This is a genomic window from Pantoea trifolii, from assembly GCF_024506435.1.
In the GTDB taxonomy this organism is placed as follows: Bacteria; Pseudomonadota; Gammaproteobacteria; order Enterobacterales; family Enterobacteriaceae; genus Pantoea; species Pantoea trifolii.
The window spans coordinates 114,878-172,548 of sequence record NZ_JANIET010000001.1; the positions used below are offsets into that span (position 1 = coordinate 114,878).

45 protein-coding genes, 1 tRNA gene and 1 riboswitch (2 of these 47 running past the window's edge) are annotated in these 57,671 nt (G+C 57.1%); of the genes, 27 read left to right on the forward strand and 19 right to left on the reverse strand.

Annotation, left to right across the window (positions count from 1 at the left end; translation table 11 throughout):
* A protein-coding gene (locus tag NQH49_RS00540; protein ID WP_008104669.1) for a PTS sugar transporter subunit IIA crosses the window boundary here: on the reverse strand, window positions 1–163 show its 5' end (the start). 281 nt of this gene lie to the left of the window's left edge; 163 of the gene's 444 nt are visible here — the first part of the coding sequence; the start codon lies at window positions 161–163; its stop codon lies beyond the left edge, outside the window.
* Window positions 164–458: 295 nt separating this feature from the next.
* Here NQH49_RS00540 and NQH49_RS00545 point away from each other — a divergent pair, with 295 nt between their 5' ends.
* The 3 genes from NQH49_RS00545 to NQH49_RS00555 all read left to right on the forward strand — a co-directional run bounded on the left by NQH49_RS00545 (window position 459) and on the right by NQH49_RS00555 (window position 3,413).
* Window positions 459–1,484 carry a LacI family DNA-binding transcriptional regulator gene (locus NQH49_RS00545; protein ID WP_256697967.1) on the forward strand — a complete coding sequence of 342 codons (1,026 nt, stop codon included), beginning with the start codon at window positions 459–461 and terminating at the stop codon, window positions 1,482–1,484.
* A 160-nt stretch (window positions 1,485–1,644) separates the two neighbouring features.
* On the forward strand, window positions 1,645–2,262 hold the full coding sequence (gene sodA / locus NQH49_RS00550) for a superoxide dismutase [Mn] (protein WP_256697968.1): 618 nt from the start codon (window positions 1,645–1,647) through the stop codon (window positions 2,260–2,262).
* Between the two features lie 188 nt (window positions 2,263–2,450).
* Window positions 2,451–3,413 (forward strand): VirK/YbjX family protein, encoded by a 963-nt coding sequence (locus NQH49_RS00555; RefSeq protein ID WP_256697969.1) that lies wholly within the window; start codon window positions 2,451–2,453, stop codon window positions 3,411–3,413.
* Between the two features lie 7 nt (window positions 3,414–3,420).
* On the opposite strand, the gene NQH49_RS00560 is transcribed toward NQH49_RS00555, so the two are convergent.
* From NQH49_RS00560 to NQH49_RS00615, 12 genes are all read right to left on the reverse strand, one after another.
* Window positions 3,421–3,783, reverse strand: coding sequence for a YibL family ribosome-associated protein (locus NQH49_RS00560; RefSeq protein WP_008104662.1), 363 nt, complete (start codon window positions 3,781–3,783; stop codon window positions 3,421–3,423).
* A gap of 104 nt (window positions 3,784–3,887) precedes the next feature.
* Complete coding sequence (gene mtlR / locus NQH49_RS00565) at window positions 3,888–4,433, reverse strand: mannitol operon repressor MtlR (protein WP_256697970.1); 546 nt, start codon at window positions 4,431–4,433, stop codon at window positions 3,888–3,890.
* Between the two features lie 60 nt (window positions 4,434–4,493).
* Window positions 4,494–5,642 (reverse strand): mannitol-1-phosphate 5-dehydrogenase, encoded by a 1,149-nt coding sequence (gene mtlD / locus NQH49_RS00570; RefSeq protein WP_256697971.1) that lies wholly within the window; start codon window positions 5,640–5,642, stop codon window positions 4,494–4,496.
* A 94-nt stretch (window positions 5,643–5,736) separates the two neighbouring features.
* Window positions 5,737–7,671 (reverse strand): PTS mannitol transporter subunit IICBA, encoded by a 1,935-nt coding sequence (locus NQH49_RS00575; protein ID WP_008104656.1) that lies wholly within the window; start codon window positions 7,669–7,671, stop codon window positions 5,737–5,739.
* A gap of 457 nt (window positions 7,672–8,128) precedes the next feature.
* Entirely contained in the window at window positions 8,129–8,842 is a 714-nt protein-coding gene (locus NQH49_RS00580; RefSeq protein WP_256697972.1) for a DUF3053 domain-containing protein, read from the reverse strand.
* 174 nt (window positions 8,843–9,016) lie between these two features.
* A complete protein-coding gene (locus NQH49_RS00585; protein ID WP_256697973.1) occupies window positions 9,017–10,615 on the reverse strand; it encodes a gamma-glutamyltransferase family protein in 1,599 nt (532 codons plus the stop codon).
* A gap of 9 nt (window positions 10,616–10,624) precedes the next feature.
* Window positions 10,625–11,506, reverse strand: coding sequence for an ABC transporter permease (locus tag NQH49_RS00590; RefSeq protein ID WP_256697975.1), 882 nt, complete (start codon window positions 11,504–11,506; stop codon window positions 10,625–10,627).
* Between the two features lie 2 nt (window positions 11,507–11,508).
* Entirely contained in the window at window positions 11,509–12,450 is a 942-nt protein-coding gene (locus NQH49_RS00595; RefSeq protein ID WP_256697977.1) for an ABC transporter permease, read from the reverse strand.
* Window positions 12,451–12,467: 17 nt separating this feature from the next.
* On the reverse strand, window positions 12,468–13,985 hold the full coding sequence (locus tag NQH49_RS00600; protein ID WP_256697978.1) for an ABC transporter substrate-binding protein: 1,518 nt from the start codon (window positions 13,983–13,985) through the stop codon (window positions 12,468–12,470).
* Between the two features lie 16 nt (window positions 13,986–14,001).
* On the reverse strand, window positions 14,002–15,063 hold the full coding sequence (locus tag NQH49_RS00605) for an ABC transporter ATP-binding protein (protein WP_256697980.1): 1,062 nt from the start codon (window positions 15,061–15,063) through the stop codon (window positions 14,002–14,004).
* A complete protein-coding gene (locus NQH49_RS00610; RefSeq protein WP_256697981.1) occupies window positions 15,060–16,055 on the reverse strand; it encodes an ABC transporter ATP-binding protein in 996 nt (331 codons plus the stop codon). Before NQH49_RS00610 ends, NQH49_RS00605 begins: the two co-directional genes overlap by 4 nt.
* Window positions 16,052–16,774 carry a FadR/GntR family transcriptional regulator gene (locus NQH49_RS00615; RefSeq protein WP_256697982.1) on the reverse strand — a complete coding sequence of 241 codons (723 nt, stop codon included), beginning with the start codon at window positions 16,772–16,774 and terminating at the stop codon, window positions 16,052–16,054. Before NQH49_RS00615 ends, NQH49_RS00610 begins: the two co-directional genes overlap by 4 nt.
* A gap of 407 nt (window positions 16,775–17,181) precedes the next feature.
* Window positions 17,182–17,276: riboswitch (guanidine-I (ykkC/yxkD leader) on the forward strand.
* A gap of 63 nt (window positions 17,277–17,339) precedes the next feature.
* On the opposite strand from NQH49_RS00615, the gene NQH49_RS00620 reads away from it, so the two are divergent.
* The 7 genes from NQH49_RS00620 (at window position 17,340) to NQH49_RS00650 (ending at window position 25,559) form a co-directional block, all read left to right on the forward strand.
* Window positions 17,340–18,398 (forward strand): putative urea ABC transporter substrate-binding protein, encoded by a 1,059-nt coding sequence (locus NQH49_RS00620; protein WP_256697983.1) that lies wholly within the window; start codon window positions 17,340–17,342, stop codon window positions 18,396–18,398.
* A 14-nt stretch (window positions 18,399–18,412) separates the two neighbouring features.
* Window positions 18,413–19,225: an ABC transporter permease gene (locus NQH49_RS00625; RefSeq protein WP_256697985.1), complete on the forward strand. Its 813-nt coding sequence runs from the start codon at window positions 18,413–18,415 to the stop codon at window positions 19,223–19,225.
* A gap of 10 nt (window positions 19,226–19,235) precedes the next feature.
* The gene (locus tag NQH49_RS00630; RefSeq protein ID WP_256697986.1) at window positions 19,236–19,982 is read left to right on the forward strand and encodes an ABC transporter ATP-binding protein; all 747 of its coding nucleotides are present in this window, start codon (window positions 19,236–19,238) and stop codon (window positions 19,980–19,982) included.
* Window positions 19,983–19,993: 11 nt separating this feature from the next.
* Complete coding sequence (locus tag NQH49_RS00635; RefSeq protein ID WP_256697987.1) at window positions 19,994–20,701, forward strand: urea amidolyase associated protein UAAP1; 708 nt, start codon at window positions 19,994–19,996, stop codon at window positions 20,699–20,701.
* Window positions 20,701–21,336 carry an urea amidolyase associated protein UAAP2 gene (locus NQH49_RS00640; RefSeq protein WP_256697989.1) on the forward strand — a complete coding sequence of 212 codons (636 nt, stop codon included), beginning with the start codon at window positions 20,701–20,703 and terminating at the stop codon, window positions 21,334–21,336. The genes NQH49_RS00635 and NQH49_RS00640 overlap by 1 nt, the downstream gene beginning before the upstream one ends.
* A gap of 79 nt (window positions 21,337–21,415) precedes the next feature.
* A complete protein-coding gene (uca, locus tag NQH49_RS00645; protein WP_256697990.1) occupies window positions 21,416–25,015 on the forward strand; it encodes an urea carboxylase in 3,600 nt (1,199 codons plus the stop codon).
* Window positions 25,016–25,262: 247 nt separating this feature from the next.
* Window positions 25,263–25,559, forward strand: coding sequence for an HTH-type transcriptional regulator (locus tag NQH49_RS00650; RefSeq protein ID WP_008104629.1), 297 nt, complete (start codon window positions 25,263–25,265; stop codon window positions 25,557–25,559).
* A gap of 42 nt (window positions 25,560–25,601) precedes the next feature.
* Here the strand turns inward: NQH49_RS00650 and NQH49_RS00655 are convergent, their stop codons facing one another.
* Complete coding sequence (locus NQH49_RS00655; RefSeq protein ID WP_256697992.1) at window positions 25,602–26,195, reverse strand: HD domain-containing protein; 594 nt, start codon at window positions 26,193–26,195, stop codon at window positions 25,602–25,604.
* Window positions 26,196–26,257: 62 nt separating this feature from the next.
* Between NQH49_RS00655 and NQH49_RS00660 the strand changes: the two genes are divergently transcribed.
* The 16 genes from NQH49_RS00660 to NQH49_RS00735 all read left to right on the forward strand — a co-directional run bounded on the left by NQH49_RS00660 (window position 26,258) and on the right by NQH49_RS00735 (window position 48,009).
* Window positions 26,258–26,722: a MarR family winged helix-turn-helix transcriptional regulator gene (locus NQH49_RS00660; protein ID WP_008104624.1), complete on the forward strand. Its 465-nt coding sequence runs from the start codon at window positions 26,258–26,260 to the stop codon at window positions 26,720–26,722.
* 102 nt (window positions 26,723–26,824) lie between these two features.
* Window positions 26,825–27,253: an organic hydroperoxide resistance protein gene (locus tag NQH49_RS00665; RefSeq protein ID WP_008104621.1), complete on the forward strand. Its 429-nt coding sequence runs from the start codon at window positions 26,825–26,827 to the stop codon at window positions 27,251–27,253.
* A 268-nt stretch (window positions 27,254–27,521) separates the two neighbouring features.
* Window positions 27,522–29,213, forward strand: coding sequence for a kdo(2)-lipid A phosphoethanolamine 7''-transferase (gene eptB / locus NQH49_RS00670; protein WP_256697993.1), 1,692 nt, complete (start codon window positions 27,522–27,524; stop codon window positions 29,211–29,213).
* 103 nt (window positions 29,214–29,316) lie between these two features.
* Window positions 29,317–29,393: transfer RNA gene (locus NQH49_RS00675), tRNA-Pro, on the forward strand.
* Window positions 29,394–30,363: 970 nt separating this feature from the next.
* The gene (gene dppA / locus NQH49_RS00680) at window positions 30,364–31,974 is read left to right on the forward strand and encodes a dipeptide ABC transporter periplasmic-binding protein DppA (protein ID WP_256697995.1); all 1,611 of its coding nucleotides are present in this window, start codon (window positions 30,364–30,366) and stop codon (window positions 31,972–31,974) included.
* Window positions 31,975–32,172: 198 nt separating this feature from the next.
* A complete protein-coding gene (gene dppB, locus NQH49_RS00685) occupies window positions 32,173–33,192 on the forward strand; it encodes a dipeptide ABC transporter permease DppB (protein ID WP_154181932.1) in 1,020 nt (339 codons plus the stop codon).
* A gap of 9 nt (window positions 33,193–33,201) precedes the next feature.
* The gene (gene dppC / locus NQH49_RS00690; RefSeq protein WP_061719333.1) at window positions 33,202–34,104 is read left to right on the forward strand and encodes a dipeptide ABC transporter permease DppC; all 903 of its coding nucleotides are present in this window, start codon (window positions 33,202–33,204) and stop codon (window positions 34,102–34,104) included.
* A 12-nt stretch (window positions 34,105–34,116) separates the two neighbouring features.
* A complete protein-coding gene (gene dppD, locus NQH49_RS00695) occupies window positions 34,117–35,103 on the forward strand; it encodes a dipeptide ABC transporter ATP-binding protein (protein ID WP_008104610.1) in 987 nt (328 codons plus the stop codon).
* Window positions 35,093–36,100, forward strand: coding sequence for a dipeptide ABC transporter ATP-binding subunit DppF (gene dppF, locus NQH49_RS00700; RefSeq protein ID WP_256697996.1), 1,008 nt, complete (start codon window positions 35,093–35,095; stop codon window positions 36,098–36,100). The genes dppD and dppF overlap by 11 nt, the downstream gene beginning before the upstream one ends.
* A 474-nt stretch (window positions 36,101–36,574) precedes the next feature.
* On the forward strand, window positions 36,575–37,249 hold the full coding sequence (bcsO, locus tag NQH49_RS00705; protein ID WP_256697997.1) for a cellulose biosynthesis protein BcsO: 675 nt from the start codon (window positions 36,575–36,577) through the stop codon (window positions 37,247–37,249).
* Window positions 37,240–38,040, forward strand: a complete 801-nt coding sequence (gene bcsQ / locus NQH49_RS00710; RefSeq protein WP_256698000.1) for a cellulose biosynthesis protein BcsQ — start codon at window positions 37,240–37,242, stop codon at window positions 38,038–38,040. Before bcsO ends, bcsQ (NQH49_RS00710) begins: the two co-directional genes overlap by 10 nt.
* 54 nt (window positions 38,041–38,094) lie before the next feature.
* A complete protein-coding gene (gene bcsA, locus NQH49_RS00715; protein ID WP_256698001.1) occupies window positions 38,095–40,200 on the forward strand; it encodes a UDP-forming cellulose synthase catalytic subunit in 2,106 nt (701 codons plus the stop codon).
* A complete protein-coding gene (gene bcsB, locus NQH49_RS00720) occupies window positions 40,197–42,734 on the forward strand; it encodes a cellulose biosynthesis cyclic di-GMP-binding regulatory protein BcsB (RefSeq protein ID WP_256698002.1) in 2,538 nt (845 codons plus the stop codon). The genes bcsA (NQH49_RS00715) and bcsB (NQH49_RS00720) overlap by 4 nt, the downstream gene beginning before the upstream one ends.
* Window positions 42,735–42,745: 11 nt before the next feature.
* A complete protein-coding gene (locus NQH49_RS00725; RefSeq protein WP_256698003.1) occupies window positions 42,746–46,549 on the forward strand; it encodes a cellulose biosynthesis protein BcsC in 3,804 nt (1,267 codons plus the stop codon).
* Window positions 46,549–46,995 carry a cellulose biosynthesis protein BcsD gene (gene bcsD / locus NQH49_RS00730; RefSeq protein WP_008104594.1) on the forward strand — a complete coding sequence of 149 codons (447 nt, stop codon included), beginning with the start codon at window positions 46,549–46,551 and terminating at the stop codon, window positions 46,993–46,995. Before NQH49_RS00725 ends, bcsD begins: the two co-directional genes overlap by 1 nt.
* A 9-nt stretch (window positions 46,996–47,004) precedes the next feature.
* Window positions 47,005–48,009 (forward strand): family 8 glycosyl hydrolase, encoded by a 1,005-nt coding sequence (locus NQH49_RS00735; RefSeq protein WP_256698004.1) that lies wholly within the window; start codon window positions 47,005–47,007, stop codon window positions 48,007–48,009.
* A 139-nt stretch (window positions 48,010–48,148) separates the two neighbouring features.
* Here the strand turns inward: NQH49_RS00735 and bcsC are convergent, their stop codons facing one another.
* The 5 genes from bcsC to bcsR are packed head-to-tail and all read right to left on the reverse strand — an operon-like array spanning window position 48,149 to window position 57,357.
* Window positions 48,149–51,538, reverse strand: coding sequence for a cellulose synthase complex outer membrane protein BcsC (gene bcsC / locus NQH49_RS00740; protein WP_256698005.1), 3,390 nt, complete (start codon window positions 51,536–51,538; stop codon window positions 48,149–48,151).
* Window positions 51,531–53,816, reverse strand: coding sequence for a cellulose biosynthesis cyclic di-GMP-binding regulatory protein BcsB (gene bcsB, locus NQH49_RS00745; RefSeq protein ID WP_256698006.1), 2,286 nt, complete (start codon window positions 53,814–53,816; stop codon window positions 51,531–51,533). Before bcsB (NQH49_RS00745) ends, bcsC begins: the two co-directional genes overlap by 8 nt.
* Window positions 53,817–53,831: 15 nt before the next feature.
* Window positions 53,832–56,435 carry a UDP-forming cellulose synthase catalytic subunit gene (bcsA, locus tag NQH49_RS00750; protein WP_256698007.1) on the reverse strand — a complete coding sequence of 868 codons (2,604 nt, stop codon included), beginning with the start codon at window positions 56,433–56,435 and terminating at the stop codon, window positions 53,832–53,834.
* Window positions 56,432–57,163: a cellulose biosynthesis protein BcsQ gene (gene bcsQ / locus NQH49_RS00755; protein WP_256698008.1), complete on the reverse strand. Its 732-nt coding sequence runs from the start codon at window positions 57,161–57,163 to the stop codon at window positions 56,432–56,434. Before bcsQ (NQH49_RS00755) ends, bcsA (NQH49_RS00750) begins: the two co-directional genes overlap by 4 nt.
* The gene (gene bcsR / locus NQH49_RS00760; protein WP_256698009.1) at window positions 57,163–57,357 is read right to left on the reverse strand and encodes a cellulose biosynthesis protein BcsR; all 195 of its coding nucleotides are present in this window, start codon (window positions 57,355–57,357) and stop codon (window positions 57,163–57,165) included. Before bcsR ends, bcsQ (NQH49_RS00755) begins: the two co-directional genes overlap by 1 nt.
* A 195-nt stretch (window positions 57,358–57,552) precedes the next feature.
* Here bcsR and bcsE point away from each other — a divergent pair, with 195 nt between their 5' ends.
* A protein-coding gene (bcsE, locus tag NQH49_RS00765) for a cellulose biosynthesis protein BcsE (RefSeq protein ID WP_256698011.1) crosses the window boundary here: on the forward strand, window positions 57,553–57,671 show its beginning. The gene runs 1,429 nt beyond the window's last position; 119 of the gene's 1,548 nt are visible here — the first part of the coding sequence; it begins with the start codon at window positions 57,553–57,555; the stop codon falls past the right edge of the window.

Below are 57,671 nucleotides of genomic sequence, written 5' to 3' on the forward strand. Positions count from 1 at the left end.
ACGGGCCGAGTTCGGCATGCGAAGTGAAGATGGCATCGAGATAAGCCGGGCTGATGGCGCCCGCGGCCAGCAGCGGTTCGGCGGATAAACGCACCGCTTCCTGCCAGTCGCTAACCTGCTCTACGACACGAATATGTTGCGGTGTTAGCCATTGAGTGAGCATCAGTAATTCCTGTTTATTCGTCGATGGGGTGCAATGTAGGTTATTTTCTCAGCGGTTTTCTGTGATGATTGTCGCAAAAGTTAGCGCTAACACCGTTATTGTTAAAAAACGTGTTATCGCTAACATTTCCTTGCTGCGCGTTTGTCTTCGTTGCAAGCACCTGACATGCTCAATCATTCTGAAAAGATCGCGGGGTGAGGGATGCCCGAAACTGTAGTTTTTCACATGGCGCGTTAACAGATTTGGTTTTAAGCTGCGTCCTGGCAAAAAAGTAGCGAGTAATGCAGGAGATCGCATGACAGAAAAAAAGCGGCGCGGTACCGGCAAAAGTACTTTAGCCGATGTTGCCCGTTTGGTGGGTGTAAGCACCATGACAGCATCGCGTGCGTTGCGCATGCCGGAAAAAGTGTCGCCTGAAATTCGCGCCAAAATCGATGCGGCGGTGATTGAGCTCTCCTATGTCCCGAACGTGCAGGCGAGTAATCTGGCATCGGCGACATCACGCTTGATCACCATGGTGGTACCGTCGTTTGCCACGCCGGGCAGTGCGATTGTGTCGGAAGCGCTGCAGGAAGTGCTGCGGCCGCAGGGTTATAACATGATGCTGGCGGAAGCCAATCATTCGGCTGCGGAAGAGAGCGAGCTGATCGAAATGCTGCTCTCCTATAATCCGGCGGCGATGGTGCATTTCAATTTCGATAACGCCGCCGAAGCGCATCGCCTGCTGAGCAATTCCGGGTTGCCGGTGATGGATATTGGCGGTGTGCATCCGAATTCGGCGGGGATCAGCATTGGTGTCGATTACGCCAAAGCGATTCGCCAACTGGTGCAAAGCCTGGTCGAGCGCGGTTATCGTAATCTCGGTTTGTTGTGCACGCAGAGTAATAACACCATCTTCCGCCAGCTGTTGAATGGCTGGCACAGCGGCATGCTGGCGATGAATCAGGCGCCGCATCGCGTGGTGACATCGCCGAAAATGCCAACCTTTGCCGCCGGGCACAGCTTGCTGGCAGAGATTCGCCTCACCTGGCCAGAGCTGGATGTGCTGATTTGCACCAGCGATGAAGTGGCTTGCGGTGCCATCATGGCGTGTCATGCGGCGGGGATTGCCATTCCCAGCCAGTTAGCGATTGCCAGCATCGGCGGCGGCCCGTTAGCGGCAGTGTGTTCGCCGCCGCTGACCAGCATTGTGCTGCCGTATGAAGAGATGGGGCGCACGGCGGGTAAACGTCTGCTGGCGGCGCTCAAAGGCGATGAACCGCCAGCCATCAATGAGCTGCCGGTGCAGCTTAAACTGCGCGCCAGCAGCCACAAGGTGTAGCCGTGCGTGCGCACCTTTTCCCAGATTCATCAAATCCTTATCAATTCTAAGGCATTGATAACCCTTTTACGGATCATGTTTTTAACTATAATGATCCGACTGCTTACGCGGCACGCCCAGTGAGGTGGTGCTGCAAAACACTAAAATGGAGAGGAAGAACATGAGTTATTCACTGCCATCCCTGCCGTATGCGTACGACGCACTGGAACCGCACTTCGACAAGCAGACGATGGAAATCCATCACTCTAAACACCACCAGGCCTACGTTAACAACGCTAACGCTGCGCTGGAAGGTACCGAATTCGCTGACCTGCCGGTTGAAGAACTGATCGCTAAACTGGATCAGCTGCCAGCAGACAAAAAAGGTCCACTGCGTAACAACGCAGGCGGCCACGCTAACCACAGCTTCTTCTGGAAAGGTCTGAAACTGGGCACCTCGCTGCAGGGCGAGCTGAAAGCTGCCATCGAAAAAGATTTCGGTAGCGTTGAAGCTTTCCAGGCTGAGTTTGAGAAAGCCGCTACCACTCGCTTCGGTTCAGGCTGGGCGTGGCTGGTGAAAAAAGGCGACAAACTGGCTGTGGTTTCAACCGCAAACCAGGACAGCCCACTGATGGGTGAAGCGGTCGCTGGCGTTTCAGGCACTCCGATCATCGGCTTGGACGTGTGGGAACACGCTTACTACCTGAAGTATCAGAACAAACGTCCTGATTACATCAAAGCATTCTGGAACGTGGTGAACTGGGACGAAGCTGCAGCGCGTTTCGCTGCTGCGAAGTAAGTTCAGGCTATAGCCGCAACACGAAACCGGTGATGATTTCACCGGTTTTTTTTCGTCTTTTTTAAACCCTTTCTAAACGACCTGAATATTCACGCGTACGATTATTGCGCGGCGAAAGCTTATTAACCTGCCGTTGATAATTTGGGGCATATAGTAGCGACAATTTGTCTCGCTAGGCCTAAATAATCATGTCTACTATCACAACTTCTGTGACGAATAATGATTCGTCAGCGCCGCTGTTTTTGCCATTAATAAGCGGAAAGTTCAGGCCGAATAAATTATGGAATAGCGGAAGTTTTCGCGCGAAATTTGCCTTAAGGTCACTAGTCTTTCCTGTGACGACCTTTAATTATCTGCAGCAGTTAACGAAATTGTCTGCGCTACCGCAGCTGTTGACCATGCAAGGTTTGCTGCCGGCCAAGCCACATCGTCCTTATCTGCGTGCGGGATTCAGCGTGGCGCAACGTGCGCAGGCTATCATCGATCACTACACCTTGATGGAGCAGTTAGAGAATACGGCACTGCGCCAGTTGTTGCAGAGTCCGGGCGATAATTTGCTGGCCACGTTGAGCGGCAAAAACGACGAGGCGTTTGTGATTCACTGCTGTCCGGGACGTTTTGACCGTGAAGGTGAAATTACCCTGGAGCTGCATTATCAAACGCAGTTAATTGCTTCGCTCTCTTTCTCAATTATTCGCGAACAGAACAAGCGCACCTTATTAATTGGTGGATTGCAGGGACCGCGTAAACATATTTCCAACGATGTGATTCGCGATGCCACGAAAGCGGCACACGGCGTATTCCCGAAACGTTTGCTGATGGAAGCGGTATTTAATCTGGCGCAACAGTGTGGCGTTGAGGCGATCACCGCCGTTGGCGATACCACACACGTGTTCCGCAGCCTGCGCTACCGTCACAGTAAAGGCGACAAGTTTTTTGCCAGCTACAGCGAGTTTTGGTTGTCGTTGGGTGGCGTGGCGCGTACTGATGAGCTGTTTGCGTTGCCGTTACGCGCGGAGCGTAAAGATCTGGAAGAGATTGCCAGCAAGAAGCGCGCCGAGTATCGCCGTCGCTATGCCTTGCTGGACAGTCTGAATGAACAAGTTCATCAGGCGGCTGGCATCCTACGCGACGTCTCACACGCCGCGTAAGTCAAGATTAGAACGGCTGCTTGGCGTAGCCGGTCATCACTTTCAGTCCCATCTCACGTCCGAGCGCGGTCATTGGGTGTACCACCACCAGGCCGCGCACGCTTTTCTTAAATGCGCCCATGTTGGCCTGTTCTTTCTTGGTGATTTCGCGGCTAAAGCCCAGCTTCTGCAGCTGTTGCGCTTCTTTGCTCAGCTTCTCAGTGCGGACGCTGCGCAGGCGCTCAATTTCCAGCTCCAGCTTCTCTTTTTCACGCAGCAGTTCACCGAGCTTTTCGGCATCGCCAGAGGCTAGCAGCGGGGCTTCTTTGCGGTTGAGCGCATCGAGCTGATCGCTCAGCAGTTTAATCTCGGCTTTTTCTTGTTCTTTCATTGGGGGAAAACTCGTTAAGGAAAACAGGCAAAGGATACACAAATCTACGCAGTTTTGCAGCGTGGCGCGTATTCATGCTCGCCTGGTCGCCATGAATGGCGACCCTACACTGCCGGCTTTTTAAACACCTGCTTGTGCGAAATGCGTGAAATCAGCTCGGTGAGCGACAGCACCATGGTTGAACGTACCATCTGCAGATAGCGCTGCTGCTGCATGGAGCGCAGTTGCTCGTCGTCGCGGTTGAAATCCGGCTGCGGCGGCCAGGCGGCCACGCAGTGCAATTCGCCAAACGGGCCGAGGATCTCATCGTCGGTAAATCGATAATCGCTGATGTCGTGATTCAGCTCCTCACGCAGCGCCAGCAGCAGTTCACAATCTTCGTACTCATGCCGGTTGATCACGCCCAGGCCGTAAATCAGCTTGAGGCGAACCGAGAGTTCGCCCAGCGGACCATTACCCAGCAGCAGCGGCTCTACGGCATATTTGACCGCGTAATCGTCCTTGCGAAACACTTGCAGCACCAGCAGGTTAACTGCTTCGGTCAGCAGCTCAACGGCGGCGATCAGGAAGCTTCTCACCGAACGACCGGCGTTCAGGCGCTCAAGCACCCGGTTTTCAAAAGCCTGCTTCTCTTCCATCATTGCCTGCATCGTTCAGCTACCGCCAGCGGGCACGCAAGCGCGCCCGAGTTAACCACTCAAGGGCGCGCATTATGCCATAGCGTTGTAAGCGCTCACCACTGAGGTGACCACTTCGCTATTGGCATCCAGGCCAGAAATTTCCGCCAGCGTGGCTTGCGGGCCTTTTTCTGCCAGCAGCGCGACCAGTTCCTGCGCCTGCGGATCGGCTTCGCTGCGATAGTGCATGGCGGCGGCAATGCCCTGGACCAGATTGGTGTGCGGCAGGTTGTATTCAATGGTGCCCAGCGTTGGCTTGATCAGGCGATCGCCCGCGCTCAGTTTACGCAGCGGCTGACGACCTACGCGCTCAACGTCATCTTTCAGGTACGGATTTTCGAAGCGGGTGAGGATTTTCTGGATGTAGGCAGCATGCTTATCGGCCTCAAAGCCATAACGCTTGATCAGCACGGCACCGCTTTCCTGCATCGCGCCTTGCACTACCGCACGCACTTTCTCATCAAGAATCGCGTCACGAATGGTAGCGTGACCGGCCAACTGACCGAGATACGCGGTGATGGCGTGACCGGTATTGAGGGTGAACAGCTTGCGCTCAACGAACGCCATCAGATTGTCGGTCAATTCCATGCCAGCAATGTTTGGCAATTCACCTTTGAACTGGGTTTTATCAACAATCCACTCGCTGAAGGTTTCCACGGTGACTTCCAGCGGATCGGTGGTGCCGGCTTCGGATGGCGGCACGATGCGATCGACCGCAGAATCAACGAAGCCAACATGCGCTTCAACCCACGCGTGATACTGCTCTGGCAGCGCTTTCAGCACGTGCTGTTTCAGCTGGCTGGTACCGCGCACCATGTTTTCACAGGCGATGATGTTGAGTGGACGGACGTTACCGCTGTCGCTGCGTTTAGCCAGACCTTTCGCGACGCCACCGGCGATGCGCTCCAGAATCTGCGGGCCAACCGCCGTGGTCACGATATCAACCTCCGCAATCAGCGCAACGATGTCATCGCTGGTGCTGTTGACGGCGCTGACGCCTGTTACGATTTCGACTTTTGCCTGCTCGCCAACCACATGAACCGGATACTCATGACGGGCGTTAAGGGCATCAAGTACCACCTGATTGACGTCAGCAAACACCAGCTCGATGCCGGCATCCGCCAGTAACTTACCGATAAAACCGCGACCAATGTTACCTGCTCCAAAATGTAACGCTTTCATAAATTTGACCCATAACAAATGACGAAAGGGCGGGCAAGTCCGCCCCGGAAATGTGGGACGGGCTTACCCGCCCCAGGGAAGGTAAAACGTGGTATTACGCTTTAACGGTGTTGCCTGAGAGCAGGTCCAACACGTCCTGCACGCTGGTGGTATTGGCCAGCTTCTCAATCACGCTGTCATCATCCAGCGCGTTGGTCAGGCTGGTAATCACCTGAATGTGCTCGTTATTGCGAGCGGCGATACCAATCACCAAACGCGCCACGTCTTCTGGCTCATCACCAAACTGCACGCCTGCCGGATACTGACAGAACACCACGCCGGTTTTCAGCACGCGGTCTTTCGCTTCTACGGTACCGTGTGGCACAGCAATGGATTCACCGAGGTAAGTTGGCGTCAGTTTTTCACGTTCCAGCATCGCTTCAACATATTCCGGCTGCACGTAGCCGCCTTTCACCAGCTGCTCACCCGCAAAGCGAATCGCCTGCTCTTTATGGGTGGCGCTCAGGCCGAGGAACACGTTGTCTGCACCCAGTTTAAACAGGTGCGCGTTGCCTTCGTCGTAGCTGTCAGCCAGCGTAGTCTGCACGGTTTCGCGACGCGCTTCACTGCGGTTAGCGGCAACCAGACGTTCAGTCAGATTGCTGTACAGCGCGCTATCGAGGAAGTTGTTCAGCGAAATATGCTGCGCCTGCGGTGCCTGACGCATCGCACGTTCGGTCAGATCGCGGTGGGTAATCACCAAATCGACGTCGCCTGGCAGCGAGTTAATCGCCGTGTTGGTGACGGAGATATTGCTGAGACCCGCGTCCTGCACTTTCTTACGCAGCACGCCTGCACCCATCGCACTTGAACCCATACCGGCGTCACAGGCTACGATGATTTTGCGTACGTGGTTTAGGTCAACGCTCATCGCGTCGCCAGCAACCGGTGAACCGGCAACGGCCTGACCTTTCGACTGCGCTTTCATATCCTGCATGCGCTGTGTCGCGGCTTCGATATCGTCATCTTCTTTCACTTTGCTGGTTTTCAGCAGGATTGAAGAGACCACGAAGGAGACGGCAAATGCAGCGATGATGGCCGCGATGTTCGCGAAATAAGCGCCTTTTGGCGTCATCGCCAGCACGGCCAGGATGGAACCTGGAGAAGCCGGAGAAACCAGGCCGCCGTTCAGCAGCGTCAGGGTGAACACGCCGGTCATACCGCCAAGGATTACCGCCAGCAACAGACGCGGCGCCATCAGCACGTATGGGAAGTAAATTTCGTGGATACCACCGAGGAAGTGGATGATCGCTGCACCGCCTGCAGATTGTTTAGCGCTACCGCGACCAAACATCATGTAGGCAACCAGCACGCCCATACCCGGACCTGGGTTGGCTTCAATCAGGAAGAAGATTGATTTGCCGGCCTCGCTCGCCTGCTGGATACCCAGCGGAGAGAAGATACCGTGGTTGATGGCGTTATTGAGGAACAGGATTTTCGCCGGTTCAACAAAGATCGAGGTCAGTGGCAGCAGGTTGTTCTGCACCATCAGATTCACGCCCGCGGCGAGAATGTGTGACAGGCCTTCAACCAGTGGACCGATTGCCAGGAACGCTAACAGCGCCAGCAGCATACCGATAATACCGGCCGAGAAGTTGTTAACCAGCATCTCGAAGCCGCTTTTGATCTTGCCATCTACGGCGCGGTCAAAGGACTTGATCGCCCAGCCGCCCAGTGGACCGGCAATCATCGAGCCGAGGAACATCGGCATATCGGCACCGACGATCACGCCCATGGTGGTGATCGCACCGACCACGCCACCGCGATCGCCGCCAACCAGACGTCCACCGGTGAAACCAATCAGCAGCGGCAGCAGGTAGGTGATCATTGGGCCGACGAGTTTCGCCAGCGTTTCGTTTGGAATCCATCCGGTTGGGATGAACAGCGCAGTGATGATACCCCATGCGATAAACGCACCGATGTTAGGCATCACCATATTACTCAGAAAGCGACCAAAGCTCTGAACCTTGACCTTTACTGATGAGGACATAAACCCACCCCTTATTGAGACGCGCTGCAATAAGAGAGCGCGTTTGTTTTTGTTTGAACGTTACGGCGGGGGCCGTGGCATTACTGTATGCACGCGGACTCTAGCACTAGTTTATTACGCTGCGTAGAGCAGTGCCTAAGTGTGATGCAGATCACGCTCAGTTGGGGTGGTTGGGGGGCAATAAGGTGATATCGATCACAAAAAGGGGCTGTAAGAAAGCAACGATGCCGAAAAATTAAGCAAAACAAGATGATGAATGTGACTTAAGTCACCTTTTAATCTGGGTGCTTTGTTGTGTAAATGTGATCAATGTCACAAACTATTTTTGGTCGAAAATGCGCCAGATCACAATATGCTGCAGCAGAAAAGTGAGCTGTAAGGAAGTGACGAAATTCTGAAAAGAAACGAATGGCTTGTAGGGTCGCCATTATTGGCGACCACTAAAATAGTTCGGCTGTTATAACCCGCCTTGCACCGCATTTTGCGCTTGCGTCAGCGCCTGCGCATTGCTGGAGAGATTGCTCATCAGCGTGTTGTACTGCGTTGCCTGATCCTGCGTTGGGAACTGCACGCCACCGTCGTTGAAGGTTACGCGTGTGCCTTGCGATTGCAGATAGTCGCCGGTTTGCACCGCCGCCTGGCTCAGCGCCTGCAGCTGTGGCAGCAGCGGAATCAGCGTGCTGGCTGGCTGCGTTACCACTTTGGTAAACGCGGCGTCGTAGACTTTCTTCAGATCATCCGGCTGCTTCAACGTGGCTTTGCTGCTGTCCGCCTGCATTTTGGCGCTCTGAATCTGCTGGGTCAGCACGCTCAGATTACCGCTGGCCTGGCGCAGGTTATCGCGGCGCGTCAGGTAATCCTGCGGTACACGAATCGCTGCTAATTCATCAACCACCGGACGCATACCTTGCTCGATCGCCTGATTGGTCTGCTGCGAGAAACCATACAGGATGGCGTAATCGCTGGCGTAGTTACCGAAGGTCTGCTTCTGGTTTTCACTCAGGCTTGGCAGATGTTCGCCGCTGCGCATCACTGTGTTCTGAAGGAAGTCACTGAACGCTTTACGCTGATCGCCCTCTTTGTCGCCACAGGCCGTAAGTTGCAGCACGACCAAGGCACTGACCATCAGCATGCCGGTGCGCATCCAGATGCGGGAAATTCCTGACGCCATGATTAACTCCTGTTATGGCAAATTCGATTCGGTGGGAATGGTCCTAAAGGATAGTGCAATGGCCTGGCGGGTACAACGGGCGGCGTTTGCCTGGTGCGCATAAATGCGCACCAGGCAAGGAAATAGCAAATTCCGTAGGGTCACCATTCATGGTGACCGTTTTAACACGTTAAATCAGAACACCAGCGCCTGCCCATCTTTGCGGCTTTCGGTGGCGGCGATGTAGAAGCCTTGCGGATCGCGCACAATCGCCTGCGCACCGCCGAAGTTATAGCCGAGCAGCGGATCTTCGAGCGTAATTTGATGTCCCATCTCGCGCAGCTTTGCCAGCACGTTACGGTCAATGCCCGGCTCAACCACCACCGCACGCCCTTGCTCAACGCGCCAGCGCGGGGCATCAATCGCTGCCTGCGGGTTTTGCTTGTGCTGCATGATACGCAGCGCCATCTGCAAATGACCTTGTGCCTGCATCGGGCCGCCCATCACGCCAAACGACATCAGTGGCTGGCCGTCACCGTCGAGGGCAAACGCCGGAATGATGGTGTGGAACGGCCGCTTGCCGCCGGCCACCACATTAGGATGCTGCGGATCGAGTGAGAAACCGCAGCCACGGTTTTGCAGGCTGATGCCGGTGCCCGGCACCACCACGCCAGAACCGAAGCCCATGTAGTTTGACTGTATAAAGGAAACCATCATGCCGCTGGCATCGGCGGTGGAGAGATACACCGTGCCGCTCTGCTGCGGGGAGCCAAAGGTAAAATCCCCGGCCCGATCGGGATTAATCAGCTGCGCGCGCTGTTTCAAATAGTCATCGCTCAGCAGCAGTTCCGCCGGGAACTCGAGGTGATCGTAATCGCTGACGTAGCGATCCAGATCGGCCAGCGCCAGCTTCATCGCTTCAATCGACAGATGCAGCCACGGCACTGAATCCGGTTCATAGCGGCCAATATCCCACTGTTCGAGAATGCCCAGCGCAATCAAGGTGGCGATGCCCTGACCGTTTGGCGGCAGCTCCTGCACCGATCCACCCGCAAACGGGCGCGATAACAATTCCACCCAGTCGGCGCGATGATTTTTCAGATCATCAAGGCTCAGCGCCGCACCATGCTGCTCAGCAAACGCCACTATCTTTTCAGCCAGCTCGCCACGATAGAAGGCTTCACCGCGCGTTTCGGCGATTTTTTGCAGCGTTTCGGCTTGCGCCGGATTACGGAACAGCTCGCCGGCACGCGGCGGTCGTCCATCGGGCGCAAAGCACTCGACGAAGCCGGGCTGATCTTTCAGCTTGTGGTAGGCGCGCTGCCACAGATGACCAATCAGCGGTGAAACCGGGAAACCATCGCGCGCATATTCGATGGCCGGTTGCGCTAGCGTGGTGAGCGGCAGCGTGCCAAAGCGTTCGGCCAGCTCCACCCACGCCGAAACCGCGCCCGGCACGGTGACCGCTTCCCAGCCAATTTCCGGCATGGCATCGCGTCCGGCAAAGCGTTCCGGGTTCCATGCGGCGGGCGAGCGGCCCGAGGCATTCAAACCGTGCAGCTGTTTGCCATCCCAGATAATCGCGAAGGCGTCACTGCCAAGGCCGTTGCCGCTGGGCTCCAGCACGGTTAACGCCATCGCACTGGCAATCGCCGCATCTACCGCATTGCCGCCTTGTTGCAACATGCGCATCCCGGCCTGCGCCGCCAGCGGCTGCGAAGTGGCAACCGCGTTGCGTCCCATCATCGGTACGCGGTGTGAGGCATAGCTGACGTTAAAATCCAGTTCACTCATGATCGTTCCTTAGTGTGAGTCATCGCGTGGGTCGAGCGCGTCGCGCAAACCGTCGCCCAGCAGGTTGAAGCCCTGCACGGTGAGAAAAATAGCCAGGCCGGGGAAAATCGACATCCACGGCGCCTGTTCGAGAAAGCCTTTGGCGGTATTCAGCATTGCGCCCCATGAAGGCGAGGGCGGTTGCTGGCCGAGGCCAAGGAATGAGAGGCTGGCTTCGGTGATGATCGCCGAAGCAATCGCCAGCGTGGCCTGTACCAGAATTGGCGACAGCACATTGGGCAGCACATAACGCAGGATGATCCAGCGATCGGGCAAACCAATCGCCCGCGCGCCGTCGATGTACTCTTCGTGCCGAATGGCAATCACCTGTCCGCGCGTCAAGCGGGCGAAAATCGGCATCGCAGATAAACCGATGGCAATCATTGCATTCGACAAACTCGGGCCGAGAAATGCGCCCAGCGCGATCGCCAGAATCAGAAACGGGCACGCCAGCAGCGCTTCGATAAAGCGCGAAATAATGCCGTCGCACCAGCCTTGCCAGTAACCGGCAATCAACCCAAGCGGCACACCAATCAGAATGGCGATCAGCACCGAAATGCAGCCCGCCAGCAGCGAGGTGCGTGCGCCCCACACCAGGCGCGACAAAATATCGCGCCCCAACTCATCGGTACCGAACCAGTGCAGCAGCGTTGGCGCTTTGCGCACCGCAAGGAAATTGGCTTTGATGGGATCAAACGGAGCCAGCCACGGTGCCAGCAGCGCCACGGCGACAAACAGCAGCACAATTACCGCACCAATCAGCGCACTTTTATTACGCAGGAACTTTTTCAGTACCCGACGATTGGGCTTTGCCACTGCAGGCAGTACGCCAGCGGTTAATACCTCGCTCATGGTCAGCCTCGCATTTTCGGGTTAATGATCAGATAGAGCACATCGGCCAGCAGGTTGAGCAGCAGGAAGCCCATCGCCACCACCAGCACCACGCCTTGCACCACGGCGTAATCACGGTTAAACACCGCATCGACAATCATCTTGCCAAAGCCGGGCAGCGTGAAGACCTGCTCGGTCAGCACTGCGCCACCCAGTAACTCGCCAAACAGCAGCGTGGTGAGAGTAACAATCGGCATCAATGCATTACGCAACGCATGCTTCAACACCACTTTCTTTGCCAGCAGCCCTTTGGCGCGTGCGGTGCGAATGTAATCCGCTTTCAGCACGGCGATCATTGAAGCGCGGGTGTGGCGCATTAAGGTGGCGGCCAGTCCGGTGCCGAGCACCAGCGCTGGCAGCAGCAGCGTTTTCAGGTTCTGCGCCACATCTTCGCTAACCGGCACAAAGCCCGATGCCGGCAGCCATTGCAGGTGCACGGAGAACAGCAAAATCAGCAGAATACCGAGCCAGAAGTGAGGCACTGAAATCCCGGAAAGCGCGACAAAGTTGGTGGTGTGATCGACCCAACTGTCTTTGCGCACTGCGGCGATGATGCCCATGCTGATGCCAATCACCAGCGCGATAATCATCGCCAGCAATGACAATTCCAGCGTGACCGGCAATTTGCTGGCGATCAGCGCCGTCACCGGCTCTTTGGTGCGCAGCGACATGCCCAAATCGCCGGTTAGCGCATTACCCATCCAGGCGAAATATTGCGCGGGAATCGGATCGTCCAGATGATATTCCGCCCGCAGCTGGGCGATAACCGCTGGATCGCGCTCTTCGCCCGCCATCGCCAGCACCGGATCGCCCGGCAGCAGCTTTTGCAGTGCGAACACCATAATGCTCACCAGCAGCAGCGTCGGAATCGCCAGCAATAGCCGTTTTACAATCAGTTCCAGCATCCTCGCTCCTTAGCGGTTTACTGCGCCAGACTTACGCCAGCCAAACGTACCAATCCGTCCGGCCAGGCTTTGAAGCCCTGCAGTTTTTTCGACATGCCAAAAATGCGTGGCTCAAAGTAGAGGTAAGCAATCGGCATATCGCTTTGCAGTTGGTTCACCACCTGGGTGTAGAGCGCCTGACGCTGTGCCTGGTCGTTGGTGAGACGCGCGGCATTCAGCCACTCATCGACCTGCGCATTGCTGTAGCGTCCGTCATTGAGCGTGCCTTTGCTGTTAATAAACGAATAGATGCTGCCGTCCGGATCCGGACGACCAGACCAACCCGACAGGCTAAGCTGATAATCCCCGCGCTGCTGGCGATCCAACAGGGTGGCGAACTCACTCATTTGCAGATTGAGGTTGAAACCGGCTTCACCGACCATCGCCTGAATCACCTGGCCCACCTGCTGCGCGGTCGGGTTATTGCTGACCAGCAGCGTCAGATTCAGCGGTGTGGTAACACCCGCAGCCTTCAGCAGCGCTTTGGCTTTCTCAACATCGCGCGGTGCGATCGGTGTTTTGACGTGATACGCGCTGACCGGTGAAAACGCCTGATTGGCTGGCGTATACAAGCCTTCAAACGCCACCTGATTCAGCGCATCACGGTCAATCGCCAGTGAGAACGCTTCACGCACCCGCGCATCTTTCAGCGGACTATTAGCATCGACTTTGCCGTTGTTGATATTGAAAGTGATGCCCTGATAACCAAGACCTGTGACTTTTGCCAGCGCCAGTTTGCTATCGGCTTCAACGGTTTTCACATCGCTGGCGGCCACGCCTTCGGTGAGATCCAAATCGCCCGCACGCAGGTTCGCGAGGCGTACGGAAGCATCCGGGATCGGCAGGAAAATCACCTTATCGAAGTGATAGGCGCCTTTATTCCAGTAATTGTCATAGCGCTTCAGCACGATGCGATCCTGCTGAACACGGCTGTCGAACTGATACGGGCCAGAGCAGACCGGATGAGCGGCGAAATCGGGCTTTTTCGCCGCTTCCGGTGCCAGCATGGCGCCGGCGCGGTCGGTCAGCTGGCTCAGCAGCGCCGCATCTGGGTTTTTCAGGTGGAATTTCACCTGCATCGGGCCGCTTACTTCCACACTTTCAATCGAGGAGATTTCACTTTTGCGCAGCGAACCCGGCAGCGTCTGCGCACGTTCGATATTGAATTTCACCGCCTGCGCATCAAACTTTTCGCCATCGTGGAAGGTCACGCCGCTGCGCAGATTCATGGTCAGCGTTTTACCGTCATCGCTCCACGCCCAATCGGTGACCAGACCCGGCACCACTTTGAGGTTTTGATCGACATCGACCAAACGATCGCACATCGCCGCAAACACAAAACGGCCGTAATAGGTGCGCGCCAGATGCGGATCGAGCATGTCAGGATCGGCGCCCAGGCCGATGCGAATCACGCTGTCAGCCTGGCTGTGGGCGCTAGCGCCGAGCAGTAACAGACCGCTGAGGGCGGTTAATAACGTATGACGAGCTTGCTTCACGGTGTCTCTCCAGGGGTTAGGCTTGCTGATTCACCGCCTGCTCAAACAGGGCGCGGCGACGTAAAAAAGCGGCGGAAGGTGGCGCAAGAGTGATGACGCTGCGATCGCGATTAATCTCCTGCCAGCGGTGACAGGCAATTTGACGGCCGCCGCTCAGCACCTGATTAATCGGTTCAAACTGGCGACATTCCGCCGTGGCATAGGGACAACGGGTATGAAAACGGCAGCCGCTCGGTGGATTGGCGGGATTGGGCAGGTCGCCTTGCAACATCGGAATGGTGCGGTTGCCACCCGGCTGCATTTGCGGCGCAGAGGCAATCAGCGCCTGCGTATAAGGATGGAGCGGCGCATCAAAAATCTCATCGACGCTGGCCAGTTCAACAATCTGACCGAGATACATCACCGCCACGCGATCGCTCATATGACGGATTACCGCTAAACCGTGCGCCACGATCACCATCGTCAGACCAAACTGCTGTTTCAGGCTCTCCAGCAGATTCACCACCTGCGCCTGCACCGACACATCCAGCGCTGAAACCGGCTCATCGCCGAGCAATAATTTCGGTTGGGATGCCAGGGCGCGGGCAATACCGATGCGCTGGCGCTGACCACCTGAAAACTCGTGCGGGTAACGCTCGGCCCAGGCCGCAGGCAGGCCAACGGTGCGTAGCAGTTCGGCGACGCGCGAATGGCGCTGATCGCGGCTCATCTTTTCGTGCAGCCACAAGGGTTCGCCAACAATCTGCTGCACCGTCATGCGCGGATTGAGCGAGGCAAACGGGTCCTGGAAGATAATCTGCAATTCACGGCGCAGCTGATTGAGCCGCGCGCCGCTGGCATCAGTAATGCTTTCGCCCTGATAGAACACGTCGCCAGCGCTGGCGGCCAATAACCGCAGCAGCAAACGGCCCAGCGTCGATTTACCGGAACCGGATTCGCCGACAATCGCCAGCGTTTCGCCCGGCATCACCTGCAGCGAAACGCGATCGACCGCCGTCACGCCGCGATTACGTGAAAACAGCCGGTTGCCCGCGGAGAAGGTTTTGCTTAAATCGCGGCACTCTAAAATCGGCTTCATGCACTTTCTCCCAGCGTGACGTATTGCTCTAACGGGGCGCGGAAACAGGCCACCTGATGATCGTTCGCCAGCGCGCGTAACGCCGGGCGATGCTGGTGGCAGCGTGTTTCGGCGAAGGGGCAACGCGTGGCAAAACGGCAGCCAGCCGGCATGTTTTCCGGCAACGGCACCTGGCCGGGAATGGTGGCCAGCGCACCTTCGCGTGCGCTCAGGCTGGGAATTGAGCCCATCAGGCCAATGGTGTAAGGATGCTGCGGATCGTTGAAAATACGCTCGACGCTGCCGCTCTCCACCACCTGACCGGCGTACATTACCGCCACGCGCTGCGCCACTTCCGCCACCACGCCGAGGTCGTGGGTGATCATCAGCACTGCAGTGCCGGTTTCCTGTTTTAGGGTGTTCAGCAGCGCCAGAATTTGCGCCTGAATGGTGACGTCGAGCGCGGTAGTGGGTTCGTCGGCAATCAGCAGTTTTGGCTGGTTGATCAGCGCCATCGCGATCATCACGCGCTGGCGCATGCCGCCGGAGAGCTGATGCGGATAGGCTTTGAGCCGCAGTTCTGGTGCCGGGATTTGCACTTTTTGCAGAATCGCCAGCGCCGCGTCCATTGCCTGGCGCTTATTCACTTTGCGATGGCGCATCACCGCTTCACTCAGCTGATCGCCAAGCGTGAAGGCCGGATTAAGTGAGGTCATCGGCTCCTGAAAAATCATCGCCAGTTGGTTGCCGCGCAGGCTGGCGTATTCGCTGCTGCTGAGCTGGCGCAGATCGCGGCCATCAAACAGCATGTCGCCCTGCAAGATGCGCGCGCTGTCAGGCTGCAAACCCATCAACGTCAGTGAGGTGATGCTTTTGCCGCAGCCCGATTCACCGACCAGCGCCAGCGTTTCTCCCGCCTCTAGCTGCAGAGAAATATCATCCAGCACCGTGACGGGCGAGCCGTGAAACTGCACGCGCAGATTGCGCAGCGATAAAACGGGATGTGCGGTCATGGCATATCCTCCTGGCGGGAATAGAGCGTTTCCATCAGCGCCTGTTGCAGCGCAAGCAGATGTTCACGCATCGCCGCTGCCGCTTCATGAGGCTGGCGCTGGGCGATGTGCATCACCAGCCGCTGATGATGGTTGTCATAGTTATCCAGGCGCGCCGGGGTGCGCGCCTGCACTCGCAAATGCTGCCAGCCGGGATCGCGGCGCACGGCATCAACGGCGTCGAACAGCCCGAGCATCAGACGATTGCCTGCCGCTTCGGCGATGGCGCGATGAAAGGCGCTGTCCCACAGTTCATGTTGATCGCCATCTTCTGGCGGCGTGATGGCGTGCATGCGCTCCAGCAGGCGTTTCATCAAGGCAATTTGCTCTTTGGTGGCGCGCAGGGCGGCAAGACTTGCCAGCCCCGGCTCCAGCTGCAAACGCGCTTCCATCACTTCAAGCAGATTCGATTGCTGCGGCAGATCCTGTAACACCAGCGGCTGCACCGGCGCGGAGGGCCCAACAAAGGTGCCTTTGCCCTGTTTACGCCAGATGCGGCCCTCTTCTTCCAGCACATCCAATGCCCGGCGAATTTCACGACGACCCACGCCAAAGCGCTCCGCTAACTCACGTTCGGTGGGCAGCGCGCGATCCGGCGTGTGCTCCTGTTGCTGAATCAGCTGGCGCAGTTGCTCAAGTGCGGTGCTGGAGTTGCGGCTGGTTTCTGGCGTGTCATTCATGATTGGTTCGCCTGTTTATGCATCAGAAAAAGATCGGTAAACGCCGCGTATCCAGCCCTTTTCCTGATGAAAGGCGAATTGGACCGCTTTCTTAGCGTAGGCAAGAAGTGAACCAATACTTAATTGGTTCAGCTTGGTGTGTCATCAATGTGTAATAACCACATGATCGCAAAGTAAAAGTTTTTTCAGTGCCCGTTCGGAATTGCGAGAGGCGTCAACGTTTCCATCGATGGGCTGCTTCACGTTGGTGCGCGCACGCTGCTTTTCTGTGCAATGCCAGCAAAGCGGCGACGCGCGGATCGTTAATATTTTATGTTTTTCAGCGGGATATAACCTTGGCATCCATTTTGTATGTGTTAACGCAGATGCAGGAGCGATAGCGGGCAACCGAGGTCGCCAGACAATTTGCAATGGGTCACTAGGGTTCCGGTCGAAAGATGCTGGTCCGAGAGTGGCCGACCGTCCTCTGACGGTTACACGGCGGGAAAAAAGCCCGGGAGGAAAGCGAGAACGTTGCTCGCCGCCTCCTGCTTTTTTTTCGCCCGTTAACGTCAGAGGAACCATCATGATCAAAGCCTGCCTTCGCCTGCTGTTGCTTTGCACCATCACGCTGTTCAGCGTCAATACGCTGGCCGCCGACAAACCCTCCTTCAAGATTTGCTGGTCGATCTACGCGGGCTGGATGCCGTGGGATTACGCGCAGCAGAGCGGTATCGTCAAAAAATGGGCCGACAAATACGGCATCGATATCCAGTTTGTGCAGGTTAACGACTATATCGAATCGGTGAACCAATACACCGCCGGTGGCTTTACGGGTTGCACCATGACCAACATGGATGCACTAACCATTCCCGCGACCGGCGGCGTGGATAGCACGGCGCTGATCGTCGGCGATTACTCCAACGGTAACGACGGCATTCTGCTGAAAGGCGCGGGAAACCTCTCGGCGCTGAAAGGCAAGCCGATCAATCTGGTCGAACTCTCGGTTTCACATTACCTGCTGGCGCGAGCGCTGGAAAAATCCGGCATGAGCGAGAAAGACGTCAAAGTGGTGAACACCGCCGATGCCGATTTGGTGGCGGCGTTTGGCACCGCCGATGTCAACGCTATCGTGACCTGGAATCCGCTGCTCGCCGAAGCGGAGAAGCAGCCGAACAGTCATCTGATTTTCTCTTCCGCGCAAATTCCGGGTGAAATCCTCGATCTGCTGGTGGTCAACAGCGCCACGCTTAAAAAGTATCCGCAGCTCGGCAAAGCGCTGACCGGCGCATGGTATGAAACGCTGAAAACCATGTCCGGCCCAACCGACAGCGCCAAAGCGGCACGCACACAAATGGCGCAGGCTTCCGGCACCGATCTGGCGGGCTTTGATCAGCAGCTGGCCGCCACGCATCTGTTCAGCGATGCCAAAACCACCCTCGATTTCGTCCAAAGCCCACAGCTCAAAGCCACCATGCAGATGGTCGCCGAGTTCTCGTTCAAGCACGGCTTGCTGGGCGAGGGCGCGCCGAGCGCCGATGTGGTTGGCGTGGCAACGCCTGCGGGCAATTGGGGCGATGCGGGCAACATCAAACTGCGCTTCACCGATGAGTACACCAAACTGGCCGCCGCCGGGCAGCTGTAAGCGAGGCGATGCCGATGCGTAAGTTGATCAACTACCAACCGCTGCCGCTGGGGCGCTTGCTGCTGGGCATCTTGCCGCTGCTGGCGCTGCTGCTGGTGTATCTGTTCGCGTCGGATGCGCGTCTCAGCCTGAATGCGGCAGACAAGCTGTTGCCGGGCTTTAACGTCATGGGCGACGCCATCAGCCGCATGGCGTTTCAGCCCAGCCCGCGCACCGGTGAATACCTGCTGTGGAGCGATACCGCCGCCAGTCTGCTGCGTTTGCTGTGTGGCGTGGCGATCAGCGCGCTATTGGCGCTGGCGCTGGGTCTGTTCACCGGCGCGCTGCCGGTGGTGCGGGCGGTGCTGGCGCCGCTGGTGACGTTGTTTGCACTGGTACCGCCGCTGGCGATTCTGCCGATTCTGTTTATCTGTTTTGGCCTCGGCGAAGTGTCGAAAGTGGTGCTGATTGTCATTGGCATCACGCCGTTGATTACCCGCGATTTGCAGCTGCAGGTGCAGAAAATCCCGCGCGAGCAGCTGGTGAAGGCGCAGACGCTTGGCGCGCACAGCGCGCAGATTTTGTGGCGCGTGATCCTGCCGCAGCTGATGCCGCGCCTGTTGGATGCGGTGCGGCTGTCGCTGGCGTCGGCGTGGCTGTTTTTAATTGCCGCCGAGGCTATCGCCGCCACAGAAGGTTTGGGTTATCGCATCTTCCTGATGCGGCGTTATCTGGCAATGGATGTGATTCTGCCGTACGTGGCGTGGATCGCGCTGCTGGCCTTCCTGCTCGACCTGTTGCTGCGGCTGATTAGCCGTCGCTGCTGGCCGTGGTATCACGCGAAATAAGGGGCGAGCGATGCCGTTACTGCAACTGAAAAACCTTGAGAAACATTACGGCCAGCAAGTGGTGCTGGAGCGCCTCAATATCGAGGTCGAAGAGGGCGAGTTTGTGGCGATTGTCGGTGCGTCCGGCTGCGGCAAAACCACCTTCCTGAATATGCTGCTCGGCACTGAAGCGCCCAGCAAAGGCCAGCTGTTACTGGATGGCGAACCGATTCCCGACGAACCGGATGCGCATCGCGGCGTGGTGTTTCAGCGCTATTCAGTGTTCCCGCATCTGACGGTGCTGGGCAACGTGATGCTGGGCGACGAGTTCAGCAGTGCGCGTTGGCTGGGCCGCGTGTGGGGAAAGAAGCGTCAGGCGATTCGCCAGCGTGCGCAGGCCATGCTGGCGCAGGTCGGCCTTGAACATGCGCAGAATAAATATCCGCATCAGCTGTCGGGCGGCATGCAGCAGCGTCTGGCGCTGGCGCAGGCGTTGATGAAGCAGCCGCGCATTTTGCTGCTGGATGAGCCTTTCGGCGCACTCGATCCCGGCATCCGCGGCGAGATGCACCAACTGATTACCCGCTTGTGGCAGCAGCACAACCTGACCATTTTCATGATCACCCACGATCTGAAAGAGGGATTTAGCCTCGCCTCGCGTCTGCTGGTGTTTGACAAGCTGCGCCACGATCCGCACGCGCCTGAAGCCTGGGGCGCGACCATCACGTACGACCTGCCGCTGGATCGCGCACAGCCATCCGAGCCGCTGGTCGCCTAAAGGAGAAAACCATGAAGCCTTATCAAACCTTGTTGCCGAGCGGCGCGCACTGGTCGCTGGTGATGCGCAGCGGCAGCGCGCTGACTCTTACCGATGTGGAAGGTGGCGCCAACGTCGGCCTGCTGTTTTACAACCCGGAAAACCTGCTGGAGCGCTATAACGCGCCCGACACCTTGAAGTGCCAGCACACTTTCCGCCTCACCGCCGGTCACTGTCTCTATTCAGATATGGGACGCATTTTCTGCGGCATTGAACACGACAGCTTCGGCTGGCACGAAAGCGTGTGCGGCACGCTGAATGCCGAACAAACCGCCGCGCGCTTTGGTGCCAGCACCTATCAACAGGCGCGCAACCTGCGCCATCAAAACGGCTACGACAGCTTTCTCGTCGAGCTGGCGAAGTATGGGCTCGGCCAGCGCGATATGGCGTCCTGCCTCAATCTGTTTGCGCAGGTGCGCGCCGACGATAACGGCACTTTGCGGCTGGAACGTCAGGGCGCGGCGGGTGCCAGCGTGCGTTTACGTTTTGCGATGGACACGCTGGTGCTGCTGCACACTTGCCCGCATCCGCTGAGCGCATCGCTGGATTATCCGCGCCAGCCGGTGCAGATCGAACTGGATGCTCAGCACGCGCCATTACCCGAAATCTGTCTGCAACGTGCTGAAAATCAACGCGGCTTGCGTAATAACGCGCTGTATCAACTGCAAGGAGAAATGTGATGATCACTGAAAGTCCGCGCAATCCAGACGAAGCGCGCTTACAACAGCAAATTGATGCCGGTGATTACTGGTTGCAGCGTATCGAAGCCGGTCAGACGCTACGCATCACCGATCTGGAAGGCAATCAGGCCGCCGATACGCTGTTTTTCAATGCTGATGACACCGCTGAACGCTACAGCATGAGCGACACGCTGCGCGGGCAGAACAATGTGTTTCTGACGGCCGGCAGCGTGCTGCGCTCCAACCGTGATCGCCCGATGTTGACCATTACCGCCGATACCTGCGGCCGTCACGATACCTTGGGCGGCGCCTGCTCGTGCGAGAGCAACACCGTGCGCTATGACCTGGAAAAGCGCCATATGCATTCGTGCCGCGATAGCTGGATGCTGGCGGTGGCGGAGAAGCCGCAGTTTGGCCTGATGCGCCGCGACATCACCCACAACATCAATTTTTTCATGAACGTGCCGGTGACGCATGACGGCGGATTGACCTTTGCCGACGGCATTTCTGCGCCGGGCAAATATGTCGAGATGGTGGCGCAGATCAACGTGCTGGTGCTGATCTCCAACTGCCCGCAGCTCAACAATCCCTGCAACGGTTACAACCCAACGTCGATTTTAGTCAGCGTGTGGTGATTCTCTGACGCAACGGGACGACCCGTTTTCTGCCGTCAATGCCATGCAGGACGACCTGCCGCAACGAGAGTATTCAGTCATGATTGATCGCGTATTAATTGCCAACCGTGGCGCGATTGCCGTGCGCATTATTCGTACCCTGCAAGCCATGAATATCCGGGCGATTGCCGTGTATGCCGAAGCCGACCGCCATGCGCGCCATGTGCGTCTGGCGGATGAAGCCTGGTCGCTCGGCGAAGGTCAGGTGCGAGACACTTATCTCAATCAGGATAAATTGCTGGCGATAGCCGCGCAGAGTGGCGCGCAGGCGCTGCATCCGGGCTACGGTTTTCTCAGTGAAAATCCAGAATTTGTCACGCGCTGCACAGCGGCGGGCGTGCATTTTCTTGGGCCGAGCGCCGAGCAGATGGCGGCTTTTGGCCTGAAACACAGCGCGCGTGCGCTGGCCGAACAGAACAACGTACCGCTGCTGCCGGGCAGCGGCTTACTGGCTTCGCTGGCCGAGGCGCAGCAGATGGCGGCGCAGATTGGCTATCCGGTGATGCTGAAAAGCACCGCGGGCGGCGGCGGGATTGGCATGCAGCGCTGTGACGATGCCGAACAGCTCGACGCGGCATTTACCCGCGTGAAGCGCCTGGCAGGCAACAACTTCGCCGACGATGGCGTATTTTTAGAGAAGTTCATTGCGCGTGCGCGCCATATCGAAGTGCAGATTTTTGGCGACGGCGCAGGTGAAGTGATCGCGCTCGGTGAGCGTGATTGTTCGGCGCAACGCCGTAATCAAAAGGTGCTGGAAGAGACACCCGCACCGGGCTTGAGCGCAGCGGTGCGCGCGCAGTTGCAGGCCACCGCCGTCAGGCTCGCGCGAGCGGTGAACTATCGCAGCGCGGGCACGGTGGAATATGTGTATGACGATGCCAGCCAGCAGTTCTGGTTCCTTGAAGTGAACACGCGTTTGCAGGTAGAACATGGCGTCACCGAAATGGTGTATGGCGTCGATCTGGTGCGCTGGATGGTGGAACTGGCACAGCAAACATTACCGCCGCTGGCAGATTTGCAGCCGGTCGCGCAAGGTCACGCCATTCAGGTACGGCTTTACGCCGAAGATCCCGCTAAGCAGTTCCAGCCCAGCGCCGGATTGCTCAGCCATGTGCAGTTCCCGACTGAGATTGAGGATGCCACGCTGCGTATCGACAGCAGCGTTGAGAGCGGCATGGAAGTTTCGCCGTTTTACGATCCAATGCTGGCGAAAGTGATTGTGCATGCCGCCGACCGCGCCAGCGCGCTCGGCAGCATGGTGCAGGCGCTGCACGTCACCGAATTGTACGGCATCGAAACCAATTTGCTGTGGCTGCGCCAGTTGTGCACGCTGCCGGAAGTGCAGCAGGGATGCATCATCACCGCCACCCTCGGCACCCTGCAGTGGCAGCCGCCAACGCTGGATATTATCAGCGGCGGCACCTTAACCACGGTGCAGGACGCGCCGGGCCGCATCGGCTATTGGCATGTTGGCGTGCCGCCTTCCGGTCCGTTCGACAGCCGCGCGTTCCAGCTCGGCAATCGCCTGTTAGATAATGATGCCCAAGCCGCCGGGCTGGAGATCACCTTGCGTGGCCCGACGCTGCGCTTTAACCAGGCCTGCAGTTTTGTACTGACCGGCGCGCCGATTGCCGCGCAACTCGATCAACAAAGGTTACCGATGAACCAGCGGCTAACGGCGCAGGCCGGGCAAACACTGACGCTCGGTGAAGTGCGCGATGGCAGCCGCAGCTATCTGCTGCTGGCTGGTGGCCTCGACACGCCGCGTTATCTGGGTAGCCGCAGCACTTTTACCCTCGGCAAATTTGGGGGTCATGCCGGACGCGCGCTGCGCGCCGGTGACGTGCTGCATCTCGCCGCGCCGCAGGTGCTGAGTGCCGCAACATTGCCTGACGAACTGCTGCCGCAACTTAACGGTTGCTGGCAGCTGCGGGTGATTTACGGCCCGCATGGCGCGCCCACCTTCTTCACCGATGACGACATCGCGGCATTTTTTGCCGCTGAGTGGCAAGTGCACTACAACTCCAGCCGCACCGGCATTCGCCTGATCGGCCCAAAACCGACCTGGGCGCGCAGCGACGGCGGCGAGGCGGGCATGCATCCTTCGAACATCCATGACAATGCCTACGCCTTCGGCACGGTGGATTTTACCGGCGATATGCCGGTGATCCTCGGCCCGGATGGCCCATCGCTGGGTGGATTTGTCTGCCCGGCAACGGTGATCGAGGCCGATCTGTGGAAGCTGGGGCAACTGAAAGCCGGCGATCGCGTGCAGTTCCAGCCGATCGATCTTTTCACCGCCGATCACCTGGCGCAGGCGCAGCGGGACGAGATCATCAAACTGCAATCTCAACCGATTACAGTGAACGCGGCGCTGCCGTTGATTGATCCTGTGCTGCACCATCATGCGGCAGCGGATCAACGTCCTTCGCTCTCTATTCGAGCAGCGGGCGACCGTTTCCTGCTGGTGGAATATGGCGATTTGCAGCTGGATATCGCGCTGCGTTTTCGCGTGCATGCGCTAATGCAATGGCTGGAAGCGCATCCGCTGCCGGGGCAACTGGAATTGACGCCTGGCATCCGCTCGCTACAAATCCATTATGACGCGCAGCTGTGTGCAAGAAGTGAGCTATTGGCGCAAATATTGCACGCTGATTTAGCATTGGGGAGCCTGGCCGATGCGGCCGTGCCTTCGCGCACCGTATGGCTGCCGCTCAGCTGGGATGATGCAGCCTGCCGTGAAGCGATTGTGCGCTACGACCAATCCGTCAGACCGAATGCGCCGTGGTGCCCAAGCAATATTGAATTCATTCGCCGCATCAATGGGCTGGATAGCATTGAGTCGGTAAAAGAGATCGTCTTTAGCGCTTCTTATCTGGTGATGGGATTGGGCGATGTCTATCTCGGTGCGCCGGTGGCGACGCCACTCGATCCACGTCATCGCCTGGTGACCACCAAATACAATCCGGCGCGCACCTGGACGGCGGAGAATTCGGTGGGGATCGGCGGCGCTTATATGTGCGTGTACGGCATGGAAGGGCCGGGCGGTTATCAGTTTGTTGGACGTACCATGCAGATGTGGAACCGCGATCGCCCAACAGCCGCGTTTACCCAGCCCTGGTTACTGCGCTTCTTCGATCAAATTCGTTTTTATCCGGTAGAAGCCGACGAGCTGCTGCAGATTCGTGAGCGTTTTCCGTGGGGCGATTATCCGCTGCGCGTGGAACAGGGCGAATTCCGTCTCGCCGACTATCAGGCAATGCTGACGCAGCAAGCGCAGGAGATTGATGCCTTCCAACAACAGCGCCAGCAGGCATTTGATGAGGAGTTGGCGCGCTGGCGAGCCGAAGGGCAGTTTACCTTCGATAGCCAGCTGCAAGCGCAGAGCGGCGAAGAGAGTGTGGTGCCAGCCGGATGTCATCCCGTTGAGAGTCAGGTGGCCGGCAGCGTGTGGCAATGGTTGGTGGAGGAAGGCAGTGAAATTCGTGCGGGTGCCACGGTCGGCATCCTCGAATCAATGAAGATGGAAATCCCGATCGTCGCGCCCGTCAGTGGAAAAATCCATAGTCTGACGCGGCTGTCTGGGCAGCAAGTGCAGGCGGGTCAATTACTTATGGTGATCGACCCAAAAGTGGCATAAGAAAGAATAAAAAATAATCAGGAATCTGGCAGCAAAGTCGGGGATCTGTCCCATACTTAGAAACCCGAACTATTGTTGCATTGCCCTGACATCTTTTGCAGTGCTCAACAGGCTGTGTCCCGCATCGGTTTGATAATAACTATGCGAAACCGCTACGGGATACAGCCTGATCGTCCGGTTTCAGCGCCTGGTGGCGCTTACCTCTCTACTTTCACGTGCTTCATAGTGAGTTTTTAAGGAGTTCTCTATGGAATTAAAAGATCCCATGGTCGAGTTGCTCAGCAGCCTTGAGCAGATTGTTTTGACACGTGACGCTAAGCCATCCGTATCAGAAATTTCTATCAACCAGACTACAGTTCCCGAGCCGCAGCGTTTACGCGAAATGACCGGCATGCAGGTTGACGAATTTGCCCGCGTGATGGGTGTTAGCGTTTCGTCAGTTAAAAGCTGGGAGGCGCAACGTACGCGTCCTTCCGCTACGGCGCGCAAACTGATGAAGCTGTTACAAGCTAACCCGTATTTAGGGCGCCAGCTGCTGGAGTAATCCTTGTTGAGGATGCTCCAACCCGCCTAAATGGCGGGTTTTTTAATTTATAGCGCCGTACTTTGCCGCCTGTTTGATGAACCAACTCTCTGGCACGCTGTATGGCGGCAGCGCTAATTGCGCTAATCCCTGTTTGATGGTTTGTTCAGCTTGCTGCCACAAATGACTATCGCCCTCGCGCAGGAGCTGAATCTGAATCTGCTTTTCCACCAGATAGACGCGCGCAAAGTCGGCATCGTACTGCACGATGGCGCGAGTATTGTCGATGATGTCGGCCAGCTTGATGGTTTGCGCCTCGGGCGAGGCATCGGCGGTATGACGGAAATGCGCCAGCTTACGTGCGGCGCGATTTTTCGCTGCAGGCTGCGCGCTGTCGGTGAGTTGATCTACCAGGTCCGCCACGCGCGCGCCGAAATGGCGCTCGATATCATCTAAGGTGCTAGGCGTGTCTTCAACTGTGTCATGCAGCCAGGCGGCGGCAATCATCTGTTCATCATCGGTAACGCTACGCACTAACTCGGCGACGGCAGCCGGATGCACAATGTAAGGCTCGTCAGTGTATTTGCGGCGTTGACCCGCAGCAGCATGCGCTTCAGTGGCATAACGGCGCGCTTGCTCTTCCAGTGAATCTCGCATATTTCACTCTCCCAGAGAAAAGTCGCTTGCAATTATCTAGCGCGCTATTTATATTCAAACCCATGAACAGTAATCAAGATGACAAAAAAGTGAAGCAGGCGCCACTTCAGTTAGATCAGCAGCTCTGCTTTGCGCTGTATTCGGCGAATCTCGCGATGCACAAAGTCTATCGCCAGCTGCTATCCAGGCTGGAGATTACCTATCCGCAATATCTGGTGATGCTGGTGCTGTGGAATCAGGACGATGTGACGGTTTCCGAGATTGGTGAGCAGCTGTTTCTTGATTCAGCAACGCTGACGCCGCTGCTGAAACGTCTGGAGAGCGCGGGTTTACTGCGACGCCAGCGTTCACGCCAGGATGAGCGTCAGGTTGTGGTGACGTTGACCGATGAAGGTCGAGCGTTGCGTGAGAAAGCGGAAAGCATTCCGGAAGCCATTCAGTGTGCGACGGCCTGCGATGATCAGGCAATGGCGTCACTGAAAGGTCAGTTAGACGAGTTGCGCGACAGCCTTTACCGCGCCAATTGATGTTGAGTAGGGGAAGTCGCTGTCCCGACATCCCCATAGATGACGTTCAGGTTTGCGCATAATAAGTAGTGCGCGATTATATAGCGAATTAACGAGGTTATTATGTCTTTAGAACAAGTTGTTTATACTGCAAAAGCAAAAGCCACCGGCGGTCGTGATGGTCGTGCGACTTCTTCTGACAACGTGCTGGATGTAAAACTGGGCGTGCCAAAAGAGATGGGCGGCGCAGGCGGCGAAGTGACTAACCCAGAGCAGCTGTTTGCCGCGGGTTATTCAGCCTGTTTCCTCGGCGCGATGAAGTTTGTAGCTGGCCGCGACAAGATTGCGATGCCGAAAGATGCATGGATTGAAGGCGAAGTGGGTATTGGCCCAATCCCGAACGGTTTCGGAATTGAAGCCAAGCTGAATATCCATCTGCCAGAAATGGATGCGGCTGAAGCGCAGAAGCTGGTGGATGCGGCGCACATCGTTTGCCCATACTCAAACGCAACGCGTGGCAACATCGACGTGACGCTGAACATCATCAACTAATTGATGTGGCTAGCGATAAAAGGCTCCTGCGGGAGCCTTTTTTACATCTGAATTACATTCGAACTGCTTCAATTAGAAAAATTGTCTGGTCTTACCATTGGTTAAATGTTCTACTGCTCGGCTTCGCGCCATCGCCCTTTCGCCAGTCGGAATCGTCCCGATCCTGCATCTTGCGTCACGCTTTTTCCGCGGTTTAGCGAACTCTGCTGTCTTTAAACAGTCACATAACGGTTGATACAACGACACCAGGTCGGGAATAGATATTTTCATGAATTATATTAAAAGTTTAACGCAGCAAAAGCTGTCTCTGCTGCTTGCCCTCTATCTGGGCATCTTATTGAATTTGCCAATATTTTATCGCCGCTTTGACGGCTTTTTAACAAAATCCAATATCTCAAATTGGCTCTCAGCTGCCGCAGAAGTGATGGCTGCCGTACTTCTCACCTTTTTCCTGATGCGCCTGCTGTCGCTGGGCGGGAAATGGGCTTATCGCATACTGGCCACACTCACCGTGATCATTTCTGTTGCTGCCGCCTATTACATGGCGTTTTTCAACGTGGTGATTGGTTACGGCATTATCGCCTCGGTGATGACCACCGATATCGATCTCTCTAAAGAAGTGATTGGCCTGCATTTCGTGTTGTGGATGGTGCTGGTGAGCGCGCTGCCGCTGCTGCTTATCTGGCGCAATAACCTCAGCCACACGCTGATTGAACAACTTAAAACGCCTGGCCAACGTCTGAAGCCGATAGCCGTTATGCTGCTTAGCGTCGCGCTGGTGTGGCTGCCAATTCGCTATTTCGACAAGCTGCAAAAGGTGAATGAAGAAATCACCAACATCGATTTACCGAGTTATGGCGGCGTGGTGGCGCACTCCTATCTGCCATCCAACTGGATCGCCGCACTGGGCCTGTTTGCCTGGACTAAAGTCGATGAAGAGTGGGATGGCCAGGAGTTGCTCGATCCGGCGAAGAAATTTACCTACGTCGCGCCAGCGGGCATCGACGATACCTATATGGTGTTCGTGATTGGTGAAACCACGCGCTGGGATCACATGGGGATGCTTGGCTACGATCGTGATACCACGCCGAAGCTGTCGAAAGAGAAGAATCTGGTCGCGTTCCGTGGTGAATCTTGTGATACCGCCACCAAGCTGTCGCTGCGCTGCATGTTCGTGCGCGAAGGCGGCACCATGGATAATCCGGGTCGCACGCTGAAAGAACAAAACGTTTTCGCTGTATTGAAAGAGCTGGGCTTTACGTCTGAGTTGTTCGCGATGCAGAGCGAAGTGTGGTTCTACGATAACGCTGACACCAATAACTTCTCGTTCCGCGAGCAGATTGGCTCAGAGAAGCGTAATCAGGGCAAAGCGGTCGATGACATGCTGTTAGTGCCGGAGTTACAGGCATCGTTACAACGCTTCCCGAAAGGCAAGCATGTGGTGATTCTGCACACTAAAGGCTCGCACTACCTTTATTCTCAGCGTTACCCGCGTGATTTCGCGCGCTATAAGCCGGAATGCATGGGCGTTGATGAGAAGTGCAGTAAAGCGCAGTTGATTAATGCCTATGACAACTCGATTTTGTACGTTGATACCATGCTGGACAGCGTGCTCGATCAACTGCGTGATAAGAAGGCGATTGTGTTCTACGCCTCCGATCACGGTGAGTCGATTAGCGAGAATATGCACTTGCACGGCACGCCGCGCGAGATGGCGCCACCGGAGCAATTCCGCGTACCGATGATGGTGTGGGCTTCTGATAAGTATCTTGAGGACCCAACTAACCGCAGCAACTTCGAACGTTTGCAGGCACAGCAGCGCGTGGGTAAAACTCATCGCCATGTTGAGCTGTTCGATACCATTATGGGTTGCCTCGGCTACACCTCGCCAGACGGCGGAATTAAAGATGCGAATAACTGGTGTTCGGCACCGGCAGCCACGCCGGCTAAACCGCTTTGATTTGCTGGGGTTGCTGATCTTTGCTTGCTTTCCAGGCGATCAGATGGGTTTTCAGTAAAAGGCATTGACGCTTTTTTAGCAGCGCAGTAATATGCGCCCCCATCGGCGAGTAGCGCAGCTTGGTAGCGCAACTGGTTTGGGACCAGTGGGTCGGAGGTTCGAATCCTCTCTCGCCGACCATATTTGAAGAAACCTGCTTTTATAAGCAGGTTTTTTTTCGTCTGTAATTTGGGATTCTATATAGTTCGCTCCTCAGCCGATCAGGCTGAAATACAGGGCCGCTCCGTAAAGTCGCCGTGGACACATCCCTGTGGGCTCTGCCGACGCATCCATGCGTCGGAAGCTTTACTCCGCGGCCCTGTATCTCATCCTTAATGGGGCTCCGCTGCGTTGGGTTATACAGCCACACCGATGTTGATCAGCGATGGGAAGGCGGCTCGGTTAGCAAAGCGTCCGCCGCAGGGATGCGGCGGTCGAGGCTACAGGGACGTATTCACGCCGACTTTGCGTTCGAGCCGCCTTTCCTGAGCAACGCAACGAGCGAACAGCAAAACCCGTCTATTTAAGCCTTCCACGCGTCAAATCAATAATAACTAGTAATATCCCCAGTCTACTCTCTGCATCCCTTGCCAAATCACACCAACAGGCTTAATTCGCGAAACATTCTTCTTATGACCTGTTTATGCATCATGCTGATTTCTTATGCCATTTCACTAGCACATTCCGCTGCCTGAACGTCATAACGCACGAAGAATCGTTCAGATATTCAACATTTACCAATAAGTTTTGTGTGTTTTTTAACGGTGATAATCACTGCCATTTGGCTACATAGCCAGATAATCACGCGGCATTGAGCGCTTTATCACCTTTTTTAATTTTGGCTTACGCTGAGAAGGGTGTTTTTTATCGTTGCTTGCACTTACTCACACTCTGTGTAAATAACCCCACACTGTATTGACGTTCATTGCAACTGTTGACAAATTGATGCGTCAATAAAATGTAGAGAAGGACGTGTCTGACAGATTCCACGGTGCCAGCACAAAAAAATAACCGCTCACATTTTGCTTACTCTTAATTGACCTGCCCGAACCGCATAAAAAAATCAGAGGTCGGGCGACGCACACAACATCACATCACAATGGAGCAAAACATGATCAACTCCCTGGCTAAATCCAGGATGCTGAAGGTCGGTCTCAGCCTGATTGCTATGACCGTTGCCGCTGGTGTCCAGGCGAAAACCCTCGTTTATTGTTCAGAAGGTTCGCCGGAAGGCTTCAACCCGCAGCTCTTCACATCGGGCACCACCTACGACGCAAGCTCCGTACCGATCTACAACCGTTTGGTTGAGTTCAAAACCGGTACCACTGAGCTGCAGCCAGGCCTGGCAGAAAAATGGGATGTCAGCGCGGACGGTAAAACCTATACCTTCCACCTGCGTCAGGGCGTGAAGTGGCAAACCACCAAAGACTTCAAGCCAACCCGCACCTTTAATGCCGATGACGTCGTGTTCTCCTTCGAGCGTCAGCTCGACAAAAACAACAAATACCACGGTGTTTCTGGCGGCAGCTACGAATACTTCGAAGGCATGGACATGCCTAAGCTGATCGCCAAAATCGAGAAAGTTGACGATTACACCGTACGCTTCACCCTGACGCGCCCAGAAGCGCCGTTCATCGCTGACCTCGGCATGGACTTCGCCTCAATCATTTCTAAAGAATATGCCGACAACATGCTGAAAGCGGGCACGCCTGAGAAGCTGGACCTCAATCCAGTGGGCACCGGTCCGTTCGTACTGCAGCAGTATCAGAAAGACTCGCGCATTCTGTACAAAGCGAACCCAGACTTCTGGGGCACCAAGCCGAAGATTGATCGCTTAGTGTTCTCCATCACGCCAGATGCGTCTGTGCGTTATGCGAAACTGCAGAAGGGTGAGTGCCAGGTAATGCCGTATCCGAACCCGGCCGACATCGCCAGCATGAAGAAAGACGACAAAATTAACCTGATGGAACAGCCTGGTCTGAACGTCGGTTACCTGTCGTTCAACACCGAGAAAAAACCGCTGGATAACGTGAAAGTGCGTCAGGCACTGACCATGGCGGTGAACAAACAAGCCATCATCGATGCCGTTTATCAGGGCGCTGGCCAGGCCGCGAAAAACCTGATCCCACCAACCATGTGGGGCTACAACGACGACATCAAAGATTACGCCTACGATCCTGAGAAAGCGAAAGCGCTGCTGAAAGAAGCGGGCATGGCGGATGGTTTCTCTATCGACCTGTGGGCAATGCCGGTTCAGCGTCCATACAACCCGAACGCACGCCGCATGGCGGAAATGGTTCAGGCTGACTGGGCGAAAATTGGCGTGAAAGCCAAAATCGTCACCTTCGAATGGGGCGAGTACCTGAAACGCGCGAAAGCCGGTGAACACCAGACCGTGATGATGGGCTGGACCGGTGATAATGGGGATCCAGATAACTTCTTCGCCACGCTGTTCAGCTGTGCAGCGGCGAAAGACGGTTCTAACTACTCACGTTGGTGCTACAAGCCGTTTGAAGATCTGATTCAGCCAGCCCGTGCTGAAGCCGATCACAACAAACGTATTGAACTGTACAAACAGGCTCAGGTAGTGATGCATGACCAGGCGCCAGCGCTGATCATCGCCCACTCAACCGTATACGAGCCAGTGAGCAAGAAAGTAACAGGTTATGTGGTTGATCCATTAGGTAAACATCACTTCGAAAACGTCGATATCCAGGAATAACCTTTCGGATTATCGCGGTCAGGGCCAGCATTGCTGGCCCTCGGGCGGCACCTTCGCCGCCCGTATTCCGCTCTTTTTTTCCGGCAAATTCTAATATTGAAGCGCTTCTTGCGTCGCGTCTGCCCCTGGCGGGCTGCGAGTGTTGAGCAATGTTGTCCCCGGCGGTAACGCTGTGGGAAATGTCAGAGAACCAGGATTATGCTGCAATTCGTACTCCGACGTTTGGGCCTTGTCATCCCAACGTTCATCGGTATCACATTATTGACCTTCGCGTTTGTCCACTTGATCCCCGGCGATCCGGTGCTGATCATGGCCGGCGAACGCGGTATCTCTCCTGAACGTCACGCGCAACTGATGGCGCAATTTGGCCTCGATCAGCCGATGTGGAAGCAATATCTCACCTACATCAACGGCGTCTTGCACGGTGACCTCGGCATCTCGCTGAAAAGCCGTATCCCGGTCTGGGACGAATTCGTACCACGCTTCAAAGCCACGCTGGAACTGGGCATCTGCGCCATGTTGTTCGCCGTGGCGGTTGGTATTCCCGTTGGCGTGCTGGCCGCAGTAAAACGCGGCTCGATCTTCGATCACACCGCCGTAGGCATCTCGCTCACCGGTTACTCGATGCCGATTTTCTGGTGGGGCATCATGCTGATCATGCTGGTCTCGGTGCAGTGGAACCTCACGCCGGTCTCCGGGCGCGTCAGCGACACCATCTTCCTCGACGACAGCCATCCACTCACCGGCTTTATGCTGATTGATACGCTGTTCTGGGGCGAAGAGGGCGATTTCAAAGATGCGGTGATGCACATGATTTTGCCGGCCATCGTGCTCGGCACCATTCCGCTGGCGGTGATTGTGCGTATGACGCGATCCTCAATGCTGGAAGTGCTGGGTGAAGATTACATCCGTACCGCGCGTGCCAAAGGCCTGACGCGTATGCGTGTGATTGTGGTGCATGCGCTGCGTAACGCCATGCTGCCGGTCGTCACCGTGATTGGTTTGCAGGTCGGTACGCTGCTGGCCGGTGCGATTCTGACCGAAACCATCTTCTCGTGGCCAGGACTTGGTCGCTGGCTGATCGAAGCGCTGCAACGCCGTGACTATCCGGTGGTGCAGGGCGGCGTGCTGCTGGTGGCGATTCTGATCATCGTGGTCAACCTGCTGGTTGATCTGTTGTACGGCGTGGTCAATCCACGTATCCGTCATAAGAAATAAGGGGGAATCATGTCTGCTGTTGATCCCGCAAGCGTAACTGCTGCACCCAAGCCGATGACCCCGTTGCAGGAATTCTGGCACTACTTTAAACGTAACAAAGGCGCGGTAATCGGCCTGGTTTACATCGTTCTGATGCTGTTGATCGCCATCTTCGCTGATGTGCTGGCACCGCACGCACCGGCCGAGCAATTCCGCGATGCCTTGCTGCATCCGCCAGTCTGGCAGGAAGGCGGCAGCTGGAGCTACATTCTCGGTACCGATGACGTGGGCCGCGATGTGCTGTCGCGCCTGATGTACGGCGCGCGCCTGTCGCTGCTGGTCGGCTGCATGGTGGTGGTGCTGTCGCTGATTCTCGGCGTGATATTTGGCCTGATGGCCGGCTACCTCGGCGGCGTGGTTGACGCCATCATTATGCGTGTGGTCGATATCATGCTGGCGCTGCCAAGCCTGCTGCTGGCATTGGTGCTGGTGGCAATCTTTGGTCCGTCGATTGTTAACGCCTCGCTGGCGATTACCTTCGTCGCCTTGCCGCACTATATCCGTCTGACGCGTGCTGCTGTGCTGGTTGAAGTGAACCGCGATTACGTCACCGCTTCGAGCGTGGCGGGTGCCGGTACGCTGCGCCAGATGTTCATCAATATTCTGCCTAACTGCCTGGCACCGCTGATCGTGCAGGCATCATTAGGTTTCTCCAATGCCATCCTCGATATGGCGGCGTTGGGCTTTCTCGGTATGGGGGCGCAGCCGCCAACGCCGGAGTGGGGCACCATGCTCTCCGACGTGTTGCAGTATGCGCAAAGTGCCTGGTGGGTGGTGACATTCCCTGGAGTGACCATTCTGCTAACGGTTCTGGCATTCAACCTCATGGGCGATGGTTTGCGTGATGCACTCGACCCGAAACTCAAGCAGTAAAGAGGCACCGAGATGGCGTTATTAAATGTAGACAAGTTATCGGTGCATTTCGGCGACGAAAAAACACCGTTCCGTGCGGTTGACCGCATCAGCTATCAGGTCGAGCAAGGCCAGGTGGTGGGTATTGTTGGTGAATCTGGCTCGGGCAAATCCGTGAGTTCACTGGCGATTATGGGCCTGATTGATTATCCCGGCCGCGTAATGGCGGAAAAACTGGAGTTCAACCAGCGCGACCTGCAGAAAATCTCCGAAAAAGAGCGCCGCCAGCTGGTGGGCGCAGAAGTAGCGATGATTTTCCAGGACCCCATGACCAGCCTCAACCCGTGCTACACCGTGGGTTTCCAGATCATGGAAGCGCTGAAGGTGCATCAGGGCGGCAGCAAACGTACGCGTCGTCAGCGCGCGATTGATCTGCTCGATCAGGTGGGCATTCCTGACCCGGCATCGCGTCTTGATGTCTATCCGCATCAGCTGTCGGGCGGTATGAGCCAGCGCGTGATGATCGCCATGGCGATTGCCTGCAAACCGAAACTGCTGATCGCCGATGAGCCAACCACCGCACTCGACGTCACCATTCAGGCGCAGATCATCGAACTGCTGCTGGAGTTGCAGAAGCAGGAGAACATGGCGCTGATCCTGATTACTCACGATCTGGCGCTGGTGGCCGAAGCGGCACAGCACATCATCGTGATGTATGCCGGACAAGTGGTGGAAAGCGGTAAAGCGGTGGATATCTTCAAAGCGCCGCGTCATCCATATACGCAAGCGCTGCTGCGCGCGCTGCCGGAGTTTGCCGCCGATAAAGCGCGTCTGGCCTCGCTGCCTGGCGTGGTGCCGGGTAAATACGATCGCCCAACCGGCTGCCTGTTAAATCCGCGCTGCCCGTATGTGACCGATCGCTGCCGCCGCGAAGAGCCGGAGCTGCGCGACATTCCGGGCCGTCAGGCCAAATGTCACTTCCCACTGGATGATGCCGGGAGACCGACTTATGAGTCTTGATAACAACCAGCAGGATTACCTGCTGCAGGCGATTGACCTGAAAAAACACTACCCGGTGAAGAAAGGTCTGTTTGGCCAGGAACGTCTGGTAAAAGCGCTGGATGGCGTCTCGTTCAACCTCGAACGCGGCAAAACGCTGGCGGTGGTGGGTGAATCCGGCTGTGGTAAATCCACGCTGGGCCGCTTGCTGACCATGATTGAAACGCCAACCGAAGGCCAGCTGTTCTGGCACGGTCAGGATCTGTTAAAACACGATCCGCAGGCGCAGAAACTGCGTCGTCAGAAAATCCAGATCGTGTTCCAGAACCCTTATGGTTCGCTCAATCCGCGTAAGAAAATCAGCCAGATTCTGGAAGAGCCGCTGGTGATCAACACCTCGCTGACCAAAGCGGAGCGCAAAGAAAAAACGCTGGAGATGATGGCGAAGGTAGGCCTAAAAACCGAGCATTACGATCGTTATCCGCACATGTTCTCGGGCGGCCAGCGTCAGCGTATCGCGATTGCGCGTGGTTTGATGCTCGACCCGGATGTGCTGATTGCCGATGAGCCGGTCTCCGCGCTCGACGTTTCGGTGCGTGCGCAGGTGCTTAACCTGATGATGGATTTGCAGCAGGATTTAGGCTTGTCCTACGTCTTTATCTCGCATGACCTGTCGGTGGTGGAACACATCGCCGATGAGGTGATGGTGATGTATCTCGGCCGCTGCGTTGAGAAGGGCAGCAAAGAGGCGATCTTCAGCAATCCGCGCCATCCTTACACGCAGGCGCTGCTGTCAGCGACACCACGTCTTAACCCGGACGATCGCCGCGAGCGCATCAAGCTCACGGGCGAACTGCCGAGCCCGCTCAATCCGCCGCCGGGCTGTGCGTTTAACGCGCGCTGCCGTCGTCGTTTTGGCACCTGCGTTCAGTTGCAGCCAAAGCTGAAGCAGTATGGCGATCAACAAATCGCCTGCTTCGCGGTGGATCAGGATGAGAACCAGCCAGTGGGCGCGTGATAAATTACCGCTATAAATGAATGAAGGCTCCTGCGGGAGCCTTTCTTTTATCCTTAATACATCAGATTAATTAACGACAAAACCTGTTATGGCCAAAGCTATGCAAAAAGCATTACGCGAGTGCATCAGTGCTCAATTGGTCCTGACCAGGACTTAAAGCGTAAAGGCAAATTCTTATTTGCGTCGGGATTGCGTGAGCGACTTCACAATGAAATAAAATCCATAACTTGCAGCGCAATAGAGAAAATTCAGTAGCTTAGGTTAAAATCCCCTGCGTAATTATTTCTGTTAATTGATACTAATTAATACCCGTCAATAAATAACTGCACGCTTCTTGCATGCCCGTTTTTTCAATCTTAAAGATAGAATTCTTTTGTTGAATGCGGCGTTTTAATAATCAGATTTGTCTCACCGTCTTTTAATGTGTGTGATATATTCGCGGAAAATTCCCTCCCGCTTTTACAGGCTCTGATCATGAAGAATTACGACGATCTGCAGCGTTTTAAAGAGAAAACGCAGACGCTTGATATCGCTTTTAAGGATATGTCCGGTCAATCGCATGAAGCCGATCAAAGTCAGTGGGCGTTACTGCGTCAATTGACCACCGATCAAGAGCCTGAATTAGGAAGCGGCCAGCGCATTGATATGCCGCAACCGCATCCGATTCGCGGGGATGAATTTAGCGCACCGCCGGAGCCTGCTCAGGCTGCACCTGACAGTCCGGCTCGTGGATCGATTCTCGACAGCCTGAACGCGCCTGCCGCCGCCCAGCCGGAGACCGGCTCATCGCTGTTTCCGCCCGCGCCATCAGTTAAACCGGTGTCGTCTGCTACGCCATTAGCGCCGAAAGCCACGTTGGTGGAGCGTCAGGCCACGACTTCACTGTTTCCGCCGGCCAAACCTGTCGCCGCATCCGCTGCACCAATTGCTCAGCCTGCTGCTGTTGCCGCGCCTGCACCGGCAGCGCCAGCGCCGATCGCGCCAGCCCCTGCGCACACCTTTGCCGCTGCGGTTGAACCGGCACGTCCGGCTGCGCCCGCACCGTCTCGCTTTGGTGCGCTGTTCCGCTCGCGTCCCGCCGAGCCCGCTAATTTGTCAAAAGAAACACCGTTAAAACCGCTACTGGAGAAGATTGCGCTATGCCGTTAGTTTGTGTGTGCTCGCCAAAAGGGGGAGTAGGGAAAACCACCATGGCGGCCAACCTTGCGTGGAGTTTGGCTCGCGCTGGCAGCAAGGTCTTGGCAATCGATTTCGATGTTCAGAACGCCTTGCGCCTGCATTTCGGCGTACCGCTGAATGATGGTCGCGGCTTTGTCGCGCGCTCTGAAGATCAGGCTGACTGGAGCCAATCGATTCTGACCACCGGCGGCAACATTTTCGTCATGCCTTATGGCGAAGTCAGTGAAGAGCAGCGTGAACGTTTTGAAGAGAACCTGGTAAAAGATCCGCATTTCCTGAAACGCGGTCTGGACACGGTATTGAATTATCCGGGACTGGTGATTATCGCCGATTTTCCGCCAGGTCCGGGTCCCGCGCTTAAAGCAATGCAGGCACTTGCCGATATGCATTTAGTGGTGATGTTAGCGGATACCGCGTCGGTCTCTTTACTGCCGCAAATTGAAAATGACCGCATGATTGGTCAGCCGCTAAATAATAAACGTGGTCATTATTTTGTGCTTAATCAGAGCGACAATCGCCGCAATATTAGCCGTGAAGTTACCGCTTTTATGCAGCAGCGCCTGGGTGAGAACTTATTAGGCGTGGTACATCGTGATGAAAGTGTCGCGGAAGCCAATGCCTCGCAACAATCTGTTTATGATTTCAGCCCAGCTTCCGCCGCTGCGTTTGATATCGAATTAGTGGCAAAACGCGCAGCCAATATCCTGAATATCACCGTCGGCAACGGCGAAGTTCAGGCACCTATTCGCAGCCACTATTAATAATGAGGCCGTCTCCGGCCCCATAATAACAACACAGCTTCTTCAGGGTGAATCATGAGTAAACTCGGGTTTTACCTGCTGCTGCTGGTGCTTGCACCAGTGGCGGCGGTAATCGTCATCACGCCTATGGACAGCCAGAAGCAATATATATTTGGCTTAATCAGCATCGGCATGATGTTTTTACTGGGCTTCAGCAAAAGCCGCAAAATAACTATCGTCATGGTTATCCTATCCGCGCTGATGTCGACCCGATATATCTGGTGGCGCACCACGGAGACGCTGCAATTTAATTCTGAGATTGAAGCGATTCTCGGTATCGGCTTATATCTGGCCGAACTGTACGTCTGGCTGATCTTAATTCTCGGCTTCCTGCAAACCACCTGGCCATTAAAACGCACCATCGAACCTTTGCCGGATGATACCAGCCTGTGGCCGACGGTGGATGTGTATGTTCCAACCTACAATGAAAGCCTCGATGTGGTACGTGATACTGTGCTGGCGGCGCAGTGTATTGATTACCCGCGCGACAAGCTGAAGGTCTATTTGCTGGATGACGGTAAACGCAGTGAGTTTGCGGTATTTGCCGCTGACGTCGGCGTGGGTTACATCACCCGTGACGATAACAATCACGCCAAAGCCGGTAACCTCAACCACGCCATGAAGATCACCAAAGGTGAGCTGATTTGCATCTTCGACTGCGATCACGTGGCTACGCGCACCTTCCTGCAGGCGACGGTCGGTCCGTTCCTGAAAGATCCCAGGCTGGCGCTGCTGCAAACCCCGCACTACTTCTATTCACCGGATCCGTTCGAGCGTAACCTGCGCGCGGCGCGCAGCATCCCGAACGAAGGTTCACTGTTTTACGGCCCGGTACAGCAGGGTAACGATAACTGGAACGCCACCTTCTTCTGCGGCTCCTGTGCGGTGATTCGCCGAAGCGCGCTGGAAGAGATCGGTGGCTTTGCGGTAGAAACCGTGACGGAAGATGCGCATACCGCACTGAAAATGCAGCGTCTCGGTTGGGGCTCGGCCTTCCTGGCGATTCCGCTGGCGGCCGGTCTGGCCACCGAGCGTCTTGGTCTGCACGTGGTGCAGCGTAACCGCTGGGCGCGCGGCATGACGCAGATCTTCCGCGTCGATAACCCGCTGTTTGGCCGTGGATTGAAGTGGCAGCAACGTCTGTGCTACCTCAACGCCATGCTGCACTTCCAGTTCGGCTTGCCGCGCGTGGCGTTCCTGACGGCACCGCTGGCCTACCTGCTGTTCAACCTGAATATCATTCACTCGTCGGCATCGCTGATTTTCGCCTACGTCTTGCCGCATCTGGTGATGTCGCTCTACGTCAACTCACGGATGAACGGCAAGTTCCGTTACACCTTCTGGGGCGAAATCTACGAAACCGTGATGTGCTTCCACCTCGTAATCCCCACGCTGTTGACCATGCTGGCACCGAAGCGCGGCAAGTTTAACGTAACGGATAAAGGTGGCCTGCTCGATCAGGGCTTCTTCGACTTCCACATCGTGCGTCCACACGTGATTGTCGCGGTGCTGCTGTCGATTGGCATCATCGCTGGCGTGGTACGTGCGACGGCGCATGACTACTTTGGCGTCGATCCTTACGTTATCGCCCTCAACGTCGGCTGGGCGGTGTTCAGCCTGATTATCCTGATGGCGGCGATTGCCGTGGCGCGCGAAACCAAGCAAGTGCGTAAAACCATCCGTATTGAAGTGCAGATTCCGGCGGTGATTCACTACGCCAGCGGCATCTCGTCGCGCACGAAAACCAGCGATCTTTCGATGGGCGGCGCGCAGCTGGATGCGCCGGACAATCGTCACGAACACGATGAAATCGAAGAGATCGACCTGTTGCTGAAATCGGGCACCATCACCATTCCGGTGAGTAAAATCTCCGGCGATGAAGAGAGCATCCGTCTGCGCTTTGGCGATATGCCGCTGTCGCGCCGTCGTGAATTGGTGCGCGTGGTGTTGGCGCGCGCGGATGCCTGGATTCAGCCGGAATATAAGCAAGACAATCCACTGGTTTCGCTTGGCACCATTATTCGTACCGTCTTTGAGCTGTTCTGGCTGACCTGGAAAGATCGCCGTGAGAAGCGTAAGCGTGATAACCAGCCCGCCGCAAAAGAGGACAGCGCTGCATGAAGAATTTGACGCAAACGTTGCTGGCAAGCTCGCTGGCAACGGCGCTGCTGTTTGCGCCAGCGTGGGCCGAAACCCCGGCGGTCACCCAGGATAGCGGTGCGCTTTCTGACGTGCCGCCGCCGCAAGGCATTGAAAGTGCGGCCGATCAACAGCTGCAACAGGCGGCAGGCGCGGCACCTTATGCGCCAGTAGAAACCGCACCACAAACTGCACCGGAAGCGGCACCGCCAACCGCACCGACAACGGTAAATGAAACGCCCGCCGAACCGGCGGCCAGCGAACCTGCACCTGTAGCCGCACCAGAAATGGTGTTGCCAACGGTCGCGCCAACCGCACCGGCGGTGATGCCAGAGACGGCTTCCGCAACGCTCAACCAGCCAATCAGCAGCATTGTTTCGGTGGCGCAGATGGGCCAGCCGCGCGGCATTACATTGACCGGCGGTCAGCTGCAATCCGGTATCGTGTTCACGCTGCCCAGCGATGAAGTGATCACCAACGCGCGCCTCAATCTGTCGCTGCGCGTCTCGGCGGCGCTGGCAGCACGCAACACCTCGCTGCAGCTGATGCTGAATGGTCAGCCGCTTGGCACTTTGCCGCTGGGCTCCAGCGACAGCGATGTCAGCGATTACCAGCTGGATATTCCGGCGGCGATGGTGGTCTCAAGCAACAACCTCAGCTTCAAGATTAACGATGCCGACAAGCTGCTGTGCGAGAAAGAGAGCGCGCAGCAGTATCAGGTATCGATTCTGCCGAAAACCACGCTGAGCCTTGAAGGCCAGCAGCTGAACATTGGCACCAGCCTGCGTAACTTCCCGCGTCCATTTATCGATGCGCAGCGCATGACGCCCGCCAGCGTCACCTTTGGCTTTGCCGCCAATGCCGCGCCGGACAGCATCAGCGCCGCTGCGCTGGTGGCATCGTGGATGGGCATTCAGTCGGATTATCGCGGCATCCGTTTCCCGGTGGTGCGCGGCGATCTGCCGGAACACAACGGCATTCTGATCGGCCATCCAGGCGACAAGATTGGCACCGTAACCTTGCCAGCCACCAACGGTCCGCTGTTGCAGGTGATCGATAATCCCAACAATCCGGTCTACAAATTGCTGCTGGTGGTCGGGGCGAATGACGATCAGCTGCGTCAGGCCGCTAACCGTTTAACCACTCAGCCGCTGGCGACCGATGCCAGCAGCCTGAACGTGCAGCCGCAGCCGATTGGCGTGCGTAAGCCTTACGATGCGCCGCGCTGGATTAACACTACGCGCCCGGTGCGACTGAGCGAACTGCTGCGTAAAGATCAAAGCCTGACCACCACCGGCATCTGGCACGATGCGCTGAGCGTTAACTTCCGCGCCGCGCCGGATTTGTTCCTGTGGGATGGCGATACCATTCCGGTGGAGCTGCACTATCGCTTCCCATCCGAAAGCTGGATTGACGAGAACAACTCGTTCCTCAACGTGATGATTAACGGCACCTTCCTGCGCAACCTGACGGTAAATAAAGTCGGCTTGCTGGAAAGCGCCTGGCATCGTCTGGGCGGCGACGCGCGTCAGGAGCATTACACCCTGAAGCTCGAACCTTACCTGATTTACGGTGACAACCAGCTGGCGCTCTACTTCAACATCAAGCCGAAAGCGGATGCACCGTGCGGCGTGCTGCTGAACAACAACATTAAGAGCCGCATCGAAGAGGATTCGTGGATCGATCTGAGCCACACGCGCCACTTCACCATGCTGCCGAACCTCTCTTACTTTGTGGGCGCCTCGTTCCCGTTCTCGCGTCTGGCGGACTTCTCACAGACCACGCTGCTGCTGCCGGAACAACCGAGCGATGCGGAGATCTCGACGCTGCTGGATATGGCTTCCCGCGCCGGGAACGCCACCGGCGTGCCGCTGCTGCAAAACCAGGTGCTGTTTGGCCTGCCAAACGGCGGCACCAACATGACGCGTCTGCAGCAGAGCGATCTGCTGGCGGTGAGCACCACGCAGAACAACGACTTTAATCAGGCAATGCTGGCCAACACGCCGTTTGATACCAGCGGCAACACGCTGGGCGTGAAAGAGCCGACCACCTGGGACAAGCTGCGCGGCTGGCTGACCGGCGACTGGTATCGCCAGCAGCTGGATGCCGATCGTTACTTCTCCTCCAACGAAGCGTGGCGCGGCTTTGTCAGCTATCGCTCGCCGTGGAACCCGGATCGCTTAGTGGTAATGACGGTGGCGACCAGCGATCAGCAACTGCTGCGCCTGCATGAAGACCTGAATTCCGCGCGCATCAACGCCGGTATTCGCGGCGATACCGCCATCATCACCGATGAGAATGGCATTCGCAGCTTCCGTGTCGGCCCGCAATTCCCGAGCGGCGAAATGCCGTGGTACATGATGGTGGTGTGGTATGCCAACCAGCACTCGGTGCTGATGGCGCTGGCGGCGCTGCTGCTGTCAGCGTTGGTCGGCGGCGGTGCATGGGTGATGCTGAAACGTCATGCGTGGCGTCGTCTCAACCCCAAAGTTGATAGCAAGTCCGGCAAGAAGTAAGGATAAAAACAATGAAAAAACATCTGTTAAGTGCCGGTATTCGTCATGCCCTGATTCTGGGTGGGGCACTGACGCTCTCTCAGCCGCTGCTGGCGGCGGAGAGCACTAATCCTGCGTTACAGGCGCTGTTCGATCAGGCGGCGTACTGGCACCAGAAAGCGCATGACGATTTGGCGAAAGCCTCGCTGCAGAAAGTGCTGATGGTTGAGCCGAACAACACGCAGGCGCTCTATCTGCTGGCGCTCTATTCGCAGCAGAGCGGCGGCACGGCGGAAGCGGCGCAGTGGCGTGCGCGCCTGAGCGCGGCCTCGCCGAACGATCCACATCTCACCGAGCTGGACAATGCACGCCAGCTGCAAACCATTCCGCAGGCGCAGCTGCAGCTGGCGCGCCAGCAGGCACGCAGCGGCAACATCGCGGCGTCGCTGCAAACCTGGCGTAACACCTTCAGCGGCAACGAGCCGCCGCCGAGCGTAGCCGCCGAATATTATCTGACCATGGCGGGCGATCGTTCCCTGCTGCCGCAGGCAGTGGAAGCGCTGCGTCAGTTCTCTGCCGATCATCCGCAGGATACCGGTGCCAAACTGGCGCTGGGTAAAGCGCTGACTTATCAGGAATCGACGCGTCGTCAGGGTATCGATGTGCTCGGCAGCCTGGCGGACGGCAACAAAGAAGCGGATCGTTCGCTGCGTCAGGCGCTGTTGTGGCTGGGTCCGCAGGCTTCTGATGCGTCGCTGTACCAAACCTGGCAGCAGCGCCATCCACAAGATAACGCGGTGCTGGATTACTACCGTAAAAACGTCGGCGGCGCGGAGAAAGGCGCGGGGTTTACTGCGCTGAACAGCGGCGACGTCAGCAACGCGCAGAACAACTTTGAGAAAGTGCTGCAAGCCAACCCGCAAGATGCGGATGCGCTGGCTGGCATGGGCTATGTGGCCCAGCGCGCCGGACGTTACGCCGAAGCGGCGGATTACCTGACGCGCGCGGCGCAGTTGGGTGGCGATCAGAGCGACACGCGCCAGAAGCAGGCCGCTGATGCACGTTTCTACGCGCAGCTGGCCACCGCGCAGCAGGCGTTGAAAAACGGTGACAGCGCGCAGGCGTTGGCGCTGAGCGAACCGCTGGCGCAGGCCGACGGCGAGAAAGGCGTCTCTGCCAAACTGTTCCGCGCCGATGTGCAGCGTCGCAGCAATCAGCTCGATCAGGCGGAGCAAACCTATCGTTCCATCCTGCAAAGCGATGCCAATAACCGCAATGCCAAAGAAGGCTTGTTCTACGTGCTGCGTCAGCAGAACCGTGGCGCAGAAGCCAACACCTTGCTGGCATCGCTGCCCGACAGCGTGCGTCAAAGCGTGGCACCGCGCGGCAGCAGCACCGATCCGATTCGTGCGCAGGCCAAGCGTGAAGCGGCGGCGGGCAACAACAGCGCGGCTATCGCCACGCTCACAAGCGGTATTCAGCGCTATCCCAATGATGGCTGGCTGCGTCTCGATCTGGCGCGTCTCTACCGCGCGCAGGGCGATAACATGATGGCGGCAAATATCATGCAGCCGACTATGCGCAGCGGTGCCAGCACCACCGAACTCTACGCGGGTGCGTTAAACGCCAGCGAAAGCAGCGCCTGGCAGCAGGCGAGTTTGCTGCTGTCACGCATTCCTAATAGCAGCAAGAATAGCGATATGCGCGAGCTGGCGCAGCGCGTCAACTTTAACCTGCAGATGGCCACCGCCGATCAATATCTGGCGCAGGGCTCGAACGCGGCAGCGGCCAACACCTTGCGTGCGCTGGCATCGACGCCGCCGTCTAATCCGGTTGATGCCGGTAATCTGGCGCAGAAGCTGGCGAAAGCCGGCGATATCACCACTGCCGTTTCTGTGGTGCGCAGCAACATGCAGCGCGGCATTCAGGGCAACGCCGGTGATTACGCCGCGCAGGTGGCGGTGCTGAATCAGGCCGGTCTGAACACCGAAGCGCAGAGCTTCCTCAGCAGCCCGGAATTGCAGGCACGCAGCACGCCAACTCAGCTGACGGGCATCCGCAACGGCTACGTGATCAACGAAGTGGATCGTCTGCGTGAGCAGAAACAGTACGCCGCCGCTTACGACAAGCTGGTGGGCGCGCTGCAGCACGATCCGCAGAACCGCGATCTGATGTTCGCCATGGCGCGACTCTATCAGTCCGGCAAGATGAACAAAGAAGCGGGCGTGGTGTACGACTACCTGATGACGCAGGATACCGCGACGCAAGACGCGCGCACCGGCGCCATCAACGTGGCGCTGGCACAGAATGACGTCAACAAAGCCAATACCTTAACGCGCGGCCTGCGCAATGAGCAGTCGCCAGATCGCTTGCTGCTGTTAGCCCGCGTGGCCGAAGCCAACGGTGAACACAGCCAGGCGATGAGCTATCTGCGCACCGCGCGCGGCCAGCTGATTGGTCTGCAGGGCGCAGAAACCGGCAGCGTGCCAAGCGTCGGTGGTTTGGCATTGGCCGACAATCCGTTTATCAATCGCGGCACCTCGCCGGTGGGCCGTTCGCCGTCCAGCTATGGCGCGGTGATGCCGTGGCAGTCGGCTCCAGCGGCCACCAGCAGCGCCGAAGGCGTGACGCTGGCAAGCAACACGCCGGCGATTCAGCAGAGCCAGACGCTGCGTCAAATCGACAACATGATGGACGATCTGCAAGAGAAAACCGGCACCTGGGTGCAAGGTCAAATGCAGGTACGCGGTCGTGATGGCGAATCAGGCTTGAGTAAACTCACCGAAGCCAAAGCGCCACTGACTTTCTCCACCGTGCCGTTTGGCGATGCGCGCTTCGACTTCACCATGACGCCGATTTCCCTCACTGCAGGCAGCGCCGGTGGCGACGCATGGCGCCGTTTCGGCACCAACTCGCTGGTGCAGGGACAAGTGGTGGCATCGGGTGATGCGAAAATCGACGATGTGCCAAACTCTTCCACCGACTCGCAATCCGCGACCGGCGTGGAGCTGAACATGGCGCTGAAGGGCGACAGCTACAAGATTGACCTCGGCAGTACGCCGCTGGGCCAGGACTTGAGTACGCTGGTGGGCGGCGTGCAGTGGTCGCCGAAGCTGACCGACTTCCTGACGCTGATCCTCACCGGTGAACGCCGCGCGATGACCGACAGCCTGTTGTCGTATGTCGGTGTCGAAGACAAAACCAGCGGTAAACGCTGGGGCCGCGTGACCAAAAACGGCGGTAACGCCTTGCTGAGTTATGATAACGGCGATGCCGGTTTCTACGTTGGCGGCGGCGCGTACAGCTACATCGGCGAAAACGTGGCGAGCAACAACAGCGTGCAGGCGACCGCAGGCGCGTATGTGCGTCCGTATCACCTCGACGATCGCGAGCTAAAAGTCGGCATGAGTTTGTCGTGGATGGATTACTCTAAAAACCTCAGCTACTTCAGCTACGGTCAGGGCGGTTACTTCAGCCCGCAGAACTATGCGTCGGTGTCGTTCCCCATCGAGTTCAGCCGCAAGTTTGACGACCTGAAAGTGAACGTCGGCGGTTCGGTAGGTTATCAATCCTACAGCCAGGATAAGAGCGCCTACTTCCCGAATAATCCGTCGTTGCAGGCGCAGCTGCAAAGTCTGGCCGATCAAGGCTACGTGAAGGATGCGTTCTACAGCGGCGAGAGCAAAAACGGCATTGGCTACAACCTGCATGCCGGTGCGGATTATAAGATCAACAAAGATGTCACTGTGGGCGGTCAATTAGGCTACGACACCTTTGGCGATTACAACGAAAGCACAGCCAATCTGTACTTCCGTTACATGTTCGGAGATTACTAATGAGTGAGCAAGTAACCGCACGCGTCAGCCATCCGCATCAGCCGGGCTGGTTTGATCTGGTGAGCGCGATGATTGAGAGCATGCTGGACAACGCGGGCGAGGAAGCGGAAGGCTTTCTCAACGGCGTCGGCGTTTCGCTGGCTACGCGCTATCCTTTACCCGACGCGCGCACCGTGCAGGATCTGGAACGTGAAATGAATTTGCAGCTGGCGCGCTTTAACTGGGGCTTTGTGCAGTTACAGCCGCAGGAAAATGCCATTCTGATTCAGCACCACGCGCTGCCGCAGGGCGACAGCAACGTCGGTGTTGAACGCTGGCAGCTGGCGCTGAGCGCAGTGCTGGCGGGCGTGTATGCGCAGTGGCTGCAGGCACAAGGTGGCAGCGCGGCGGTGCCGGTGACGCTTGAGAACAACGACGGCGGCACGCTGCACTATCGATATCAATAGGAAGCTGTAATGAGAGTAATGCGGTTCTGGCGTCAATGGATGCTGTGTTTCATGGTGATGTTTTTTAGCGCGCAGGCAGCCGCAGATGGCTGGAGTACCTACAAAAGCCGCTTTATGGGCAGCGATGGCCGTATCAGCGATACGGCAAACAACAACGTCAGCCATACCGAAGGTCAGGGTTACGGCATGCTGCTGGCGGTGGCGCATGACGATCGCACCACCTTCGATCTGCTGTGGCAGTGGACGCGCACCCATCTGCGCAATCCGCAAAACGATCTGTTCTACTGGCGCTACACGCCGGGTGCGGCCAATCCGATTGCCGACAAAAACAACGCGTCCGATGGTGATGTACTGATTGCCTGGGCGCTGCAGCGTGCGGCGCAGAAGTGGGGCGGCGATTACCAGCAAGCGTCTGACCGCATTCAGCGTGCGATCGTGAAGGTGAATGTGATCAGCTACGGCGGACATAAAGTGATGCTGCCGGGAGCGCAGGGTTTCAACAAAACCAGCTATGTGGTGCTCAATCCGTCCTATTTCCTGTTCGAGGCCTGGCGCGAGTTTGCCGAGCACAGCCATCTGCGCATCTGGAATGAGCTGATTGATGACGGCATGGATTTGCTGGGCGATATGCACTTCGGTAAAACCGGCCTGCCGCTGGATTGGGTGGCGCTGAATGCCGATGGTTCAGTGGCACCGGCGATCGGCTATTCCAACCGCTTCAGCTATGACGCGATCCGTATTCCGCTGAATATCTGGTGGTACGATCCACAAAGCTTGCGTCTGGTGCCGTTCCAGCGCGTCTGGCAAGGTTCGGCGCGCATGACTACGCCCGCTTGGTATGATGTGTTGGGCAACACACCAGCGCCGTACAACATGGAAGGGGGATTGATTGCGGTTCGCGATTTGACGCTGGGTCAAACCGGTTACCTTAATGACCGTTTAGCGCCGGATCAAAACTACTTCTCCGCCAGTCTGCAACTGCTGACCTGGATGGCGTATCAGGAAAAGCGGTAAGTCTCGTCTTTGGCCAGGTCGCCATGAATGGCGACCCTACAAAACCTGCAACTCATCCGCGTGGTCGCCATAAATGGCGACCCTACAAAACCTGCAACTTACCCGTAGGGTCGCCATTTATGGCGACCTCCATTAATACCTATTTAAAATCCGCATACGGCGTCAGCGGTTGTGGTGGCATATCCATATCGCCGTTCCAGCCGGACATGGAGTAGCGCATGAAAATCAAACCGTGGCTTGGGGTGTAATCCTTCGCCTGTTGAATATCCATCGCCAATCCCACCGACCAGTGCGGCGTAATGCGTCGCTCCACCAACGCCTGCAGCGTGTAGCCAAAACCGGTACCCGAGCTGCTGTCTGAGGTAGGATTTGACGCCAGCGTGAAGTCCGGATTGACCGGATAGCGCTGCTGTCCATCGGTATGCGATTGTGACCAGGAAACCGAGCCGCCGAGATCAAATGACCAGTTTTCCGTGCGCTGGCGATAGGTCACCGGTACCGACAGCGAGAAATATTGCTGCGGGCTGTAATAGCCGCCCTGGCCGAAGGTGTAGTCGCTGAGATCCTTTTGGTAATGCCACAGCATGCTGTTCAGGCCAACGGTGGCGCGGCGATTATCTTCATTAATCAGCTTGTAGTAATAGCCTGCCATCAGGCGTTCGCGGCTATTATCCGCGACGTTATCACCGCTGAGTTGATGCGCACTGATATCGGCCCACACGCCATGCGCGCCGCCCTGATCGTAACTCAGCCCGAGCGAGCCGCCGGTTGCGACTACGCCGCCCCAGGTTTTGCCGCCGTTCGCAGCGGGATCGCGTGCGCCTGCGTACGCCAGCAGCGAACTGGAGATCGGTCGGCGTGATGCGGTGAACGTCAGGCCAATGTCTTTGACGTCGGTTTTCCAGCTGACGCCGCCGACCCAGTTGCGGGTCTCGAAGCCGAGCGGCGTAGTGCCGATATCCGCCGACCATATATCGTTATGCCAGCCCACGCCCAGCGCGGTTCCTTCATCGCGCTGGTTAAAGTCGCGGCTGCATCCGCCAGAATTGTCATCATTACAGCTGCCGAATTGCTCGCTGTGGCTGCCGTTGGTGGTGGAGAAGGTGCCGGCTGAAACCAGCACATGATCCACGCGCACAAAGCTGCGGCCATCAGCCAGCGGCGTTTCTGCCTGCATCATGGTGGTATGCGCGGTGAAATCGGAGGTGCCGCCGTTGCCTTTGTTGCGCGAGTAATCCTGCTCCAGTGTGAACGTGGTGTCCTGCTGGCGATACAGATCGCTGGCGTCGCTGCGGATGCTGCGTTTCAGCCAGTCATCCTGCGCCTGATTGCGGGTTAACGCCGTATAGCGATCGTTATCCTGTGGCACATCCGGGCTGATGCCGCTTGCGGCCATCGCCAGCTGATAATCCTGCTGCGCTTGTGTGGGCTGTTGCAACTGCGTGTCCAGCCGCGCTGCATCGCGATACACCAGCGCTTTTTCCTGCGACGGTGCCAGTTTCGTCGCGCGGGTTTTCAGCTCAGCAAACATCTGTTGGGCACGATCGGCATCGCCACTGTTTTGCCAGGCGATCGCCACGCGTCGCCCGCTGTTGACGCTTTGCTGCGCTACGCTCGGCGGCAAGGTTTGTAACGCGCGCTGCGCTTCCGCAGGTCGTTTCAACGCGATCAAGGCTTCGATGCGACCCAGCGCCGCATCGCCGTTTTTACTGTCTTGCTGCAGCACCTTTTGATAGCTCGCCAGCGCGCTACGGGCATCGCCGCGCTCCAGCGCCCAATCGGCCAGCGTGATATCGCGGCGGATGGAAGCGGGTTGCTGTTTTAGCAGCGCAATCGCCGCCGTTTCATCGCCGCGCGTGCGTAAATCACCGGCGCGGGTAAACACTTTGTCCTGCTCGAGACGATCGGCCAGCTCATGCATGTTGCTGTCCCAGCGCGAAGTGGGCAAGCGATGCAAAGTCGCCAGCGCCGCGTCATCGCGGTCGCCGGAAGCCAGCCACAGCGCCGACGCATACAGCGCGGCGGGTTCCTGAGGATGCTGGCGCACCATCGCATCCATCACCTGCGCGCCCTGGGTTTCTTCGCCGCCGTTGCGCAGCGCGCCAGCCAGTCGATAGGCCAGCCAGATATCATCAGGACTCGCCTGCGCCGCCTGGCGATATTTCTCCGCCGCCTGATGCCATTGACCTTGCTGCGCCAGCGTATCGGCTTCGGCCATCAGCGCATCGGTACGCAGCTGTAGCAGACGACTTTTTGCTGTGCTATTGCTGCGATCCCGCCGCAGCGCCTGCTGCCAAAAACTTTCTGCCTGCGCGGCGTTCTTGCGCGCCAGCGCCGCATCACCCAGGCCAATCAGCGCCCAGCTATCGCGATTATCCAGCGCCTGCGCGCTGCGGTAATAACGCTCCGCCGCTGCGATATCGCCTTTTTTCAGCGCCGCATCACCATTGTTGATCGCCAGCCAGTAGCGGTTGGTTTGCAACAGAGACTGCCACTTGCCGATCTGCGTGCTTGCCTGGCCGGCCTGAATCGCTTTCTCCAGCCAGCTAATGGCGGCGGCGCGATTGTTGGCTCGCGCCTGCGCCTGGCCCATCGCGCCCATCAGTTCGGCATCGTTAGGATGGGCTTTTAAGGCGGCATTGAGTGTGGCAATCGCATTTGCGCCGCCTCCGGCATCGACCAGCGCCAAACCACGCATGCGCTGGCGATACGCGGGATCGGCGAGCAGTTTTTGCTGACGTGCCAGCTCTTGCTGACCGCGCTGCTGAGCATCGCCTTCGGTGAAGGTTTGCAGATATTGCTGCAGGCTGGCGACGCTACGTTCGCTCACCGGCTGATTCTGGATCTGCTGCAACCACAGCTCGGAAGCGGCATCGCGCCCGCCGTTGCGGTTGGCGAGACGACGCAGCTGCGTGAAGGCTTCGCCCGGCTGATTGTTATCAAACGCCATGCGCGCCAGCTGCAGCTCAACGCCGATGTTGCCGGGATAGCGCTGCTCCAGCGCCTGCAGCTGTTGATACGCTTGCGGCTGCTGGCCGGGTAAACGCGCCACCAACCGCCAATACTCCAGCTCGGTATTCACATCGGGGAACACGCCGTGGAACAGCGCGTCCCACGCGGCTTTGGCTTCGGCGACGTGTCCGGCGGTGGCCAGCAAGCGCGCCTGCTGTAACTGCTGACGACCTTCCGCAGTCACCAGACGCAATCCGGCTGCCGATTCGCGCGTGGCGGCAGCATTCGGTGCCACGCGCTTCAGTTCATCCAGCAGTTTTTGCGCTTTGGCCTGATCGCCCTGACGCAATGCCATGCGGATTTGCGCCGCCAGCACCTGCGGATTATCAGGATCGATTTTTTCCAGCCGATAGAGCGATTGCTGCACCAGATCGAGTTTGTTGGTCGATTCGCCGGTGCGAATCTGCATCAGCAGCCACTCGACCGGCGAAACCTGTGGACCGATCGGGGCGGCAGCCGAACCGGCTAACGCCCCGAGCGTGCTGCCAATCAGCAATCCAAGCTGCAGTTTATTCATCGTCATCCAGCTCGGCCAGACGGCGACGGCTCACCATGCGCATTAAACGCCACGCCATCAGCGCAAACAGAATCACCACCACAACCGCGCAAATCGCCAGCCACACCGGATGCGTTGCCAGCAGATTCCACAGACGTTCCCACCACGGCAGGTGACCCACGTAATAGGTTTCGCCGACACGAATGCTATTCACGCCTGACTCACGGATCACCGCAGCGGAACCGAACACCGCCGCGCGTTTGCCGCTGTCGAGCAATGCATTATTCAGCAATTCCCAGCCGCGTGGGCTGTCGGCCAGCAGCGCCACGACGCTGCGTTGATCGTTAAACGGTGACTGAAAGCCAACAATCGCGCCCATCGGCCCGCTTGAGCTGATGGTGGTTTGGCTTTCCGCAGCGCGTTCACTGTCAGAAATCGGCACGTTGGCCGCCGCATTGCTGCGTGCAGGCATGCTGATCCAGCTGCGTGCGGCATCGGCCAGCAGCGGGATCTTGGTGTCGTCCTGCAGATCCGGCGGAATGCCGCCGATCATCAACATATCCGCATCCGCTGATTTCGCTTTGCTCCAGTCATCGCTCATCTGCACGCGCAGCGCAGGATAACCGGTTTGCGCGCCGATGCTGCCGAGCGCATTGAGCAGCGTGCTGACTTCGTCATTGCTCGGTTTAGGCTGCACCAGCACCAGCGTTTGCGCCAGATCGGCGTAGCGGCTATACGGGAAACCGGCGTTGGCGAACGCACCCAGCGACGGCATTTCGATGTAATGACGATAGCCGGAGAAATCGATGCTCGAGGTATCGTCGATCACCACGTGATGTCCGACGGCGGTGACGGTTTCGCAGCGGCCATCGGCGGTGCCACCGATAAAGGTGTTGGCGTAATCAAAGTTAAAGCGCAGCTGATTCACCACACCGAGGCGCAGCGCCGGAATGGTCAACTGGCGATTGCTGTCCTGCAAACCCTGCATCAGCGGAATGCGCATCAGCTGCTGACCGGCGGTATCTTTCGGCGTCAGCGGATAATCCTGCATGAACTGATTGTTGAGATGCACCGCGAGGCGCGATCCATCCTGCTGAATCGGCGAGGTGTAGCGGTAGCGCAGTTCCATATCGATACCGCGCGCGCGCACCAGGAACAGATCCGGTGGCAGATTCAGCGTCAGGCTGATCGGATTCGGCTGTAAGCCGTCGCCCTGTAGCTGATTTTGATACTGCGTCAGCTCGGCAAAGGTAGTGCGGCGATCGGTGCGCACCCAGTTCGGTGCATCGTACGCCTGGCGCGCGGCCAGCAGTTTTACGCTGTCGATGGTTGAGGTATCGCCGCGCAGCAGCAGCTGACCTTGTGCAATCCCTTCCACCGCAGTTAACAGATCCTGATCGTCGCGACCCAGAATCAGCAGCATCTTCTCGTACGGATTGTCCGGCTGATTCACCATCTTCACCGTCGGTTTCTCCACCGGCGGCAGGTCTTTCAGGAAGTCGGGACGATGATCGTTGGTGGCAAACACCACCGCATGTTGCTCTTTGGGCAGCTGGTTATACAGCACTGGGAAAGATTGTCCGCGCCACTGTGCTTTGCTGCCAAACCATGAAGCCAGAATCCCGGCCGCACGCTGTTGCAGCAAATTCGGCTGGGCGTTAAAGACCATCGGCAGCTGCAGCGGGCGGCTGTCGCGCGTATCAAAGAACGGCTCCGGGAAATGCGACAGATCGTTCTTTAACGGCAGCTTTTGCAGCGTCAAATCGAGTTTGCTGGCTTTGCCGATATCCAGCCAGATGGTGCTGTTGGCCGGGTTTTCACACACGTTGGCGTAGTGACCAACCAGCTCAAGGCGCACGCGGTTGAAGTCGCTGATAAAGCGCGGATCGATAGGGATCTGCGTTTGATTCTCTTTGCCAAGCTGATCGGCGGTGACGGTCACCAATCCCACCAATTCATCGTTGAGATAGACCTTAAGCTGCGACAGCGTGGGAATCAGCGCTGGCGACGGACGATAGCTCAGATTCAGCAGCGCACGCGTCACCACTTCATCGCTGCGCACGCCAAACTCAATCTGGCTGCTCGGTTCGGTTCCGCGCAGCGTCATGCTGCCGGGCGGTGGGGCGACCTGATTGAACACCAGCTGGCTGTCACGCAGCGGCGCGTTGGCGTCGACCAATGCGTTCACCTCCGGTAACGGCTGCGGCGCATTGAGGGCGCCAGAGGTCTGTGGCGCGGCCTGCACCACAGCTACGCAGCCCAGCATCAGGGCGGTGAACCAACTCAGTTTTTTCGTCATGGTCATATCATCAACTTAAGTAAAATCGGTTTTGATCGTCGCGGGCTGGCGGTCAATACGCTGCGGCAGCAATGTCGCCAGCCAGCTCACCAATGCGGTGAGGCCACGGAATACACGGCGCAGCGGCGCAGGGCCATACTCGGCCAGACGCAGATAGCCTTTAAAACCCAGCACCATAATGTCGGCCAGACTTTGCACCGGTTTGTCTTCCGGGAAACCGTCCTGCCACAGCGCCCAGGTATCGGCGCGAGCGAAAGTGCACTGAATAAATTCAATGTGTTGGCGCGTGCTGAGTTGATGCAAACGAATGCCGGCGCGACGGCCAAACACGCGCTGCACCTGACACGGGAAGCTGAACTCTTGCTGACCACGGCGCAGCAGCAGCGACACGGTTTCGTCCTCTTTCAGCGCATCGGCTTCACGCAGCTCAACGCCCACGCCGCCATCGGAATAGTCGCGCAGCGTGCACGGCACCATGTGTCCATCCTCACGCGCGATGGCGGCGGGCATGGCGATTTCCACACGATGCGCTTCGCGGATTTGGCGCGCTTCAACCGACACCGCCACCGCGCCGCCGAGGATAATCATGTTATAAATCACCCACACCAGGCTGACCCAAATGGTGAGCATTTCGTTGGCCGGACCGTACGCCATGCGCCAGAAGGCCATACCGATACCGGCGATATTCAGCAGCACCAGCATCATGTACGGTTTGGTAATCACCCAATCGAGATGACGCTCGGCCACCAATCCGCCTTTGGCGGTCACGTTGAACTTGCCTTTGTGCGGATTGAACAGCGCCACCGTGGTTGGCCGCGCGATGTACCACGCCAGCACGGTTTCATACACTTCGCTCCAGAATGAATGTCGCCAGCGGCCCTGAATGCGCGAGTTGGTCAAACTGGTGTGCAGCATGTGCGGCAGCACGTAGATGGCGATCGCCAGCGCGGGCGCGTAGATGATGTAGGCGTGGAACAGCAGAAACGCCAGCGGTGCCAGCAGGAAGATCAGGCGCGGAATCCCGGCGAGAAAGTGCAGCATGGCGTTGGCGTAACACAGGCGCTGCACCAGCTTTAACCCTTTGCCAAACAGCGGGTTATCGAGGCGGAAAATCTGCACCATGCCGCGCGCCCAGCGGATGCGCTGGCCGATATGCGCCGATAAACTCTCGGTGGCCAGACCGGCAGCCTGTGGAATACGGATATACGCCGAGGTGTAACCCTGACGATGCAGGCGCAGCGAGGTGTGTGCATCTTCGGTGACGGTTTCTACCGCAATGCCGCCAATCTGATCCAGCGCGGTACGGCGCAATACGGCGCAGGAGCCGCAGAAGAACGCTGCATCCCAGGTATCGTTGCCATCCTGCACCAAACCGTAAAACAGCGAACCTTCGTTCGGCGTCTGGCGGAAGCGGCCGAGGTTACGTTCGAACGGATCGGGCGAGAAGAAATGGTGTGGTGTTTGCAACATCGCCAGCCGATGATCTTTCAGGAACCAGCCCATCGTCAGCTGCAGGAATGAGCGCGTCGGCACATGGTCGCAGTCGAAAATTGCCACATATTCGCTGCGGCATACGGCTTTCAACGCATGGTTGATGTTGCCCGCTTTGGCATGTTCGTGAGTCGGGCGCACCACGTAATTGACGCCAACGCTGGCGGCAAACTCGCGGAACTCTTCGCGCGTGCCGTCATCCAGCAGGTAGATATTCAGTTTGTCCTGCGGCCAGTCGATGCCCATCGCCGCGTAGATGGTCGGTTTCACCACGCTGAGCGGTTCGTTGTAGGTCGGCACCAGAATATCGACGCTCGGCCACGAGGTAATGTCCGGCGGCATCGAAACCGGCTGACGATTGAGCGGCCACAACGTCTGGAAATAACCCAGCACCAATACCGCCCACGCATAGGTTTCGGCACCAATCAGCAGCAGACCAAACGTCAGGCTGAGCGGATCGTCCCAGTTGAGGGTTTCGGTATAGCGCCACCACAGATAACGGCAGGAAATCGTCAGCGATAACACGATCAACATGATGGTGGACAAGCGTCCCGGCACGCGCCGCACCAGCATCGCCAATCCCCACAACAGCAGCACGAAGACAAACTGCGTGGTGATGCCGAACGGTTGCGAAATGCACAGCAGCGCCAGCAGGCTGGCAACAATCGCCGCCACGATAAACAGCAGCTGGCGCAACCACGCGGGCATCGCCTGAATACGTTGTTCGCTGCGCTGAGCGAAACGGTTATGTTCCAGCCGTGCCGGCAGCGCGCCGAGCCATTGATACAGGCGTTCACGCCAGCGAAACAGCGGCTTGACGCTAAAACTTTTACGCGTGCGCTTGTCGAGCGGCAAGACCAGCATCAGCCACAGGCTTTGCAGCGCATAGCGCAGCGGGTCAAGCGGTCGCGGGCGCAGCGGCGAAATTTGCGGATAGTAACGCTGACGATGTTGCAGGATGCGCTGCCAGCCGGGAGTTTCCAGCCGCAGCAGCGACCACGCCAGCACGCACCACATCAGATGCAGTGCGATGGTGAAGCGGCCCGCGCCATACTGATGCGCCAGTTGAGCGCGGCGTTGCAGCGCCTGATACGCTTGCGGCATCAGCAGCCAGCGTAATGGATTCACGCCGCGCCTCCCGCCACATGCAGCAGCAGCCAGTTGGCCAGCGTGTTGATCTCTTCACTGGCCAGCGCATGCGGCCGATATTCGCCTACCGGCTGTTTCATCATCAGCGCTTCCGCCAGCGCTTCATCGCGGTGGATGACCTGAGGAACCAGGTTTTTCAGCGAGCTGATCCACAGCTGATGCAGATCCTGCTGCAGCTGGCTGTTGGCGTTGAACTGGTTGATCAGGAACAGCGTGTGCGCAGGAAAACGCGCGTGATGCAGACGCAACTGGCAGTTGGCATCCAGCGTTAGCACCTGTAGCAGACGATCGGCTGCGGCAACGAATGATCGCTGCCACGGCAACAGATCCGCTGGGATGTCGAAAATAATCCAGTCGTAGTGTGATTTCAGGGCCGGTAACGCATTTAGCAGCGGTGCGGCAAATTCTGAGTTGATAGTAGTGATGTGAGCGCGCTGTTGCGGCGTGAGTGCGCCAAACGGCAGAAAATCCAGCCCCGCTTGATAGCGCTGGGCGCACTGCTGCCACGCTTGCTGTTCGTGCAGCGCAGGTGCCCAACCCTGAGTGTGGCTGAGCGACAGATTAAAGTGGGCAGCCAGTTGATTTACCGGGGAAAAGTCGATAACCAGTACCGATTGCTGCAGCGCGTTAAACGCCCAGCCGAGCGCGGCGCTCAGCGAAGTGGCGCCACAGCCGCCACGCAATCCTTGTAATGCTATAACAGGCATTAACGTTCTGACTCCTGTGCCGCGCTTATTTCACGCAGCAATGGCCAGCGCGTCATAATGGTATTAAGTCGCGCTTCGCGGGCAATATCAATGTAGCGAAATGCCTTAAGGGAAAAGGCATCACTCAAAGCGTTGATGTCATCGTGCTCTTCGCTGCTAGCAGCATTCAGCGAAAATGCATTTTCTGTTTTCATTATTTTTTTGCCACCGAAAAATCGACAACGGATGAATTGTGATTCTATTTTTTGTAAAGTTTAAACCTGAAGTAAAGACAAATGCTATCCGCAGATCAATGTGATTTGCACTAAGGGGCTATTTTTTATTTCACCGGTTCCAATTGTGGCTGTGTGGATTAAACTAGCCTGGATTGTATCGATCGCGAATAAAATATGAAAAATCATTATGCGCTTGGCCTGCAGCAGATTCAGCAGGAATTAAATACTCTGCAGAATCCAGGGTTTTACTGGATTACTAGCCAGCGTCAGGAAGATGCAGGAATGCTTTTGCG

Excerpts from the sequence above, each read along its gene's own strand:
- NQH49_RS00620 (WP_256697983.1), top strand. The coding sequence starts at position 17,340 with ATGATCAAAGCCTGCCTTCGCCTGCTGTTGCTTTGCACCATCACGCTG.
- bcsD (WP_008104594.1), top strand. The coding sequence starts at position 46,549 with ATGAGTGAGCAAGTAACCGCACGCGTCAGCCATCCGCATCAGCCGGGC.
- mtlR (WP_256697970.1), bottom strand. The coding sequence starts at position 4,433 with ATGCAGGCAATGATGGAAGAGAAGCAGGCTTTTGAAAACCGGGTGCTT.
- NQH49_RS00575 (WP_008104656.1), bottom strand. The coding sequence starts at position 7,671 with ATGTCCTCATCAGTAAAGGTCAAGGTTCAGAGCTTTGGTCGCTTTCTG.
- bcsR (WP_256698009.1), bottom strand. The coding sequence starts at position 57,357 with ATGAAAACAGAAAATGCATTTTCGCTGAATGCTGCTAGCAGCGAAGAG.
- NQH49_RS00585 (WP_256697973.1), bottom strand. The coding sequence starts at position 10,615 with ATGAGTGAACTGGATTTTAACGTCAGCTATGCCTCACACCGCGTACCG.
- NQH49_RS00545 (WP_256697967.1), top strand. The coding sequence starts at position 459 with ATGACAGAAAAAAAGCGGCGCGGTACCGGCAAAAGTACTTTAGCCGAT.
- dppA (WP_256697995.1), top strand. The coding sequence starts at position 30,364 with ATGATCAACTCCCTGGCTAAATCCAGGATGCTGAAGGTCGGTCTCAGC.
- bcsB (WP_256698002.1), top strand. The coding sequence starts at position 40,197 with ATGAAGAATTTGACGCAAACGTTGCTGGCAAGCTCGCTGGCAACGGCG.
- mtlD (WP_256697971.1), bottom strand. The coding sequence starts at position 5,642 with ATGAAAGCGTTACATTTTGGAGCAGGTAACATTGGTCGCGGTTTTATC.
- NQH49_RS00555 (WP_256697969.1), top strand. The coding sequence starts at position 2,451 with ATGTCTACTATCACAACTTCTGTGACGAATAATGATTCGTCAGCGCCG.
- NQH49_RS00640 (WP_256697989.1), top strand. The coding sequence starts at position 20,701 with ATGATCACTGAAAGTCCGCGCAATCCAGACGAAGCGCGCTTACAACAG.
- NQH49_RS00650 (WP_008104629.1), top strand. The coding sequence starts at position 25,263 with ATGGAATTAAAAGATCCCATGGTCGAGTTGCTCAGCAGCCTTGAGCAG.
- NQH49_RS00605 (WP_256697980.1), bottom strand. The coding sequence starts at position 15,063 with ATGAAGCCGATTTTAGAGTGCCGCGATTTAAGCAAAACCTTCTCCGCG.
- NQH49_RS00595 (WP_256697977.1), bottom strand. The coding sequence starts at position 12,450 with ATGCTGGAACTGATTGTAAAACGGCTATTGCTGGCGATTCCGACGCTG.
- dppD (WP_008104610.1), top strand. The coding sequence starts at position 34,117 with ATGGCGTTATTAAATGTAGACAAGTTATCGGTGCATTTCGGCGACGAA.
- dppB (WP_154181932.1), top strand. The coding sequence starts at position 32,173 with ATGCTGCAATTCGTACTCCGACGTTTGGGCCTTGTCATCCCAACGTTC.
- dppC (WP_061719333.1), top strand. The coding sequence starts at position 33,202 with ATGTCTGCTGTTGATCCCGCAAGCGTAACTGCTGCACCCAAGCCGATG.
- NQH49_RS00635 (WP_256697987.1), top strand. The coding sequence starts at position 19,994 with ATGAAGCCTTATCAAACCTTGTTGCCGAGCGGCGCGCACTGGTCGCTG.
- bcsC (WP_256698005.1), bottom strand. The coding sequence starts at position 51,538 with ATGAATAAACTGCAGCTTGGATTGCTGATTGGCAGCACGCTCGGGGCG.
- bcsQ (WP_256698008.1), bottom strand. The coding sequence starts at position 57,163 with ATGCCTGTTATAGCATTACAAGGATTGCGTGGCGGCTGTGGCGCCACT.
- NQH49_RS00610 (WP_256697981.1), bottom strand. The coding sequence starts at position 16,055 with ATGACCGCACATCCCGTTTTATCGCTGCGCAATCTGCGCGTGCAGTTT.
- NQH49_RS00625 (WP_256697985.1), top strand. The coding sequence starts at position 18,413 with ATGCGTAAGTTGATCAACTACCAACCGCTGCCGCTGGGGCGCTTGCTG.
- NQH49_RS00665 (WP_008104621.1), top strand. The coding sequence starts at position 26,825 with ATGTCTTTAGAACAAGTTGTTTATACTGCAAAAGCAAAAGCCACCGGC.
- NQH49_RS00725 (WP_256698003.1), top strand. The coding sequence starts at position 42,746 with ATGAAAAAACATCTGTTAAGTGCCGGTATTCGTCATGCCCTGATTCTG.
- NQH49_RS00615 (WP_256697982.1), bottom strand. The coding sequence starts at position 16,774 with ATGAATGACACGCCAGAAACCAGCCGCAACTCCAGCACCGCACTTGAG.
- NQH49_RS00590 (WP_256697975.1), bottom strand. The coding sequence starts at position 11,506 with ATGAGCGAGGTATTAACCGCTGGCGTACTGCCTGCAGTGGCAAAGCCC.
- NQH49_RS00735 (WP_256698004.1), top strand. The coding sequence starts at position 47,005 with ATGAGAGTAATGCGGTTCTGGCGTCAATGGATGCTGTGTTTCATGGTG.
- NQH49_RS00655 (WP_256697992.1), bottom strand. The coding sequence starts at position 26,195 with ATGCGAGATTCACTGGAAGAGCAAGCGCGCCGTTATGCCACTGAAGCG.
- bcsQ (WP_256698000.1), top strand. The coding sequence starts at position 37,240 with ATGCCGTTAGTTTGTGTGTGCTCGCCAAAAGGGGGAGTAGGGAAAACC.
- bcsB (WP_256698006.1), bottom strand. The coding sequence starts at position 53,816 with ATGACGAAAAAACTGAGTTGGTTCACCGCCCTGATGCTGGGCTGCGTA.
- bcsA (WP_256698001.1), top strand. The coding sequence starts at position 38,095 with ATGAGTAAACTCGGGTTTTACCTGCTGCTGCTGGTGCTTGCACCAGTG.
- uca (WP_256697990.1), top strand. The coding sequence starts at position 21,416 with ATGATTGATCGCGTATTAATTGCCAACCGTGGCGCGATTGCCGTGCGC.
- NQH49_RS00560 (WP_008104662.1), bottom strand. The coding sequence starts at position 3,783 with ATGAAAGAACAAGAAAAAGCCGAGATTAAACTGCTGAGCGATCAGCTC.
- eptB (WP_256697993.1), top strand. The coding sequence starts at position 27,522 with ATGAATTATATTAAAAGTTTAACGCAGCAAAAGCTGTCTCTGCTGCTT.
- NQH49_RS00660 (WP_008104624.1), top strand. The coding sequence starts at position 26,258 with ATGAACAGTAATCAAGATGACAAAAAAGTGAAGCAGGCGCCACTTCAG.
- dppF (WP_256697996.1), top strand. The coding sequence starts at position 35,093 with ATGAGTCTTGATAACAACCAGCAGGATTACCTGCTGCAGGCGATTGAC.
- NQH49_RS00580 (WP_256697972.1), bottom strand. The coding sequence starts at position 8,842 with ATGGCGTCAGGAATTTCCCGCATCTGGATGCGCACCGGCATGCTGATG.
- bcsO (WP_256697997.1), top strand. The coding sequence starts at position 36,575 with ATGAAGAATTACGACGATCTGCAGCGTTTTAAAGAGAAAACGCAGACG.
- NQH49_RS00630 (WP_256697986.1), top strand. The coding sequence starts at position 19,236 with ATGCCGTTACTGCAACTGAAAAACCTTGAGAAACATTACGGCCAGCAA.
- sodA (WP_256697968.1), top strand. The coding sequence starts at position 1,645 with ATGAGTTATTCACTGCCATCCCTGCCGTATGCGTACGACGCACTGGAA.